Annotated in this window: 48 protein-coding genes and 1 riboswitch (2 of these 49 cut by a window edge); of the genes, 31 read left to right on the top strand and 17 right to left on the bottom strand. The window is 62.9% G+C overall.

Annotated features, from left to right (window positions below):
- Positions 1–2,786, bottom strand: part of the annotated coding region (locus HXS66_RS14345) for a VCBS domain-containing protein (protein WP_176503914.1) (this coding region is incomplete at its 3' end). The annotated region extends 12,789 nt beyond the left edge of the window; 2,786 of its 15,575 annotated nt are in view.
- 278 nt (positions 2,787–3,064) lie between these two features.
- Positions 3,065–3,505, bottom strand: a complete 441-nt coding sequence (locus HXS66_RS14340) for a phosphotyrosine protein phosphatase (RefSeq protein WP_077375822.1) — start codon at positions 3,503–3,505, stop codon at positions 3,065–3,067.
- A gap of 345 nt (positions 3,506–3,850) precedes the next feature.
- Here HXS66_RS14340 and HXS66_RS14335 point away from each other — a divergent pair, with 345 nt between their 5' ends.
- Positions 3,851–5,233 carry an NAD-dependent succinate-semialdehyde dehydrogenase gene (locus HXS66_RS14335; RefSeq protein WP_176503913.1) on the top strand — a complete coding sequence of 461 codons (1,383 nt, stop codon included), beginning with the start codon at positions 3,851–3,853 and terminating at the stop codon, positions 5,231–5,233.
- A 187-nt stretch (positions 5,234–5,420) separates the two neighbouring features.
- Here the strand turns inward: HXS66_RS14335 and HXS66_RS14330 are convergent, their stop codons facing one another.
- Positions 5,421–6,260 carry a cation diffusion facilitator family transporter gene (locus HXS66_RS14330; RefSeq protein WP_255303283.1) on the bottom strand — a complete coding sequence of 280 codons (840 nt, stop codon included), beginning with the start codon at positions 6,258–6,260 and terminating at the stop codon, positions 5,421–5,423.
- 410 nt (positions 6,261–6,670) lie between these two features.
- Here HXS66_RS14330 and HXS66_RS14325 point away from each other — a divergent pair, with 410 nt between their 5' ends.
- From HXS66_RS14325 to HXS66_RS14315, 3 genes are all read left to right on the top strand, one after another.
- Positions 6,671–7,600, top strand: coding sequence for a DMT family transporter (locus HXS66_RS14325; RefSeq protein ID WP_084208522.1), 930 nt, complete (start codon positions 6,671–6,673; stop codon positions 7,598–7,600).
- 94 nt (positions 7,601–7,694) lie between these two features.
- Positions 7,695–8,801, top strand: a complete 1,107-nt coding sequence (locus tag HXS66_RS14320) for an endonuclease/exonuclease/phosphatase family protein (RefSeq protein ID WP_077375811.1) — start codon at positions 7,695–7,697, stop codon at positions 8,799–8,801.
- A 180-nt stretch (positions 8,802–8,981) separates the two neighbouring features.
- Entirely contained in the window at positions 8,982–9,482 is a 501-nt protein-coding gene (locus tag HXS66_RS14315; protein ID WP_176503911.1) for a DUF1456 family protein, read from the top strand.
- Between the two features lie 108 nt (positions 9,483–9,590).
- Here the strand turns inward: HXS66_RS14315 and HXS66_RS14310 are convergent, their stop codons facing one another.
- Both HXS66_RS14310 and HXS66_RS14305 read right to left on the bottom strand, forming a co-directional pair.
- Positions 9,591–10,454 (bottom strand): PA4780 family RIO1-like protein kinase, encoded by an 864-nt coding sequence (locus HXS66_RS14310; protein WP_176503910.1) that lies wholly within the window; start codon positions 10,452–10,454, stop codon positions 9,591–9,593.
- Between the two features lie 150 nt (positions 10,455–10,604).
- Complete coding sequence (locus tag HXS66_RS14305; protein WP_176503909.1) at positions 10,605–11,675, bottom strand: NAD(P)-dependent alcohol dehydrogenase; 1,071 nt, start codon at positions 11,673–11,675, stop codon at positions 10,605–10,607.
- Positions 11,676–11,708: 33 nt separating this feature from the next.
- Between HXS66_RS14305 and HXS66_RS17605 the strand changes: the two genes are divergently transcribed.
- The 3 genes from HXS66_RS17605 to HXS66_RS14290 all read left to right on the top strand — a co-directional run bounded on the left by HXS66_RS17605 (position 11,709) and on the right by HXS66_RS14290 (position 14,576).
- The gene (locus HXS66_RS17605; RefSeq protein ID WP_255303282.1) at positions 11,709–12,128 is read left to right on the top strand and encodes a hypothetical protein; all 420 of its coding nucleotides are present in this window, start codon (positions 11,709–11,711) and stop codon (positions 12,126–12,128) included.
- Positions 12,129–12,517: 389 nt separating this feature from the next.
- Positions 12,518–13,048, top strand: coding sequence for an NYN domain-containing protein (locus tag HXS66_RS14295; RefSeq protein WP_176503908.1), 531 nt, complete (start codon positions 12,518–12,520; stop codon positions 13,046–13,048).
- Positions 13,049–13,223: 175 nt separating this feature from the next.
- Positions 13,224–14,576, top strand: a complete 1,353-nt coding sequence (locus tag HXS66_RS14290) for an MFS transporter (RefSeq protein ID WP_141391531.1) — start codon at positions 13,224–13,226, stop codon at positions 14,574–14,576.
- Positions 14,577–14,771: 195 nt separating this feature from the next.
- On the opposite strand, the gene HXS66_RS14285 is transcribed toward HXS66_RS14290, so the two are convergent.
- Positions 14,772–15,542, bottom strand: coding sequence for a UTRA domain-containing protein (locus HXS66_RS14285; protein ID WP_176503907.1), 771 nt, complete (start codon positions 15,540–15,542; stop codon positions 14,772–14,774).
- 567 nt (positions 15,543–16,109) lie between these two features.
- On the opposite strand from HXS66_RS14285, the gene HXS66_RS14280 reads away from it, so the two are divergent.
- The 7 genes from HXS66_RS14280 (at position 16,110) to HXS66_RS14250 (ending at position 23,204) form a co-directional block, all read left to right on the top strand.
- Entirely contained in the window at positions 16,110–17,198 is a 1,089-nt protein-coding gene (locus HXS66_RS14280) for an ABC transporter substrate-binding protein (protein ID WP_255303281.1), read from the top strand.
- A gap of 92 nt (positions 17,199–17,290) precedes the next feature.
- The gene (locus HXS66_RS14275; protein WP_084208519.1) at positions 17,291–18,115 is read left to right on the top strand and encodes an alkaline phosphatase family protein; all 825 of its coding nucleotides are present in this window, start codon (positions 17,291–17,293) and stop codon (positions 18,113–18,115) included.
- Positions 18,115–18,963 carry an ABC transporter permease subunit gene (locus tag HXS66_RS14270; protein ID WP_176494211.1) on the top strand — a complete coding sequence of 283 codons (849 nt, stop codon included), beginning with the start codon at positions 18,115–18,117 and terminating at the stop codon, positions 18,961–18,963. Before HXS66_RS14275 ends, HXS66_RS14270 begins: the two co-directional genes overlap by 1 nt.
- The gene (locus tag HXS66_RS14265; RefSeq protein ID WP_218015083.1) at positions 18,947–19,912 is read left to right on the top strand and encodes an ABC transporter permease; all 966 of its coding nucleotides are present in this window, start codon (positions 18,947–18,949) and stop codon (positions 19,910–19,912) included. The genes HXS66_RS14270 and HXS66_RS14265 overlap by 17 nt, the downstream gene beginning before the upstream one ends.
- Positions 19,912–21,111 (top strand): ABC transporter ATP-binding protein, encoded by a 1,200-nt coding sequence (locus HXS66_RS14260; protein ID WP_176503906.1) that lies wholly within the window; start codon positions 19,912–19,914, stop codon positions 21,109–21,111. Before HXS66_RS14265 ends, HXS66_RS14260 begins: the two co-directional genes overlap by 1 nt.
- A 7-nt stretch (positions 21,112–21,118) precedes the next feature.
- Positions 21,119–21,820, top strand: a complete 702-nt coding sequence (locus tag HXS66_RS14255) for an HAD family phosphatase (protein WP_176494063.1) — start codon at positions 21,119–21,121, stop codon at positions 21,818–21,820.
- A 91-nt stretch (positions 21,821–21,911) separates the two neighbouring features.
- The gene (locus tag HXS66_RS14250) at positions 21,912–23,204 is read left to right on the top strand and encodes a GAK system CofD-like protein (protein WP_176503905.1); all 1,293 of its coding nucleotides are present in this window, start codon (positions 21,912–21,914) and stop codon (positions 23,202–23,204) included.
- Between the two features lie 117 nt (positions 23,205–23,321).
- Here the strand turns inward: HXS66_RS14250 and chrA are convergent, their stop codons facing one another.
- The 4 genes from chrA to HXS66_RS14230 all read right to left on the bottom strand — a co-directional run bounded on the left by chrA (position 23,322) and on the right by HXS66_RS14230 (position 27,702).
- A complete protein-coding gene (gene chrA / locus HXS66_RS14245) occupies positions 23,322–24,602 on the bottom strand; it encodes a chromate efflux transporter (RefSeq protein ID WP_176503904.1) in 1,281 nt (426 codons plus the stop codon).
- Between the two features lie 121 nt (positions 24,603–24,723).
- Positions 24,724–26,043 (bottom strand): organoarsenical effux MFS transporter ArsJ, encoded by a 1,320-nt coding sequence (gene arsJ / locus HXS66_RS14240; RefSeq protein ID WP_176503903.1) that lies wholly within the window; start codon positions 26,041–26,043, stop codon positions 24,724–24,726.
- A gap of 1 nt (position 26,044) precedes the next feature.
- On the bottom strand, positions 26,045–27,148 hold the full coding sequence (locus HXS66_RS14235) for an ArsJ-associated glyceraldehyde-3-phosphate dehydrogenase (RefSeq protein WP_176503902.1): 1,104 nt from the start codon (positions 27,146–27,148) through the stop codon (positions 26,045–26,047).
- Positions 27,149–27,252: 104 nt separating this feature from the next.
- A complete protein-coding gene (locus HXS66_RS14230; RefSeq protein WP_176503901.1) occupies positions 27,253–27,702 on the bottom strand; it encodes an ArsR family transcriptional regulator in 450 nt (149 codons plus the stop codon).
- Between the two features lie 408 nt (positions 27,703–28,110).
- Between HXS66_RS14230 and trxA the strand changes: the two genes are divergently transcribed.
- The 6 genes from trxA (at position 28,111) to dkgB (ending at position 34,228) form a co-directional block, all read left to right on the top strand.
- Positions 28,111–28,434, top strand: coding sequence for a thioredoxin (gene trxA, locus HXS66_RS14225; RefSeq protein WP_077375765.1), 324 nt, complete (start codon positions 28,111–28,113; stop codon positions 28,432–28,434).
- Positions 28,435–28,626: 192 nt separating this feature from the next.
- On the top strand, positions 28,627–29,745 hold the full coding sequence (locus tag HXS66_RS14220) for an L-dopachrome tautomerase-related protein (protein WP_176503900.1): 1,119 nt from the start codon (positions 28,627–28,629) through the stop codon (positions 29,743–29,745).
- A 212-nt stretch (positions 29,746–29,957) separates the two neighbouring features.
- Complete coding sequence (locus tag HXS66_RS14215; protein WP_024952175.1) at positions 29,958–31,139, top strand: MFS transporter; 1,182 nt, start codon at positions 29,958–29,960, stop codon at positions 31,137–31,139.
- Positions 31,140–31,247: 108 nt separating this feature from the next.
- A complete protein-coding gene (locus tag HXS66_RS14210) occupies positions 31,248–32,162 on the top strand; it encodes a TIGR03571 family LLM class oxidoreductase (RefSeq protein WP_176503899.1) in 915 nt (304 codons plus the stop codon).
- A gap of 73 nt (positions 32,163–32,235) precedes the next feature.
- Positions 32,236–33,246: an alcohol dehydrogenase catalytic domain-containing protein gene (locus HXS66_RS14205; protein ID WP_176503898.1), complete on the top strand. Its 1,011-nt coding sequence runs from the start codon at positions 32,236–32,238 to the stop codon at positions 33,244–33,246.
- A 175-nt stretch (positions 33,247–33,421) separates the two neighbouring features.
- A complete protein-coding gene (gene dkgB, locus HXS66_RS14200) occupies positions 33,422–34,228 on the top strand; it encodes a 2,5-didehydrogluconate reductase DkgB (protein ID WP_141392489.1) in 807 nt (268 codons plus the stop codon).
- Between the two features lie 122 nt (positions 34,229–34,350).
- Here dkgB and cydC read toward each other — a convergent pair whose 3' ends face one another.
- From cydC to HXS66_RS14175, 5 genes are all read right to left on the bottom strand, one after another.
- Positions 34,351–36,066, bottom strand: a complete 1,716-nt coding sequence (cydC, locus tag HXS66_RS14195; RefSeq protein ID WP_255303279.1) for a thiol reductant ABC exporter subunit CydC — start codon at positions 36,064–36,066, stop codon at positions 34,351–34,353.
- On the bottom strand, positions 36,047–37,696 hold the full coding sequence (cydD, locus tag HXS66_RS14190; protein WP_255303287.1) for a thiol reductant ABC exporter subunit CydD: 1,650 nt from the start codon (positions 37,694–37,696) through the stop codon (positions 36,047–36,049). The genes cydC and cydD overlap by 20 nt, the downstream gene beginning before the upstream one ends.
- Before the next feature lie 97 nt (positions 37,697–37,793).
- Positions 37,794–38,792: a cytochrome d ubiquinol oxidase subunit II gene (gene cydB / locus HXS66_RS14185; protein WP_077375744.1), complete on the bottom strand. Its 999-nt coding sequence runs from the start codon at positions 38,790–38,792 to the stop codon at positions 37,794–37,796.
- Between the two features lie 4 nt (positions 38,793–38,796).
- The gene (locus tag HXS66_RS14180) at positions 38,797–40,203 is read right to left on the bottom strand and encodes a cytochrome ubiquinol oxidase subunit I (RefSeq protein ID WP_141392484.1); all 1,407 of its coding nucleotides are present in this window, start codon (positions 40,201–40,203) and stop codon (positions 38,797–38,799) included.
- Positions 40,204–40,829: 626 nt separating this feature from the next.
- Positions 40,830–42,113 (bottom strand): histidinol-phosphate transaminase, encoded by a 1,284-nt coding sequence (locus tag HXS66_RS14175; protein WP_255303278.1) that lies wholly within the window; start codon positions 42,111–42,113, stop codon positions 40,830–40,832.
- Positions 42,114–42,596: 483 nt separating this feature from the next.
- On the opposite strand from HXS66_RS14175, the gene HXS66_RS14170 reads away from it, so the two are divergent.
- From HXS66_RS14170 to HXS66_RS14150, 5 genes are all read left to right on the top strand, one after another.
- Entirely contained in the window at positions 42,597–44,789 is a 2,193-nt protein-coding gene (locus tag HXS66_RS14170; protein WP_176503897.1) for a TonB-dependent siderophore receptor, read from the top strand.
- Between the two features lie 115 nt (positions 44,790–44,904).
- Positions 44,905–45,969 (top strand): iron-siderophore ABC transporter substrate-binding protein, encoded by a 1,065-nt coding sequence (locus tag HXS66_RS14165; RefSeq protein ID WP_255303277.1) that lies wholly within the window; start codon positions 44,905–44,907, stop codon positions 45,967–45,969.
- Positions 45,929–46,981 (top strand): iron ABC transporter permease, encoded by a 1,053-nt coding sequence (locus HXS66_RS14160; protein ID WP_176503896.1) that lies wholly within the window; start codon positions 45,929–45,931, stop codon positions 46,979–46,981. Before HXS66_RS14165 ends, HXS66_RS14160 begins: the two co-directional genes overlap by 41 nt.
- Positions 46,978–48,135: an iron chelate uptake ABC transporter family permease subunit gene (locus HXS66_RS14155; RefSeq protein ID WP_255303275.1), complete on the top strand. Its 1,158-nt coding sequence runs from the start codon at positions 46,978–46,980 to the stop codon at positions 48,133–48,135. The genes HXS66_RS14160 and HXS66_RS14155 overlap by 4 nt, the downstream gene beginning before the upstream one ends.
- Positions 48,132–48,956: an ABC transporter ATP-binding protein gene (locus HXS66_RS14150; protein WP_176503895.1), complete on the top strand. Its 825-nt coding sequence runs from the start codon at positions 48,132–48,134 to the stop codon at positions 48,954–48,956. The genes HXS66_RS14155 and HXS66_RS14150 overlap by 4 nt, the downstream gene beginning before the upstream one ends.
- Positions 48,957–49,085: 129 nt before the next feature.
- Here the strand turns inward: HXS66_RS14150 and HXS66_RS14145 are convergent, their stop codons facing one another.
- Both HXS66_RS14145 and HXS66_RS14140 read right to left on the bottom strand, forming a co-directional pair.
- A complete protein-coding gene (locus HXS66_RS14145) occupies positions 49,086–49,775 on the bottom strand; it encodes a hypothetical protein (protein WP_176503894.1) in 690 nt (229 codons plus the stop codon).
- A 45-nt stretch (positions 49,776–49,820) separates the two neighbouring features.
- On the bottom strand, positions 49,821–50,267 hold the full coding sequence (locus HXS66_RS14140) for a hypothetical protein (RefSeq protein WP_176503893.1): 447 nt from the start codon (positions 50,265–50,267) through the stop codon (positions 49,821–49,823).
- A 313-nt stretch (positions 50,268–50,580) separates the two neighbouring features.
- A riboswitch (guanidine-I (ykkC/yxkD leader) is annotated at positions 50,581–50,689 on the top strand.
- Positions 50,690–50,913: 224 nt separating this feature from the next.
- Between HXS66_RS14140 and HXS66_RS14135 the strand changes: the two genes are divergently transcribed.
- From HXS66_RS14135 to uca, 6 genes are all read left to right on the top strand, one after another.
- Positions 50,914–51,891 carry a putative urea ABC transporter substrate-binding protein gene (locus HXS66_RS14135; RefSeq protein ID WP_308478423.1) on the top strand — a complete coding sequence of 326 codons (978 nt, stop codon included), beginning with the start codon at positions 50,914–50,916 and terminating at the stop codon, positions 51,889–51,891.
- Between the two features lie 108 nt (positions 51,892–51,999).
- On the top strand, positions 52,000–52,824 hold the full coding sequence (locus HXS66_RS14130) for an ABC transporter permease (RefSeq protein ID WP_077371317.1): 825 nt from the start codon (positions 52,000–52,002) through the stop codon (positions 52,822–52,824).
- On the top strand, positions 52,821–53,687 hold the full coding sequence (locus tag HXS66_RS14125) for an ABC transporter ATP-binding protein (protein ID WP_176503891.1): 867 nt from the start codon (positions 52,821–52,823) through the stop codon (positions 53,685–53,687). The genes HXS66_RS14130 and HXS66_RS14125 overlap by 4 nt, the downstream gene beginning before the upstream one ends.
- Entirely contained in the window at positions 53,671–54,429 is a 759-nt protein-coding gene (locus HXS66_RS14120) for an urea amidolyase associated protein UAAP1 (protein WP_176503890.1), read from the top strand. Before HXS66_RS14125 ends, HXS66_RS14120 begins: the two co-directional genes overlap by 17 nt.
- A gap of 90 nt (positions 54,430–54,519) precedes the next feature.
- Positions 54,520–55,230 carry an urea amidolyase associated protein UAAP2 gene (locus HXS66_RS14115; RefSeq protein WP_176503889.1) on the top strand — a complete coding sequence of 237 codons (711 nt, stop codon included), beginning with the start codon at positions 54,520–54,522 and terminating at the stop codon, positions 55,228–55,230.
- Between the two features lie 199 nt (positions 55,231–55,429).
- Positions 55,430–57,671, top strand: the 5' portion of a protein-coding gene (gene uca / locus HXS66_RS14110; protein WP_176503888.1) for an urea carboxylase. The gene runs 1,580 nt beyond the window's last position; the window shows 2,242 of its 3,822 coding nt (coding positions 1–2,242); it begins with the start codon at positions 55,430–55,432; its stop codon lies beyond the right edge, outside the window.

The raw sequence follows: 57,671 nt of genomic DNA, 5'->3' as shown, positions 1-57,671 counted from the left end.
TCACTATCTACGGCTTGCAGCAGGCTAGCCGTGATATCTCCGGAGGCACCCTCGCCAACAGTCAGAACATTGTTATTACCCGCACTAGTATTATCATCGGCTGAAAGAGGAACGACTGGCGCATCATTGAAGGGCGTGACCTCGATGGTCACGGTACCGGTATTGGAGACGTTGCCGGTTTCGGCCGTCGTATCGATGGGGTCCGTGGTCACGGTATCGTAGAAGTTGTTCGGCGCATTCAGATCATCGCGCACGATGAAGCCGAAACTGTCGATGATGTCACTGTTGGCTGCATCATCCTGGTCGGCCTGCTCACCGCCAGCATGCACATAGCGCAGACTGCTCTCTTGACCATCCGCAGACGTCGTGAGCAGATTTCGGGAATACCACACATCTGTCGAGGCAGTCTCCCATGAGCTGCCATTCCAGACTTCCAGCGTACCACCACTGAGTTCCAGTTCCGTCGCGGCGATCTGGAACCATAGGTCATCGACCTCACCCTCACCGCCCAGGCCATCCTCACTGCCATCCGCATCAGACAGCTGCACATCGTCTTCGGTGAGATAGACGATGCCGTCATTGCCCTCGGAAACGACATTGCCATCAGAGTCGAGAATATCGTCAGTTTGCTCCAGCACGCTGACGGTGGAATCCTCGGCAACGGGTGCGTCATTCACCGGCGTCGACGAGATGGTGAAGATACCGGTGTCAGAGAAATCGCCGCCATTGGTGACGATGAAATCGAAGCTGGAGTCGTGGTCTTCACTGCCATCCTGCAGGAAGGTCACCAGTCCGGCATCGATATCCGCCTGAGTGAAACTGCCATAGGCATTGAGTGCCGCACCATCAACATAAAGTGTGCCATTTTCCGGCAAGGACGAGACGGTATAGACAATCTGAGTGGTCGGGAAGGTATAGGCACCCGCCGTCACCGTATACTCAAGCTCGGCGCTGGTAATGGGAGCCGCCTGGGAGGAGGATGTCGCCTCGCTTACCTCAAGACCTGTATTGGTATTCTCGGATTCTATTTCCGCCAGAGGATCGACACCTGCTCCCCCCGTGCCATTGTCCACAACGAAGGTCAGAGTCCCGGTGGTCGGTGTGTTCACGCCACCCCAGGTACCGGCATCACCCGCTTCGTCGAATGCCTTGAACTCGGAGTCCACCAGCGTGAAGGTGAAGCCGGTATCCGTGGTCGTGCCCTCGGGTGCCGAACTTGTCTGGACGTAACGCACCAGACCATCATCGATCTGCTCCTGGGTGAAGGTGGTGCCCGCGATCAACTCGATCCATTGCGGAGAGTCTGTGGTACCGATATTGAGCTGGATCTCGCCATAGGTCGGCGTCGTCTCGATGGAATAGGCGAGCTGCGCCTTGGTGCTGTCGGGGTCCTCGGCATTCAAGGAAGCCGTAGTGATGACGACGATACTATCGGCGTTCGCAGTTGAATCAAGCGCAACTGTGCTGGGTGTCAGCGTTGGGTCATCGTCATTCTCGAGGATGGAGATGGTGACCTGCTGCCCATCAATACCAGCTTCAGAGTCAATGTCATTGGTCAGCGCGCCGTCAGTACCCTCACCGCCACCGGCGTCGGTCACCTTGATGATGAAACTGGGCAAGTCACTGACAATCGGCTCGTCCCCATCATGGGCGAAGGAAAGCAGTTCCAGCTGGTCGGCGCTGAAGGTAGCGTAATCGGACCCCAGGCTATCGATGATCTCATCGGCATCGGCTTCACCGTCGCCATCGACATCCAGGAAGAGCGTGCCACGATCGTCAAGATTGCCGAGGCCAGTAATCGTGACTATGGCATTCTCTGCCGCATCCGCATGTGCGGATTCCTCATCGATGTAGGTCAACCCCAACGAAGTGCTCTCACCCTCGAACTGCACAGGCTCCCCGACAATCTCGGGAGCCGCATTGACAGGCTCCAGGTCGACCGACACGATCTTTGAGGCGCTCTCCCCCGCGCCATCGAGTACCGTAATCGAGAACGCGTCGACGGAAGAAGCCCCTTCTGCGGCCACATCGCTGCCATCGTGGGTATACACCAACTGTTCGAGCTGTTCGGCATCGAATGTAGAGCCCACTGCAACCGGTGAGCCCTTGAATGTCAGCGTGCCACTGGTAGGCAGGCTGTCGATTTCGATGATCAGCTGTTCCTCAACCTGTTCCTCGGTGTCAAGGTCCGGATCATCGAGACCCAGTGATGCAATTGAAAACGTGAAACTACCAGCTTCCTCTGCACGTGGCGCATCCGCTTCATCCACCGCCAGGAAGAGGGGGGCATCATTCTTCGGAGTCAATGTCGCCACGAAATCGAGGCTGCCTCGGTCGGCATCCACTACACCATCGGTCGTCTCGGTCAGACTCATGCTGACCGTGATATTCGCGATAGAGTCTTGTGCTGGTGTTACCAGCAGTCCTGAAAGCTGCTCTGTGATCTCTTGAGCAGTGCCCGCCAGGGTGGCGGTGCTGTTGTCATTGGTGAACTCCACCCCTGCATCAGAGGCATCATTATCAAGCGCGAATACAGCCCCCGAATCCAGCTGCAAGGTCAGCGAGTACTCATCCGTAGCGTTGCCATCATCATCCACATTGCCACTGTCCGTGACACTCAGACTCGACAGACTGAAGCTCGAATCCTCCGTTCCCGACAGCGTGGCGCCATCGCCGGTGGCCTTCACCTGATCACCTTGACTATCGGCGCCCTCCGCAATGGTCACGGCGGCAGCGGCATCCAGCAGCAGACGGGGCTCAAGAGCCTGGAGATCGAGTTCGCGCATGGATGGGCACCATTGTAAATTTGTGAAATTATCAGTTACACAAAGATACGTTATGCCTTGCGTCGAATGGAACGTAACAAAAATTCACGTTCCTTCCACGCTGGAGAATTCGATCCATTGAAACAGCTAGAATTTCAGGATCTTGAATCAGGAGGTACTCGCAGATCAGTCCCGTGGTGACTGTACCGACATAAAAAGAGACTAAGCGCATCGCACTTAGCCTCTCTCTAAAAACTATACAGGTCATCTTTTGGATTTCGACAAAAGCTGGACCTTGGTTACGACAGTTTCTTGACCCACAGCGCCGCAGCGTCCACGAGTTTCTGGTGCGCGTGCCGGAAGGCCTCTTCACTCTTGCGATAGGGATCCGGAATCTCTTCGCCCTGCCCCCCCGCCAGCCAGCGGCCGAACATCATCGTCTTGCCACTGACTTGCGGGGCCATCTGGTTGATGGCACGACGATGACCATCGCTCATGACCAGAATCAGATCCGCCGCCGTCAACATCTCGACCGATACCTGCCGCGCACGATGCCCATCAACCTCCAGACCGGACTCGAGAGCGAATCTAGCCGCCGTGGGTTCGACAGGATGATCGACCAATGCGCCCACACCCGCCGAGTGAACCGTCTTGCCCGGCAACGCTTGCTTCAGCAGTGCCTCACCGACCGGACTGCGACAGATATTGCCGGTACACACCACCAGAATATTGTTGAACACGCTGACTTCCTCTTCCTTGTGACGCTTGCACTCATGTCGATGGCCCGGGGGGAGACGCTTTCCCGCGCCCGGACACCAGAGGGCCATTGTCGCATGCCGGCAGCCCGTGCGGCAGGCTTGCGAGGCTCGGTGGACGCAACCTGTGACGTTTCAAGGGGGACGCGCGTGCTCGAATGGCAACACTGAGATGACGCCAGATCGATCACCTCGGCTCTTGAAGGTCAGCGGCGGCATCTCCAGTTCTTGTCGTGTAGCCAATGAGGTGGCTGACCCAAGGTCGATGTCGCTCATGTGACATCCGCCGCTCGGCCACTCGCTGAACCAGCACCCAGATAGGGAGGCAAGATGAGCAACAAGACACTGACCGCGACCAATCCGGCCAATGACAAGGTTCTCAATGAATACGCCACGCTGAGCAAGGACGAGGTTCAGCAGAAACTGGAACAGACACGCACTGCCTATCCGCAATATCGTCAGCTCTCGCTGGAAGAACGTGCGAAACGTCTGCACGCACTGGCAGACCTGATAGATCAGCGCCAGCAGGACATTGCCACCTTGATCGCCCATGAGATGGGCAAGCCGTATCAGCAGGGCATCAGCGAGACGCAGATCTCCTCCAGCATCGCGCGTTTCTACGCCGACAACCTGCCCACATTGATGGAAACCGAGCAGCGCGACGTCGAGGGTGCCGTCAGAGCGAAGATCGTCAAGGACCCCATCGGCGCAGTGCTGGGCGTGATGCCGTGGAACTATCCGCTCTATCAGGTCATCCGCTTCGCGACCCCGGCACTGGCAGGTGGCAACGTCTGCCTGATGAAGCATGCCTCCAACGTCCCGGGTTGCGCTGAGCTGATCACCCAGCTGTTCCATGAGGCCGGTTTCGAAGATGGCATCTTCACCTGGCTGCCGGTGGGCTCCGAGATGATCGAAGACATCATCAATGATCCTGTCGTGCAGGGCGTGACCCTCACCGGCAGCGAGGAGGCAGGCCGCAAGGTCGCCGAGCAGGCCGGTGCGGCGCTCAAGCCCAGCGTGCTGGAACTGGGGGGTATCGATCCGTTGATCGTGCTGGATGACGCCGACATCGAGCGCGCGGTGGATCTCGCCATCGCCGGACGCTTCGACAATACCGGCCAGAGCTGTGCCGCCTCCAAGCGCTTGATCGTCGACAAGTCGATCGCCGAGGACTTCTCCAGACGTCTGATCGAGAAAGTGAAGGACATGCGCATGGATGACCCGCTCAGCGAAGGGGTCGATATCGGTCCGATGTCACGCAAGGACCTGCGCGATGACCTGCATGATCAGGTGCAGCGTGCCATCAAGGCTGGCGCCAAGCTGGAATGCGGTGGCGAAATTCCGGATCGCGAGGGTGCCTGGTATCCGCCGACGGTGCTGACCAACGTCACCCAGGGCAATCCAGCCTTCAATGAAGAGCTGTTCGGCCCGGTCGCTTCCGTGGTGGTCGCGGACAACGAGGCACATGCCATCGAACTTGCCAATGATTGCCCCTACGGTCTGGGCAGCACGGTGGTGGCCAAGGACGACGAGCGCGGCGAGCGTGTCTCGCGTCAGCTGGAAGCCGGCATGAGCTTCGTCAATCGCCCGACCACGCCCTTCGCCCAGCTGCCCTTCGGCGGTGTCAAAGGCAGCGGCTATGGTCGTGAGCAGAGCGAATATGGCTTCGGTGCCTTCATGAACATCCGCACCGTCTATGTCGCCAAGCATTGAGGTGACACGTCATCGACGTCCTTGAGCACTGAGCTCTCGAGGCATCGATGTCGCGACGTCAGGCAGCCCATGGGCTGCAATCAACAACGCCCCGCTTTTCAGCGGGGCGTCTTGCGTCAGAAGGCTCCCAGACTCTGCACGAGCGCCGGCATCAATAGTCCTGTCTGCGTGCCGTCAGCCGTCTCCATCAACGAGACACGCAGCCCTGCAGACAGGCTTCGCCTTCCAGCTGCACCGTGACGTGCGAGATCGCATGGGTATCGAGCAGATAGGCCTGGACCCGCTCAAGCACCTCGCCGGGAATGCCGGTATCGGCCACCACCACATGCAGGCTGGCAACCGGGGATTGAGGCGTCAGGCCCCACAGATGGAGATCATGCACACCATCCACTCCCTCCAGTGTCAGTAGACCCGCCTGGATTTCCTCGTGGTCAAGTTGCTCCGGCGTCCCTTCCAGCAAGGTATGCGCCGAGCGTTTCACCAGCGACCAGGCACCGCGCAGTATCAGTACCGCTGCGAGCATCGACAGCAACGGGTCGGCCTGATTCCAGCCGGTGGTCATGATGACCAGCGAGGCAATGATGGCCGCCACGGAACCCAGCAGGTCGCCCATGACATGCAGCAGGGCGCCGCGGAGATTGAGATTGTCCTGATCTCCCTTGTGCAATATCCAGAATGCCGCGATGTTGACGACAAGTCCGAACACGGCAATCGCCAGCATCGGCCCTGCCAGCACCTCAGACGGCAGCCACAGGCGCTTGAGGGCAGCCATCACGATCGCGACCCCGATGACCAGCAATGTCAGGCCATTGACGAACGCGGCGAGCACCTGGAAACGCGCATAGCCGAAGGTCAGCTTGCGGGTCGCTGCGCGATGTCCGAGGCGAAACGCTCCCCACGCCAATGCCAGCGACACGGTATCACTGAGCATATGGCCGGCGTCCGCCAGCAAGGCCAGAGAGCCCGCCACCAGTCCACCGACGACTTCCGCCAGCATGAACCCGCCGGTCAGCCACATCGCCAGCATGACCCGCCTTTCGCTGTCAGCGGTCACTTCAGGTGCATGGTCATGATGTCCATGACCATGTGAATGACCGTGTGAATGGCCGTGTGAATGACCGTGCGAATGACCATGGTGATGACCGTGTGAATGACCATGCGCATGCACGTGTCCGGATTCATGCCCATGATCTTTCGATGTCGTGTCCTGCGACGATGTCGCCATCCAGCCTCCTGACCACCATTCCTGCATTCGTGAAAAGCCGCGAGATCAATCGCTGCAACGCTATCGATTCCCTCTGCATTAGGCTTATCCTGCCACGGAATTCAAGCTCCATTGTTGAATTTGCAAGTTCCGATATATGACAGCACCGCCTGTATCAGCTTGTTAGGATAGAGATCAGACATTCCCATGCCCAAAGGAACCGACGCCACCCCATGAGCACCACTACCGAGACGACGCCTTCACGCTCGCCTTTCAAGGCCGATCTGTTGCTTCTGCTGGTCACCATCATCGCCGCCGCAGGCTGGATCTTCTCCAAGGAAGCCATGGCCGGTATGCCTCCGCTACTGTTCATCGGCAGCCGCTTCCTGCTGGCAGGCCTCATCCTGGCGATCTTCGACGCTCGCTCGCTGAGACAGCTCTCCACTACTCGCAAGCTGCGCGCCAGTGGAGTCGGCGTCCTGTTTGGCGGTGCCATGGCCTGCTGGTCATTGGGGGTGGCACTGTCCGAGCAGCTCGGCGTGATCGCGTTCATCAACAGTTTCGGGATTCTGATGGTACCGGTGCTCGCCCGCCTGCTGTTCAAGGACAGGCCGCCGATGAGCACCTGGATCGCCCTGCCCACCGCCCTGCTCGGTTTCGCGCTGTTGGGCATGGGACAACCCGGCGCTACGGAAAGCTTTCATATTGAACCGGCACAATGGCTCATCTTCGGGGCTGCCTGCCTGTTCGCCCTGGTGTTCAACTTCAATTCACGTCTGGTGCGCAATATCCCGGCCCTGCCGCTGACAGCCATCCAGCTGATGACCACCGGCGTCACCTGCCTGGTGCTGTCGGCCATCAGCGAAAGCTGGCCGGCCGGCATCAGTCTCGACATCCTGAGCTGGTTTCTGGCCAGCACTCTGATCGCCAGCACCCTGCGTTTCTTCCTGCAGATTTACGCACAGAGCCTGACTACGCCCAGCCATGCCTCGGTCATCCTGATGCTCGAAGCGGTCTGGGCGGCCCTGATGTCGGCTGCCTGGTTCGGAGAGCGCATGACCCTGATCCAGATGACAGGCTGCGGACTGATCTTCATGGCCCTGCTGATCAATCGCTGGCAATGGATCGCGCGTCTCTGGCGTCAGCGACGGGTTGCCTCGTGAGTAAAGCGTCCTGACTTGAGTGTCAGGCATGTCGCCACCATGTCTGACGCTTGAGCGTTTGATTTCCCGCCCCATTCCTGTCACCGGAGCCCCCATGATCCCCACGCTACTCGGCGTACTCACGCTGCTGATGGCAGCCTTCACCCTGCTGCCACTCACGCGCCTGCGGCATTGGTCCGTCCGCATCATGGACTTTCCCCGCCTGCAGCTGGCGGTACTCTGGGCGGCCCTGCTGGTGGCCGACCTTCTCGTCGGCGAGCTCTCGACAGGACTGCGGCTGACGCTGGCTTTCATCGCACTGGCAGGGCTCATCTACCAGGCGCAGTGGATCATTCCCTACACCCGGCTCGCCCGCTGTGAATCGGGCGTCGCGCAGCACAGTGACCCCGCACGTCATGTGCGTCTGTTGACCGCCAACGTGCTGACCAGCAACCACGACAGCGACGCCCTGCTGGCGATCGTCAGGCGCGAGCAACCCGACGTTCTCGTCACCCTGGAGTCCGATGGCTGGTGGGAAAGCCGCCTGGATGTCCTGGAGGGAGATGAGCCGGAGCATGGCTACCGGCATACGCTCAAGTGCCCGCTGGACAACCTCTACGGTATGCATGTCTATTCTCGTCTGCCCCTGCACGACGCCAGCATCGACTACCTGGTCGAAGATGACGTGCCCTCGATGCATGCCCATCTGGAGCTCAAGAGCGGCGATCGCATACGCGCTCATTTCCTGCATCCCGCACCGCCCAGCCCGACCGAAAACGAGGAGTCCAGCGAACGAGACGCTGAGCTTGTCATCGTGGCCAAGAGCGTGGCCGAGAGCGAGCAGCCCATCATCGTGACGGGAGATCTCAACGACGTGGCCTGGTCTCGCACCACACGCCTGTTCCGCAAACTGTCCGGCCTGCTGGACCCACGCGTCGGCCGTGGCATGTTCAATACCTTCCATGCCAGCATTCCCTTGCTGCGCTGGCCGTTGGACCACCTCTTCCATAGCCGGCATTTCAGCGTGGTGCGCGTGGCTCGCATGGAAGCCTTCGGCTCCGATCATTTCCCGCTGCTGACGGAGCTGGCACTGACCCCGAACCAGAAGACGAATCACGTCGATGAAAGGCCCGAGCCTGACGCGGAGGATCACGCCGAAGCACGCGAGACCGCAGAAGACGAAGACGTCAGTCATCAGGATGTCCCGACGCCCGGGCGTTGATCACCGAAGGCGGCTAGCGGCTCTGCCTGCCGCCCTGGCACGCCCTGTCTGCCCCCCCGGCCGGGAAGCGCGCCGGGATGGAGCGGCACCCCACCCTGATCTGGTATGCTGCGCGCCATTGACGCCATACATGGCGCGCCACGCAACTTCAAGACATCCTCAAAGACCGGACCCACGCCCGTGACCAACAACGACATCATCCGTCGCCTGCGCTACGCACTCAATCTCTCCGACAGCGACATGATCAACACCTTCGCCGCCGCCGACCACGAAGTCACCCGCGCCCAGATCAGTGACTGGCTCAAGCGCGATGACGACGATGCCCAGCAGCGCATCAAGGACATCGATCTGGCCAGCTTCCTCAATGGCCTGATCAACGTGCGCCGGGGCAAGCGCGAGGGTGCTCAGCCCGCACCGGAAAAGCGTCTCGACAACAATCTGATCCTGCGCAAGCTCAAGATCGCCTTCGAGCTCAAGGACGATGACATGCTGGATCTGCTGGCGCTGGCCGGTTTCGAGATGATCACCAAGTCGGAACTGTCCGCCTTCTTCCGCAAGCCGGACCATCGCCACTACCGCGAATGCAAGGACCAGATCCTGCGCAATCTGCTCAAGGGCATCGAGCTGCGTCACCGTCGCCACGACCCGGAGACCGAGCAGCACGCCGTCGACCCCGCCTGAAGCCTCCGCTAGCCAGACACGACAACGCCGCTTCATCGTGAAGCGGCGTTGTCGTGTCTCAAGGCATCATCACCGGGCCTGATGCCCGGCGCTCCACCCGTTCAGCGTCTAGTCATCATCGCCGTCTTCGGCACTCTTCAGACGCGCCTTGCGTTCCTGCTCCTCTTCCATGGCGGCCATGATGTTCTCGAGCAGCGCATCCACGTCCGGTGCCTCGGGGTCATCCTCGAAGAGACCCGTCAGCTCGACATCCGGGTCCATGCCACCGGCCTCGAACAATGCCCATATCTCATCAGCGTAGCGAGTCTGGGCAAGTTCCGGAGCGAACATCGCATAGTAGGCGGTGATGTTGGCGACATCGCGCGCCAACATGCTCTTGGCATTGTTGTTGGCCGCTGCGTCCACCGCCTGCGGAAGATCGATGATCACCGGGCCGTAGTCATCGACCAGCACATTGAACTCGGACAGATCCCCGTGCACCAGGCCGGCATGCAACATGCGAACGATGTAATGCATCATCAAGGCGTGGTCTTCACGCGCCTGTTCCGCCGACATCGAGACATCATTGAGGCGCGGTGCCACATTGCCATCGTCGTCGGTGACCAGCTCCATCAGCAGCACACCGTCAAAGCAGCCGTATGGCTGAGGCACGCGCACACCGGCATCGGCCAGACGATAGAGGGCATCCACCTCGGCGTTCTGCCAGGCGGCTTCCTGCTGGTCGCGTCCGAAACCGGAGCCCTTCTCCATCGCCCGCTGACGACGACTGTTGCGTACCTTGCGGCCTTCCTGGTAGAGCACGGCCTGCTTGAAGCTGCGCTGGGCAGCATCCTTGTAGACCTTGGCGCAGCGAATCTCTTCTCCGCAGCGCACCACGTAGACCGAGGCTTCCTTGCCACTCATCAAGGGGCGAAGCACTTCATCGACCAGTCCGTCATCTATGAGCGGCTGGATTCTCTTTGGCGTTTTCATCGCGTTCTTATACGCGTTTTCGCCTCGATCGGGAATCACCCCATCACAATTTTGTGACATGACAGACGCGAAAGCCCCCGGCATCCAGAAGGATACCGGGGGCTTTTTTCATGCCACCACACCAGACTTGGCATGGTATGACGACAGGTGTCAGGCGTTCTTCAAGCTCTGCATGTCGATGACAAAGCGGTATTTCACCTTGCCCTGCTGCATGCGCTCCCACGCCTCGTTGATATTCTGAATGTCGATCATCTCGATATCGCAGGTGATGTCATGCTCGGCACAGTAATCGAGCACTTCCTGGGTCTCCGGCATGCCGCCGATCAGCGAGCCCGCCAGCACACGACGCTTCATGACCAGATTGCCGCCCTGCAGTGCGGGATCCACCTCCTGCACCAGCCCGACGAGAATATGGGTACCGTCGTACTTCAGGGTATTGAGGTAGGGGTTGAGATCGTGCGGCACCGGTACCGTATCGAGCAGGAAATCGAAGGTTTCGGTCGCGGCGGCCATCTGCTCATCGTCGCTGGACACGATGACGTGATCGACGCCATTCTCGCGCGCTTCCGCTACCTTGGCTTCACTGCGCGTGAACAGGGTGACTTCACAGCCCATCGCCTTGGCGAACTTGATCCCCATATGGCCCAGGCCACCCATGCCGATCACGCCGACCTTGTCGCCGGACTTCACGCCATAGTGGCGCAGCGGAGAATAGGTCGTGACACCGGCACACAGCAGCGGCGCGGCCACCGCCGGGTCCAGCTTGTCAGGGATGGACACCACGAAGCGCTCGCTGACGACGATCCTGTCGGAATAGCCGCCTTGCGTGAGGCTGCCATCGTGGCGATCCGGGCTGCCGTAGGTCATGGTCATGCCCTCGAGGCAGTATTGCTCGAGCCCATCGTGACAGGCGCTGCACTCACGGCAGGAATCTACCATGCAACCGACACCGACCATGTCACCCACCTTGTACTGGCTGACATCATCGCCGACCTGGGTGACTCGCCCGACGATCTCGTGACCCGGCACGATGGGATACTGGGTGAAGCCCCAGTCATTGCGACCGACGTGCAGGTCCGAGTGACAGACACCGCAATACAGGATCTCGATGGCCACATCATCCGGGCGCGGCTGACGGCGCTCGAAATTCCATGGCGCCAGATCGGCGGAATCGGACTTGAGTGCGTAGCTTCGGGTGTTGCCGTCAAAGGTGTTCGCCATGCCAGCTCTCCTTGCATAATGAAAAGTATCAACGTGAAGAAGGAGATGTCGCCGCCTGGATCACTTTTCAACGCCCTGACTCCCTGTCTGCTGGCATCTCTGTGTTGGTGTGATCGCAACAGCGCCGCTGTCGTCTCACGACATCACGAACATATCACGCAGCGAAATCACCACTTCTTAATTACTTCTGACGCGATCAAGCAGGAAAAACGCAGTCGTGTTATCATGCTCTTCCACCCCTCACGTCTCGGAACGGAGTCCCGCATGGCCAACACTCGTACTGCTGCCAAGAAGAAAGCACCCGCTGCTGTTGAAACATCCGCCTCGCTGGAAGCCCAGATGCAAGCCTTCCTCGATCGTGGCGGCAAGGTTGAAGTGATTGAATCCGGCGTCAGCGGTCAGATCATCGGCCACAAGCCGACCAAGCCCTCCAATCCCGCTGCCGGCAACTGATGCTTCCATCAGGCCCAGACTCGGCCTGATCGTGGCAAGCTGTCAGAAGATCGCCAGCCGCTGCTCGCCATGATTGGCAGCGGCCGGTCTCTGCCCTCCTCTCGAGATGGCGCTAGCTGGAACAGTCCTGCTTTCAACAGCTCTGCTTTCAACCGATAGCACCAGACAGGTCAGGGTAGACAGATCAGAGCAGACAGGTCAGAGAAAGACAGACCCGCTCTCATTGCATGGTGTCAGCAGCACAAGCACTCATCGTCGGAGCCAGGCGCAATGCCTGAGTCATCCCGCGACACGCGACACCTGAACGACTCCCACGCCGCACGCTCCTCCAGTACCTGCCTGCTCTGCTTCAGGCACATCATTCAGCCTTCCGGTCCCTGTGACAGCCAATGTCGAACTCTTCCACGCCCGCAACCCAATCGTCCTTGCTGACATCCGACTCGCCCACGCGCCTCGCCGTCTTCATCGATGTCCAGAATATCTATTACACCACCCGCGACACCTTTGGCCGGCAATTCGATTACCGCCGACTGTGGGCCGAGCTGGAATCCCTGGGCAGCATCACGCATGCCTACGCCTATGCGATTGACCGTGGCGACCCCAAGCAGCAGCAATTCCAGCAACGCCTGCGTGAGATAGGGTTCGAGATCAAGCTCAAACCCTTCATCCAGCGAGGAGATGGCTCGGCCAAGGGTGACTGGGATGTCGGCATCACGATCGATGTGATGGAAGCCGCCCCCGGCGTCGACGAGATCATCCTCGCCTCCGGCGATGGTGACTTCGCCCTGCTGCTGGAGCATGTGGCAGCGCGCCATGCCGTCACGACGCGTGTCTACGGCGTCGAGGCACTCACTGCCCTCGCCCTGATGCGCAGCGCTGATCACTTCCGCGAGATAGATGACACGCTGCTGATGCGCTGAAATCTCGCGTCAACTGCCAGAAGATGAGCTTCTGTCGCATCAAACATTAATGATGTCGCATTCAACACGCTCGAGAGAGATTGAGTTGCGCAGGATGAAGGATCCAGGCCCCACGCCAGATGATGCCCTCTTCGAGAAGGCCTTACGGTGGGCCTAACCTTCGCGGAGTCCTCTGATGAATAACAACAACATGTCTGACAGCAGTGCGGTATCACCTGCCACGCTCCGGCGTGTCCTTGCTGCTTCTACCATCGGCAATTTCATCGAATGGTTCGACTTTGCCATCTACGGCTTCATGGCAGTGATCATCTCGCAACATTTCTTCCCGCAAGGCGATCCAACCCTCGCCCTGATCCAGACCTTTGCCGTCTTTGCCGTCTCCTTTGCACTGCGCCCACTAGGCGGCATCTTCTTCGGCACTCTGGGGGATCGCATCGGTCGCAAGAATGTGCTGGCCATCACCATCATCATGATGGCAAGCGCCACCGCCTTGATCGGCCTGCTGCCGACCTATCAGAGTATCGGCTTGCTGGCACCGCTATTGTTGACCCTGGCTCGCTGTGCCCAAGGTTTCTCGGCAGGCGGTGAATATGCCGGTGCGTGCGCCTTCGTGATGGAGCACGCGCCCGATGACAAGCGCGGATGGTATGGAAGCTTCATCCCCGTCTCGACCTTCAGCGCCTTCGCGACAGCCGCAGCGCTCGGGCTTGGCCTGAACAGCCTGGTATCGGAAGCGACCATGCAGGAATGGGGCTGGCGTGTCCCCTTCCTGATCGCCGCGCCATTGGGCCTGATCGGCTTGTACATGCGTCTCAAGCTGGATGACTCACCAGCCTTCCGTTTGGTCCAGCAAGAACACAACGCCACCAGCGCTCCGCTCATGGAAACGCTGACTATCCACGGCAATACCATCATCAGCTTGATGGCATTCATCTCTGCCACCGCGCTGTCGTTCTACATGTTCAGCACCTATTTCGCGACCTACATGCAGGTGGCAGGAGGAGCCTCGCGCCAGACCGCCCTGCTGGCCAGCCTCGGTGCTCTCATGGTGGCAGCTCTGTTGTGCCCTGTGGCTGGCTACTACTCGGATCTGGTCGGTAGGCGCAATACGATCATCACCGCTTGCGCCAGCCTCGCCATTGCCGTCTTTCCCGCGTATTCACTCGCTGCCAGCGGCACCTTGTGGGCCTCGATGCTCGGTGCGTCATTGATGGCAGTCGGCGCAGTCTTGTGCGGCGTGGTCACCGCCTCGCTGCTCTCGGAACAGTTTCCCACTCGTGTGCGCTATACCGCTTCGGCACTCAGCTATAACGTGGCCTATACGATCTTCGGCGGCACCGCACCGCTGGTTGCCACTTGGCTCATCGACTTGAGCGGCAACCATCTGGCACCCGCCTGGTACTTGATCGCGATAGCTGGAGTCGCCTTGATCGGTGGTCTCAGACTGCCTGAGACGAGTGGCATTTCCCTTGCCGACATGTCGAAGCCCCCTGCTTCCAGTAAATCTGCACCTCTGCCGACGGCATGAGCCGGAAGCTGTCAACTGAACCCACAAGCCTCGCAGGATTGCCACGCACCCACTGATGTCACGCCCAGATCGCTACTGGATGAGGTCATTACCACAACGCCCGCAAGCCTTCCCGTCAGAGGAGGACTTGCGGGCGTTTTCGTCGAGTTGAAGGAAAGTCCCGGAGACTGGTGGCGTATGTCGCCAGATTGCCCTCTAGCGTTGTGGTGCGGCGGATAACGTCAACTCGATGGCATCGTGACGCCAGTGTTCATCATCGCAGTCCACTGCACGGCCATTCTGATCGAAGTTGATCCGCGTGATGCGCTGCGCCGGGCTACCCGGTGCCGCATTCAGGGCGACGGCCGTCTCGGCGTCGAACACGCTGGAGGCCAGCTCGAAGCTCACGCGCCGGATGCGAATGGCGTACTGGTGAAGGTAGAGCGTCGTCAGCGAATGCGCCGAGAGATCGAAATCGAGAATACCGGGGAAGCAGTCGCGTCGCAGGTGATGACAGACGTGCAGCACCCGCCGGCCATCGATGCGCCGCACTCGCGTGATGCGATAGACCCCGGCACCCCGTGCAATTCCCAGACGCTGGGCGATCACCTCATCAGCGGGAACTTCCTGAGCGGACAGCACCTCGGTGGAAGCGACCCGCTGCTGCGACTGCACCATCTCGTGAAAAGGCAGACATGCCAGCAGGTCATACCTGAGGCGCGGCGGCGAGACGAACCAGCCGCGGCGGTTCTCGCGATAGATTCTCCCTTCCGCTTCCAGCTGCAGCAAGGCATCTCGCAAGGTGACTCGCGTGGTGCCGAACCGCTCGATCATCTCACGCTCGGACGGCAGACGCTGCGAGGCATGCAGCGGCGCTGCTTCAAGATGGTTCAGCAGCCTGCCCTTGAGCCCGGTGACGGGCAAATCCGCCGTGCGCGTCAGGGAAGTTGCGTCGTCACCTGTGGGCTCGATCGATGATGAAGGCATGCGAAGTTCCTGAAAGATAACGAAAGAGAGCGATTTCTGGCGAGTCACTTGCATGTCATCCAAGGTGTCCATCATGACAAGGCCCGAGAATCGCGATCGCTGTGGTCTAGTGTAGATGTCGCCAGGCGAGTCAGCCCACGCTCGCCGAGCACCATGACACAGGCATGACGATCCGGTGACAGCGCAAGGCTTTCCTGTGTGCTGCGCGTGAGAATCCGAGGCGGATATCTAGCACAGGAGCACGCTGTCATGCAGGGATTTGTCAGGAAATCAGCCGGCACCACGCAGCGTTGCGTCAAAACGTGTATGGCTGATGGCTGATGGCTGATGGCTCATTGCCACGACACTGACATAGTGACGACACGCGACTGTCACAACCGCTGCGTAAAGTCATGTCAGCCCCGAGACTGAACTAGACCACAGAAATTTAGGTGGCAGGTCTCGAGGAAGACTGCGCAGGACAAGAACCAGCTTTGACCCCATCTCGCCTGCCTGCTCGCCTCGGCGGCTCACTGGCCAGGAATGCACTCTCGCATCCGTTGATTACCCCGTCTGGGAGGATTGTCATTGAAGTCGTTCACCGCTACCTCGCCCCGTACCGCCGGCCTGATGGTCTCGGCCCTCATGGCCACCCTGCTGAGCAGCGCCTCCGTCAGTGCCGCTGAAGTGCCGGAAGCACTGCTCAAGGCCGCCCAGACAGAAGGCCGCGTCGACAGCGTCGGCATGCCGGACAGCTGGGCCAACTGGAAGGACACCTGGGCAGACCTCGAGTCGAAGTATTCCATCGCGCACAGCGATACCGACATGAGCTCCGCCGAGGAAGTCGCCAAGTTCAAGGCCGAAGGCGAAAACGCCACGGCAGATATCGGTGACGTGGGCTTCGCCTTCGGCCCCATCGCGGTCAAGCAGGGCGTGACTCAAGCCTACAAGCCGACCACCTGGGACGAGATCCCCGACTGGGCCAAGGATGAAGATGGTGAGTGGATGCTGGGCTACACCGGCACCATTTCCCTGATGATCAACAAGACACTCGTCAGTGAAGATCAGCGCCCCGCTTCCTTCGCGGATCTCGCCAATGGTGATTACAAGGTCTCCGTCGGCGCGGTCGGCAAGGCGTCCCAGGCCAACAACGCCATCCTGGCCGCAGCCTTCGCCAATGGCGGCAGCGAGTCAGACCTGACGCCGGGTCTGGAAGTGTTCGCCGAACTGGCCCGCCAGGGACGCCTGTCACTGGCCGAGCCGAGCATCGCCAACCTGGAGAAGGGCGAGGTGGAGGTCGCACTGCTGTGGGATTTCAACGCGCTCAACTATCGCGATCAGATCAACCGCGACACCTTCGAGGTGGTCATCCCCTCGGATGCCTCCGTTACCTCGGGCTACGCCACCATCATCAACAAGCATGCCGCTCACCCGAACGCCGCCAAGCTGGCGCGTGAGTACATCCTGTCAGATGCCGGCCAGCTGAACCTGGCGGCAGGTTACGCCCGCCCGATCCGCGCCGAGCACCTGACCCTGCCGGAAGACATCGCCGCCAAGCTGCTGCCCAACGAGCAGTACGCCAATGCCCGCCCGGTACAGGACTTCGCCGGCTGGGAAGCCAGTGCCCGACAGCTGCCGCGTCAGTGGCAGTCCCAGGTACTGATCCACCAGCAGTGACCCCCGGCCTCTGTCCAGAGCGGATAGAGCGCGCACCACCCTGACAGACGGCACCGTCCACACGGTGCCGTCTTGAGCTTCACGGAGTCTTCATGTCCCAGCGTGTCATTCTTGTCGTGCTCGATGGCCTCAACCATGCAGTGGGCCGGCATGCCATGGGCTATCTGAGCGCCCTGGTCGAGGCCGGTCGCGGGCAGTACCAGTCGCTGGAGTGCGAACTGCCAGCGATGTCGCGACCGCTCTATGAGTGCCTGCTGACCGGTGATCTGCCCGTCGACTCCGGCATCGTCAACAATGGCATCGTGCGACGCTCGCGTGGCGTGAGCCTGTTCGATCTCGCCAGTCAGCAGGGCCGACGCACCGCGGCAGCCGCCTATCACTGGGTCAGCGAACTCTACGTCGCCGCCCCCTTCGTGCCAGCCAGACACCGGCTGCTCGACAATCCCGAATCCGCCATCCAGGCGGGGATCTTCTACTGGCAGGATCACTACCCGGATGACCACGTCTTCAGCGATGCCGAGATGCTGAGACTGCGTCACGACCCGGACTTCCTGCTGGTGCACAGCATGAACATCGATGACGCCGGCCATCGCCACGGCGGTGAGTCCGCGCAATATCGCAATGCGGCGCGTCATGCCGATGTCGCCTTGGCCGACTACCTACCCTGCTGGCTGGAGGCCGGCTATCAGGTGATGGTCACCGCCGATCACGGCATGAACGCCGACCGCTCCCATTCCGGGCTTCTCGAAGAAGAGCGCCGAGTGCCGCTCTGGACCTTCGGCAGCGCCTTCGCCCGCAGCCCCGCCCGCAACCTTCGCCAGCGCGAGCTCTGCGGCACCCTGGCAAGCGTGCTGGGGCTGGAGCACGACAAGGCCAGCAACACATCCCTGCTGGCAGGCCCTGGAGGGGACGCGTGATGCCGACATTCCTCAGGCGAGTGCTGACCAGTCCCGCGATGTGGCTGCTGCCCTTCGCCATCCTTTTCTTCGCCTTCCAGATCGCCCCGCTGATCTGGGTGATGATCAGCGCCTTCAAGACCCCCGCAGGCTGGGGGCTGGCCAATTTTCAGGAAATCGCCACCTCCCCCTTCTTCCGCCAGGCCATCGGCCGCAGTCTCGAGATCTCGCTGATGTCCAGCGTGCTGGGACTGGCGATCGCCGCCGTGACCTGTCACAGCATGCACCGCTGCGGGCCGGGCCTGACGCGCGCGATGATCGCCTTCACCAACATGACCAGCAACTTCGCCGGCGTGCCGCTGGCCTTCGCCTTCATCATCCTGATGGGGGCCAACGGCATGCTGACCTTGATGCTGGAGCGCCTGGGCATCATCGATGACTTCAATCTCTATTCACGCACCGGCCTGATCGTCATCTACACCTGGTTCCAGATCCCGCTGGGCATCCTGCTGCTCTACCCGGCCTTCAGCACGCTCAAGGGCGAGTGGCGCGAAGCCGCCAGCCTGCTCGGTGCCAACCGCCTGGCCTACTGGCAGCACATCGGCCTGCCCGTTCTCTGGCCGTCGCTGGCCGGCACGCTCACCGTACTGTTCGCCAATGCCATGGGCGCCTATGCCACCGTCTATGCGCTGGTGAACACCAGCTACAACCTGATGACCATCCGCATCGCCAATCTGGTCTCCGGCGACCTCTTCCTGCAGCCGGAACTGGCCAGCGCACTGGCGATGGTACTGGTGGTCATTCTCGTCATCGTCACGCTGATCCAGCAGTGGCTCATGCGCAGGAGCTACCATGTCACTTCCCGCTGAACTGCCGTATCGCCATGGCAAGCCGTTGCTGCCCAGCCTGATGGCGCGTCTGCGCGGGCTCAATCCCTACAGCGTGGTGGTGGGCAGCGTGTTCACGCTGCTGGCACTGCCGCTGGTGGCCACGCTGTTCTACGCCCTTGCCACCCGCTGGGGCGCCAGCCTCACGCCCGATGGCCTGACGGTGAAGTGGTTTCTGGAGCTGTGGACCACCCCCCGTTTTCTCGCCGCATTCGGGCGCTCCCTGCTGGTCGCCGTCGGCGCCCTGATCCTGTCACTGCTGTTGATCGTGCCGGTGGTCTTCCTGGCCCATACCCGCTATCCGCGTCTGGATGGCTGGATGAATGGCCTGATCCTGCTGCCCTTCGCCGTGCCACCCATCGTGTCCTCGGTCGGTCTGCTGCAGCTGTATGCCGGCGGCCCCCTGCCGATCATCGGCACGCCCTGGATCCTGATTCCCACCTATTTCACCATCGTGCTGCCCTTCATGTACCGAGCGCTGGCCAACAGCCTGCGGGCACTGGATGTGGCATCGCTGATGGAAGCCGCCCAGTTGCTGGGCGCCAGCCCGCTGCAGGCCTTCTTCCAGGTGGTCCTGCCCAATATCCGGGTCGGCATCCAGATCGCCGTCTTCCTGGCCTTCTCGTTTCTGGCCGGTGAATTCGTGTTCGCCAACATGCTGGTCGGCACCCGTTTCGAGACGCTGCAGGTCTACCTGAACAACATTCGCGGGGCCAGCGGCCACTTCACCAGCGCGCTGGTCATCACGCTGTTCGTGTTCACCCTGATCCTGACCTGGCTGGGCAACCGCCAGCCCGCCGAGCAGGCGATGCCGGAAGATGACCCCGAGGAGGCGCTGGCCACCGCCATGACGGAAGGTCTGCCCGCCACGCCCGCGAAAGCTGGCCCTGCCGCCCCCCATTCCCGTACCGATTCACGAGGGCACCGCTGATGCTTGCCACCGATATCCCGCAGACCCACTCTCGCCACGACAGCGATGGCCTGCTGACCAGCGCGTTGCGTGAACAGGCCGCCGACCAGCAGTACCTGACGCTCAAGGGCCTGGCCAAGCGTTTCGGCAAGACGCGCGTGTTCTCCGACATCGATGCCGAGATCGCCCGTGGCGAGTTCATCACCCTGCTCGGGCCCTCTGGCTGCGGAAAATCCACCCTGCTGCGCGCCATTGCCGGGCTCAACGACGTGGACAGCGGCGAGATCATCGTCGATGGTCACGACATCACCCGTCTGCCGCCCCAGCGGCGCGGCATCGGCATGGTCTTCCAGCACTATGCGCTGTTCCCCAACATGCGCGTGGCGGACAACGTCGCCTTCGGCCTGCGCATGAAGAAGGTGCGCCCCGAGGAGCGCGAGCGCCGCGTCACCGAAGTGCTGCGACTGGTGGAGCTGACCGACCAGGCACAGCGCTATCCACATCAGCTGTCTGGTGGCCAGCGACAACGCGTGGCACTGGCGCGCGCGCTGGTGGTCGAGCCCCAGATCCTGCTGCTCGATGAGCCGCTCTCGGCGCTGGATGCGCGCATCCGCCGTCATCTGCGCGATCAGATACGCGACATCCAGAAGAGCCTCGGCCTCACCACCCTGTTCGTCACCCACGATCAGGAAGAGGCCTTGCTGCTCTCGGATCGCATCTTCCTGATGCACCAAGGCAGCATTCTCCAGCAGGGCAACGCAGCATCGCTCTACACCCGACCGGTAGACGCCACGGCCGCAGGCTTCATGGGCCATTACAATCTGATCGGCAGCGAGCTTGCCCGGCCCCTGCTCGGCTACCTGTGCGATAGCCCGCAGGTCGCATTGCGGCCGGAGGCGCTCTATCTGCAGCCGGATGAGATGACACGCCCCCTCCTCCCCGGGCACCTGGAGGCTGGCCTCGACTTCCCGCTCCAGCCATTGCCGACCAATGTAGGGCCAGCGCTGCCCGGCGTCATCCTGCGCCATCAATTGCTGGGCAACATCGTGCGCTACGAGGTGGATTGTCAGGGACTGCGTCTCAACGTCGATGTGCTCAACCGCAGTGCCCGCCAGCTGCTACCCGACCATCTGCGCGTACAGGTGCATGCCGATCTCGACGAAGTCCAGGCGCTGGGCACGCACGACACTGGCGACAGGTCACGGGTGGCAAATGGGTGAAATGCACATGAGTGAAGTGCCTGGGGGGGAAGTGCGCGGGCTGGCCATCTTCGATCTCGATGACACCCTGCTGGATGGCGACGCCACAGGACTGTGGACCGAGTGGCTGATCCAGCTGGGCTGGATCACGGACCCCGAGCGATACCGCGCCATCTGGACGCAGCAGATGGCAGACTACGCCGCGGGTCGACTCGACATGGAAGCGCACCTGAGCCATCTGCTCTCCCCGCTGGCCGGTCGCACCGTCAGTGAGGTCGAGGCCGAGGTGGGCACCTTCCTCGATACCGAACTGCTGCCGCGCCTCTACCGTGAGGGTCGCGAGCGCATCGCCTGGCATCGTGATCAGGGCCATCAGGTCGTGATCATCTCGGCCTCGACAGCCCAGCTGGTGGCACCGCTGGCAGAGCGACTGGCATTGGATGCCGCGCTGGCGACTCGCCTGGAGGTCAAGGATGGCTGCTACACGGGACGCGCCCGGGGCATCCGTACCTTCCGCGATGGCAAGCTTGCGGCCTTGACGCACTGGCTGGCAGAGCATCTCGGCCCCGGTGGACACAACCTCCCCACCTGGGGCTATTCGGATTCACGCAATGATCTGGCGTTGCTGGAGTTCGTCGATCATCCGCATGCGGTCTGTGCCGACCCGACCCTGGAAGCCATCGCCACGCAGCGCCACTGGCCGCGCCTGCGTTGGCAAGGTTACGACTGAGGGACTGAGCGCTTTCACTCCCGAAACAGGCGACGACTGACGCAAAAAAAGGCACTCTATGCCCAAGACGAAAGGCAAAGGAAGCCGCAACATGGCAGAGGTCAGGGTCAGTCGGACCGCAAGGGTCCCGGATCCATTACGCGTCAGGCGTTATCACAAGGCACCGGAGGTCGGGCCCCGTGTGCTGTTCTTCAGCGGCGGCACGGCGCTGACGGGCATCTCGCGCACCCTGACGCGCTATACCCATCACAGCATCCATCTGGTGACGCCCTTTGATTCCGGTGGCAGCTCCGCCAAGCTGCGTGACGCCTTCTCGATGCCGGCCATCGGCGACCTTCGCTCACGCCTGATGGCGCTGGCCGATGACAGCGTGCTGGGGCACCCGGAGATCTACCGGTTGTTCACGCACCGTCTGCCAGCCGAAGCACGCCCGGAGATGCTGCAGGCCACCCTGCGGGAACTGGCGGCGGGCCGTCATCCGCTCAGCATGGCCGTGGCGGAGCCCATGCGCACGCTCATCTGTCATCAGCTGGGCTTTCTGATCGAGGCCATGCCGGCAGGCTTCGATCTGCGCGGCGCCAGCATCGGCAATCTGATCATCGCCGGCGGCTACCTGAACCATCATGAGCAGCTGGACCAGATCATCTTCCTGTTCTCCAAGCTGGTGCATGTACGCGGGACGGTGCGCGCCATCATCAATGCCGACTGCCATCTGGCCGTCACCCTGGAAGATGGGCGCAGAATCATCGGCCAGCACCAGATCACCGGCAAGGAAGTCGCGCCACTGGAGAGCCCGATCGCGCGCATCCAGCTGGTCGAGGCCAGCGCGAAGGCCAGTCCAAAAGCCAGTCCAAAGGCCAGTGCCAAGGACAATACGACGGACAGCACCACAGAGCGAGACACGCACAATGACGCCGGTGCCATCGTGCCCGTGCGGCCTGCGCTGCACCTCAACAACCGTCAGCTGATCGATTCCGCGGAACTGATCTGCTTTCCGCCGGGCAGTTTCTACTCCAGCGTCATCGCCAACCTGCTGCCCAGCGGGGTGGGACGCGCGATACTGGCCAACCCCTGTCCCAAGGTCTACATCCCCAACTGCAGTCCGGACCCGGAGCAGACCGGCAAGACACTCGAGCAACTGGTCGCGACCCTGATCGAGACCCTGTGTGCGGACCTGGATGTCTCGCGCAACGACTGCCCCAACGAGCATCTGCTCAACATCGTGCTGCTGGACAGTCAGCGTGGCGACTACCCCGGCGGCGTCTCTGTCCCCGCGCTGGAGCGCATGGGACTGACCGTGATCGACACTCGCCTGATCAGCGAGCAGAGCGCGCCCTACTACGACAATGAACTGCTGGTCACCGCCCTGCTGTCACTGGTGTGACGACCGCCACGCGCCGCCTGGCATGACGACCGCCTCGTATGAACAGAACGCCCCCGTCTGCCAGCTGGCAGACGGGGGCGTTCGTTTTCAGGCTGTGCTCTGCACGGGAGGCCAGGCTTACAGCACCCCACGTACCACCCCGAGAATCACCATCGCCAGCACCAGCTTCCAGGGTGCCAGCGCGAAGCGGGTCAGCGCGATGAAGGCCGCCAGCGCGATGACGACGTCCAGATGACTCAGCACACTGGTGGTCCACAAGGGGTCATACAGCGCCATGCCCAGCACGCCGACGACCGCCGCATTGGCGCCCGCGAGCGCAGCGCGTGCTGCGGGCCGTGTACGCAGGCGTCCCCACAGGGGTGCCACGCCGATCAACAGCAGAATCCCCGGCAGGAAGAGACTCAACAGCGCAATGATGGCGCCGAGCACTGCCGAATCCCCGCCCACCTGGGCCATGCCCGCTCCCAGCCAGGCGGCGAAGGTGAACAGTGGCCCCGGCACCGCCTGCGCGGCCCCATAGCCGGTGAGAAAGGTATCGGCCGCGATACGCCCCGTCTCGACGGTGGAGGCCTCCAGCAGCGGCAGCACCACATGCCCGCCCCCGAATACCAGCGCCCCGGCACGGTAGAAGATCTCGACCAGACTGCCGGAGGCCAGCAGCGGCAGCGCGATCAACAGCGCGAAGAAGGCGATCAGACAGGCGCGAGCCAGGCGCGTCGAGACCGGCAGCGACAGCCCCGCTGCCCCCGCCTGCTGGCCAACAAGGGCCGCACTGTCATCACGACACAGCAGGCTGCCAAGCAGCGCGCCCAGCGCGATCACTCCGACCTGCGTCCAGGCGACCTGCGCCCAGGCGCTCTGCGCCAGCGCCAGGCCCAGCATGGCCAACAGCGCCAGCCCGGCGCGCCGTCGGTCCGGGCACAGCGTGCGCGCCATGCCCCAGATCGCCTGGGCAACGACCGCCACCGCCACCAGCTTCAAGGCGTGGATCACCCCGGAAGCCAGCGGCCCTTCGAGGCTGGCCGCCACCAGCGCCAATGCCAGCAGGGCCAGCGCAGACGGCAAGGTGAAGCCGACCCAGGCAAGCACCCCACCCATCACTCCGCCACCACGCACCATGCCCAGTGCAAAGCCGACCTGACTGCTGGCCGGCCCCGGCAGGAACTGGCACAGCGCGACCAGCTCGGCGTAGGCCGTATCACTCAGCCAGCCGCGCCGGCGGACCAGCTCCGCGTGGAAGTAGCCCAGGTGCGCGATCGGCCCGCCGAAGCTGGTCAGCCCCAGCGTGAGGAAGGTGAGCAGCACGTCCCGATATCGCTCGCGAGAGGATACGGCGGTCACACCGTCGGCCTCGTGCGGCGCCTGCCTGGTTGAAACACGATCGTGACTGGATGACATGTGGCGTCTCTATAGAAGGTGGCGCTGGGTGCATGGACAGGCGTCGGGGGATCAGGAAGTGATCCCTCAGGCGACACCTTGCAAGGTACTCAGGTACTCAGGTACTCAGGTACTCAGGTACTCAGGTACTGCCGGCAGGCGAATCGGACGTTGCGTGTGACACCTGCGGCAAGGCAAGGGCCATCACGGCACTCGCCGCCACCAATCCGGCCGACCACCACAGGCAGGCTTCCAGCCCATAGGCCTGATAGAGCCAACCGGACAGCAAGGTGCCCAACAGACGCCCCATGGCGTTGGCCATGTAATAGAAGCCGACATCCATCGACACGCCTTCACTGCGCGCGAAGCGCACGATCAGATAGCTGTGCCAGCTGGAATTGACCGCAAAGACGGCCCCGAACACCAACAGGCCGATGATCAACCATTCCAGTGGCGCCAACCCCAACAGGATGGCACCACTGATATCGGCCGCCTGAGGCGCATCCAGCGGCAGGCTGGCCATCAGCGCCGGCAGCAGGGCCAGGCCGGCCGCCAGCGACACCGTGACCCAGCGGACGCCGTTGGCGCCGTTCAAGCGCCGCGAGAGCGGACCGGTGATGCGCGGCGCCTGGGTCTGGACACCGCCATAGCCGATCACCCAGGCGGCCATGAGCACGCCGACCGTCCAGAAATGCCAGCCATGCACCTCGGCCAGATAGACCGGCAAGGCCACCACGAACCAGACGTCACGTGCCGAGAACAGGCACATGCGCGCCGCCGAGAGCACATTGACCGCCCGCGAGGTCGAGAACATCTCACGGAATGCCGGCTTGCGACTGGCCTTGCTCTGCCCCAGTGATGCCGACAGCTTGCGCAGTGACAGCACCAGCACGCCTGCCAGCATCAGCCACATGGCCATGACGGTGCCCTGGAAGCCGATGAGACTGAGCGCCGCCCCGCCCAGGAAGAAGCCCAGTCCCTTGAGTGCATTCTTGGAGCCGGTGAGCAACGCGACCCAGCGATACAGCGCGCTCTGCGATTCCTCCACCGGCTGCCCCTTGGGCACCAGCACCTTGATGGCGCTCTTGGCGCTCATCTTGTTGAGGTCCTTGGCGATGCCGGACAGCGCCTGGGCGATCATCACCCAGATGACCGTCAGCATGGGTTCCGGCACCAGCAGCATGCCGAGCGCCACCAGCTGCATCGCAAGCCCCGCATTCATGGTGCGATTGAGCCCGAGCCGTGCCCCGAGCCAGCCGCCGACCAGATTGGTGACGACACCGAAGGCCTCGTAGAACAGGAACAGCATCGCCACGTCCAGCGCCGAATAGCCCAGCGAGTGGAAGTGCAGCACCACCAGCATGCGCAGCGCGCCATCGGTCAACGTGAAGGCCCAGTAGTTGCCGGTCACCAGCAGGTACTGGCGCACCTCATGGGGCAGCTCTTGCAGGCGGGCAAGCATGTCAGCGCTCCTGTGTGCTGGCGTCGGTCAGATCACCCAGGCCGACTTTCAGTGCCAGTTCCGCGGTGCGATTGGCGTAGCCCCATTCGTTGTCGTACCAGGCGTACAGCTTGAGCTGGGTCCCCGCGACCACCATGGTCGAGAGCGCATCGATGATGCTGGAGCGGGAATCGGTACGGAAATCGATCGACACCAGCGGGCGTGTCTCATACCCCAGCACCCCGGAAAGCTCGCCTTTTGCCGCAGTTTGCAGCGCCTGGTTGACCTCCTCCACCGTCACTTCGCGATCGAGCTCGAACACCATGTCGGTGAGAGAGGCATTGGCCAGCGGCACGCGAATGGCGTGGCCGTTCAGGCGGCCTTCCAGCTCCGGGAAGATGGCGCTGATCGCCTTGGCGGAGCCGGTGGTCGTCGGAATCAGGCTCATGCCGCAGGCCCGCGCACGGCGCAGATCCTTGTGCGGCGCATCCAGAATCGTCTGGGTATTGGTGATGTCGTGCACGGTGGTCATGGAACCATGGCGAATGCCGAACTGCTCTTGAATCACCTTGATCACTGGCGCCAGACAGTTGGTGGTACAGCTGGCCGCCGTCACGATGCGATGCGTTTGGGCATCATAGAGATGATCGTTCACGCCCATGACGATATTGAGTACGCCCGCTTCCTTGACCGGCGCGGAGACCACGACACGCGCCACGCCCTGTTCAAGATAGGCATTGAGCACCTCGGTGCTCTTCTTCTTGCCGGAGGCCTCGATTACCACATCGCAGCCCGACCAGTCGGTATCGCCGATCTCACGCTGGCTGGAGAACGTCGTGCGCTGACCATCGATGATGATGCTCTCATCGTCACTGGTGATTCCCACGCCCGGCGACCACTGGCCATGTACGGAATCGAATTCCAGCAGATGGGCGAAAGTTGCGGCATCGCCACCCGGGTCATTGATGCGTACCACGTCCAGCGCGACATCCTCGCGCAGCTTCCACAGCGCGCGCAGCGCAAGCCGGCCGATACGGCCGAAGCCATTGATGCCGATACGCAGAGGTGGCAGGCCAGCGGGCAGCGTCAGTGAAGCGCTGTAGGACGGAGCATCATGAGCAGGCATCGTAATTTCCTCGTGAGGGTCAAGGTAGGATCAGGGGTGTGACGTGTTTCAGGCGGGGGGCTGGGCAGACGCCCTCCTGCCTGCGATGGATATTGGCAGGAGCGTCAACTGGCGCAGCGCTCGGGACGATTGGGCATGGCCGCCAGCCACTGACGCCAGCGCGCCACCTCCTCCTGCTGTGCCTCGCAGGCCGCCATCAGGATGGCGTGCCGCCAGCCCTGCATGGCGGGGCTCAGCCGGTAATACACCCACTGGCCGCGTCGCTCGCTGCTCAAGAGTCCGCAGTCGCGCAGCTGTGCGAGATGGCGCGAGACCTTGGGCTGCGAGATACCGGGGCGCTCTCCACCTGCGTGGGGCGTCTCGTGTGCCGGCATGTCCTGCTCACGCTGCTCCAGCAGCCAGATCAGCTCGCAGACACACAATTCTCCCGTCTCGCTCAGCAATTGCATGATGGTCAAGCGGGTATCTTCGGCCAGACATTTGAATATCCCCAACGGGGTCAGGGAAGCGGCAGCGCCATCCTCCAGCGCCGCATCGCGACTTGACGACTTCATGACAGCTTCCTTGGGCAGAGTGCGAGAGACGCGAGATCGGTGACGATCTGATATATGGAAAATCATATATACGTTTTTCCATATATCAAGTGACATTCTCATGTCAGCCGCGTGACGGCGTGCATGTCTCACTGATGTCACACGCTGACGTCACTCGCTGGCGTCACTCGCCTGGCTCGTTCGGTATCAGAACAGAACAGAAGAGAAGAGAAGAGAAGACAGGCGGAAAATCCTCCTCGCCAGCGGTCGCCGCAAGCCCTCACTGTTGCTTGATCGGCACGCATATGTTTCTGCTGACATGAGAGAATGCGCTTGCGAACGAAAGTCCCGGGGCGTTAGTGTGTGCCCATCCGGCACGTGCGGTGCCAATCTGAATCACGCATCCTCAGGGATGCACAGGAGAGTCAAATGGCTGATTTTGCGCAAGTGGTAGACAGCAACTACACCCAGGAAGTCATCGAGAGCGAGCAGCCGGTGCTGGTGAAGTTCTGGGCGCCGTGGTGCGGCCCGTGCAAGATGCTCGACCCGATCGTCGAATCCATCGCCGAAGAACAGGGTGACGCCCTCAAGGTCGTTGCCATCAATGTCGACGATGCACCGGATCTCGCTGCGCAGAACGGCGTCCGCGGCCTGCCGACCATCGCCCTGTTCAAGTCCGGCGAGAAGATCGAAGCCCTGACCGGCGTGCAGCCGAAGGAAAACTTCGATGCCATGATCGCGCGTCACGCCTGATCACATCAGCGCCGGATCTTCCCGGCCTCGAAAACGCCCTCTCGCAGGGCGTTTTTTTTGGACAGCACTGTGACTTGCGTTACCCTACCTGTCTGATTTCATTGATAATTGTAGGCGATGAAACATGCCGTCTCCCGAAACGAGACGCTGAAGACGACCGTCACAACCGCCTCACCAGACAAGGAAGCATTGATGCACAACGCCGTCCGTTCGACCCGATATCTGGGCGTGTTCGCCCTGCTCTCAGGCCTGCTGACGGGCTGCGCCACCGGCCATTCCACCCTGCCCGCCACCACCTCGTCACTCAAACCCGGCCCGGCCTACGGTGAGATGCGCTCGGTGGCCGTGATGCAGATACGTCCCGGCAACGTCGCCGTGACACCCGCTGGACGAGTCTTCGCGACCATCCACCCGATGGATGGCGATCACGACGTGCAGCTGGTCGAGATCACCGGACAGAACAGCTATCGTGCCTGGCCCTCACCCGCCTTCCAGACCCACGCCGGCCGCTACAGCGACGCCACCATCGACTCCCCGCTGGGCATCTATCAGGACGGCCAGGGAGGCCTTTGGATCACCGACATGGGCCTGCATCTGGGCAAGACCCGCCTGTGGGGCTTCGACATTGCCTCGGGCAAGCTGATCACCAAGCTGACCCTGCCCACTGATATCGCCCCTGAAGGCAGCTTCGTGCAGGACCTGGCAGTGGATCGCAGTCGTGGCGTGGCGTATCTGGCCGATATCGCCAACCCGGGCCTGATCACCGTCGATCTGGCCTCCGGCGAGGCGTCCCGATTCAGCCAACACGCCGCGCTGCAAGCCGAGCCAGACGCCACCCTGAAGATCGATGGCCGTGACATCCCGTTCAATGGCAAGCCTGCCAAGGTGGGCGTTGACCCGATCACCCTGTCCGATGACGGCGAGACGGTCTTCTTCGGTGCCATGACCGGCCACAGCTGGTACAGCGTCCCGGCCAGACTGCTGCGTGAAGGTGCCGATCACGACACCATTGCCGCCGCCATCACGCGCGTCGGCGACAAGCCCATCTCGGACGGTGCGGATACCGCCGGGGGCATCCACTACTTCACCAACCTCAATCAGCATGGGCTGGATGTGCTGGGGGCGGACGGCAAACTGACGCCGCTGGTCCGCGACGAGCGCCTCGACTGGCCGGATGGCGTGCGCATGGCCGCTGACGGCTGGCTGTATGTCACCGTCAATCAGCTGGACAGCACGCCGCCCTTCGCAGGCGGAGAGGACGAGGGCCAGCCGCCCTACCATATCTACAAGGTCTGGCCGACGGACGACTGAGCCAGCAGCCTCTCGACACGACAACGCCCGTGCTCCTTCAGTGGAGTGCGGGCGTTGTCATGTTGGTCCCCTGAACGGCGGAGGCCATGTCCACACGCGCATATTTTCAATAATCACAAAGGTCTTTTGCGAATCACTCCGTTTATCGCAAAACTCAACCACGGCAGACTGCACAGCATCCAAGACCCACCCATTGCTGATGGAGAACTGCCATGCCTCTTGCCCTGCTGGCGCTGACGTTGAGCGCCTTTGCCATCGGGACCACCGAATTCGTGATCGTCGGACTGGTGCCTACCATCGCTCAGGATCTGAGCGTCTCTCTGCCTTCCGCTGGCCTGCTGGTCAGCCTGTATGCCGTCGGTGTCGCCATCGGTGCCCCCGTGCTGACCGCCCTGACCGGCCGCTTCAATCGCAAGCTGGTGCTGCTGGGACTGATGGCGCTGTTCATCGCCGGCAACCTGCTGGCCTGGCAGGCACCCAGCTACAGCTCGCTGATCACGGCGCGCATCCTGACTGGCCTGGCCCACGGGGTGTTCTTCTCCATCGGCTCCACCATCGCGACAAGCCTGGTGAGCAAGGACAAGGAAGCCAGTGCGATCGCCATCATGTTCACCGGCCTGACCGTGGCACTGGTCACCGGCGTGCCGCTGGGCACCTGGATCGGTCAGCACTTCGGCTGGCGCGCCACCTTCCTCGTGGTCTCGGTGCTCGGCGTGCTGGCATTGATCGGCAGCGCCATCCTGGTGCCCAACAATCTCAAGAAGAACGTACCGGCCACCTTCGCCCAACAGCTCAAGGTGCTGACCCATCCGCGCCTGCTGCTGGTCTACCTGATCACCATTCTCGGCTACGGCGGCACCTTCACGGCCTTCACCTATCTGGCTCCGCTGCTGCAGGACGTCAGTGGCTTCAATGAAGGCGCCATCAGTCTGATCATGCTGGTCTACGGCGTCTCGGTGGCCATCGGCAACATCCAGGGCGGCAAGCTGGCTGACCGCATGGGCCCGATTCGCGCCCTGACCCTGATCTTCGGTGGCCTGATCGTCATCCTCGGCGTGCTGACCTTCACTGCCGCCAACCCGATCACGGCCGTGATCACCATCCTGATCTGGGGTGCCTTCGCCTTCGGCAACGTGCCGGGACTGCAGGTCTACGTCGTGCAGCAGGCCGAACGCTTCGTGCCGCAGGCCGTTGACGTGGCTTCCGGCCTCAACATCGCGGCCTTCAACATCGGCATCGCGCTGGGCTCCATCGTCGGCGGCCAGGTGGTCTCCGGGATGGCCCTGACCGACACCGCCTGGATCGGCGCGCTGATCGTCACCGCCGCCCTGCTGCTGACCCTGCTGGCCGGTCGCCTCGACAAGCGTCACGCGTCTTCCATCGCGACCGCCTGATCCGCCCTGCAGCCTACCGCCATCACGACGTGCCCTCGATTCCGACAGCTCAGCCTGCTGGCTCGGGGGCACTGTCGTCTACCCACCTGCTTGCTGAAGGAGTCCACCATGATCTCCCCGACCCGCCCGCTGGATCGCCTCACCCAGGGCCCCCTGACCCTCGGCGTCGAACTGCCCCTGGACAATGACTGGGTGCGCACTGACAGAGCCCCCTCCACACCCTTCGGCGTCCCTGACATGCGCGCCCATGCCGAGCTGATCGGCCAGGTCGACAGACTCGGCTTCCGCGCCGCCTGGCTGCGTGACGTGCCGCTGTTTGACCCCGCCTTCGGCGATGCCGGCCAGGTCTTCGAGCTGTTCACCTATCTGGGCTATCTGGCCAGTCACACCGACAACCTGCTGCTGGGCACCGCCGCCGCGGTGCTGCCGCTGCGCCAGCCGTGGCTGGTGAGAAAGGCCGCCGCCAGCGTGCAGGCCCTGAGCGGAGACCGCCTGCTGCTGGGCGTCGCCAGTGGCGACCGACCGGCGGAATACCCGCTGTTCGGTGAGGAGTTCACCACCCGCGGTGCCGCCTTTCGCCATGCGGTGGACGTCATCAAGGGCCAGGCGGATGACGCCTTGCGCGACGGTCAGGCCATCCTGCCTGCCGCGACGCGTCCGCCGCTGTTGAGTGCCGGGCTCTCCCAGCAGACGCCCGAGTGGATCGGTCGCGAGATGGACGGCTGGCTGGCCTACCCGGGCACGCCACAGGATCACATCCGTCGCGTGGCGCTCTGGCGTCAGGTCGCCGGCGACAAGCCCTACGTCAGTTTCATCCACCTCAATCTGGAAGACGACCCTCACGCCCCGGTGCGTCGTCATCGCTTCGGGTTGTCGAGTGGCCGCCTTGCCCTCATGGAAGAACTGTCAGCCATGCAGGATGCCGGAGTGAATCACATCGGCTTCCATCTGCGTCGCAATCGCCGCCCGCTCACGGAAACCCTCGAGGAACTGGGCCGTGAGGTACTGCCGCACTTTTCATGAGGGCTGACGGGTCGCACTGACCTGCCCCCACCATGGCGGAAAGGATTCACCGTTCATGCTTGAAGGAGATCCCATGTCAGATTCCACGGAAAGCACCACCCCGCAAGACATCCGTCACGGCACCACCCGAGCGCCCGCCTGGGTATGGCAGGGGCCGGGAGAGCCTGAGGCGCTCGAGCAGACAGAGGTGGACATCGGCGCACCGGGAGATGACGAGGTACTGGTCGCCACGCGTGCCATCGGCCTCAATCCCGTCGACTGGAAGTTCATGGCGATGGACAGCGAGCTGTGGCAAGCCGGTCAGATTCCCGGGGTCGATGCCTCGGGTGAGGTGATCGCCTGCGGCGCGAATGTCTCCCACGTCTCCCCCGGAGACCGCATCGCGGTCCACACCACCCTGGCGGGGCCGGGGACCTTCAGCAAGCGTCTGCGCGTACCGGCGCGGGCCGTGATGCGCCTGCCCGTTACCCTGGGCTTCAATGACGCCGCCGCCTTCCCCTGCCCGGCGCTGACCGCATGGCTCGCCATCGAGAAGCTGCCCGTCAAGGCCGGGCGACGCCTGCTGATCACCGGTGCCTCCGGCAGCGTGGGCCGCTGGCTGATCCAGCTGGCCCGACAGCGCGACTTCCACGTCTTCGCCGTCGCCTCCGAGAAGCGCCACGCGGACCTCAAGGTGCTGGGCGCCGACGAGACCCTGACGGACGCCGAGCAGCTGGACGCCCCGGTCTACGCCGTGATCGATACCGTCAATGGGGATCACGCCCGCAAGATGACCCGCCACCTGGGGGCCAACGGCCATATCGTCTGTATCCAGGACCGTCTGGAGCAGGCGGCCGCGCCGGCCTTCGATCGCGCCATCTCGCAACACGAAGTCGCACTCGGGGCACTGCACTGGGCGGGTGACGATGAGGACTGGGCACGCCTGGTCACGGCGGGGGAAGGTCTGCTCGAAGCAATCGCCGATGGCACCCTGAACCAGCCGGCGCCCTGCATCGAATCATTCACGGCGCTGCCGGCTTGCCTTGCCGAGCTGAAGCGTGGCGAACGCCGAGCGCTGAAATTCGTGATCACGGCCAACGAATGAGCGGAAAGGCAGAAGGCACGCGGCCTGGTTGCGATTGTTGCGACAGTGGCACAGGACTGATGCAGCGTCGCGTGGTTGTCATGTCGCTGATCAAGCCCCAGTCATGAGGGGAACACACATGGATACGCGCCCTTCACTGCACCAGACATCGGGCGCGCTCAACAGGAGTTATTGCATGTCGACTACCCTACCGAATCCCGGCTTTGGCACCTTCCGTCTCGAGGGCGAGACGCTGCGTGACAGCTTGAATACCGCACTGGACACCGGCTATCGCCACATCGATACCGCCCAGTTCTATGGCAACGAAGCGGAAGTCGGACAGATCATCGCCGACAGCAAGGTGCCGCGCGAAGAGCTCTTCATCACCACCAAGATCTGGCACGACCGCCTGGTGCCGGGTGACATGGAGAAAAGTGTCGAGGAGAGCCTGGAACGCCTGCAGACCGATCACGTCGACCTGCTGCTCATCCATTGGCCGTCGCCGAACGATGAAGTGCCGATGGAAGATTACCTGCCGGTACTGGCCAAGCTGAAGGCAGCGGGCAAGGCGCGCCACATCGGGGTGTCCAACTTCACCTGCGAACAGCTGGAACGTGCCGTGGGCATCGTGGGGCGTGACGAGCTGCTCACCAACCAGGTCGAGGTCCACCCGTTCCTGCAAAACCGCAAGGTGATCGACAAGTGCCACGAGCTGGGCATCGAAGTCACTGCCTTCATGCCGCTGGCAGTCGGCAAGGTGATGGACGATGACACCCTCAAGGCCATCGCCGAACGTCATGACGCCAGCCCGGCGCAGATCGCCCTGGCATGGCTCAAGATGCAGGACATTGTCACCTTCCCGTCCTCCACCAAGGCGAAGAACATCAAGAGCAACTTCGAGGCGTTCTCCATGTCACTGACCGGTGAAGACATGGCTAAGATCGCCGAGCTGGATCGCGGTGAGCGCATCGCCAACCCGGACTTCGCCCCTGACTGGGACTGATGCCCCTCAGGCCTGTGCCTGATGCCGCGTCAGAGAAATGAAAAGGCCTCCCTCGGGAGGCCTTTTGCATTGCTGTCCAAGGATACTGGCCGACAGACTTCGACGCCGCGGCCGGCAATCTCTCAATCCTTTAGCCGCCAGACCCGAGTGATGCTCTGCGTACCGGGACGCGGCGATGCCAGGTCATGCTCATGCAGCAGATAGATCACCGTACGCGCCTTGAACCAGCCCTCCAGACGCTGTGCCATGCGCTGTGCCGTGCGCGCATCCAGCCCGGAGAAGGGTTCATCCAGAATCAGCAGCCCCGGATCCGTCAGTACCAGGCGCGCCAGCCCCAGGCGCCGCGCCTGCCCGCCCGAGACCTGCCGACCGCCCTCACCCACTCGGGTGGCGAGGCCCTGGGGCAATTGCGCCACCCATTCGGCGAGATCCACCGCCTCCAGTGCCTGCCAGACATCCTCATCACTGGCCTGACGCGCACCCAGCCGCAGGTTGTCGGCAAGGCTGGCATCCAGCAATTCCACCTGTTGGGTCAGGCATCCCACGGCATGGGCCAGTGACTCGGGCGAGCAGGCGTCGATGGGCTGTCCGTTGAGCGTGATGCTGCCGCTCTGCAGCCGGGTCTGGCCAGTCAGCAAGGCCGCCAGCGTGGACTTGCCGGAGCCGGAAGCACCGCAGATGGCCATCTGGGTGCCGGGGGTGATCTCGAGGGTCATCTCGTCAAGCGCCTCGAACCAGGCACCGGGATAGCGCCACGACACCTGCTGGATCTGCACCTGCACGGCACCGCTGGCCAGGGTCTGCCGACCTTCCAGCGGCCGCGTGGCGGAGGACAGCTCATTGAGTCGCTCGGCAGCGCCCAGGGTAGCACCGGCCTGAGTGAAGGCCGCCGGCAATCCCGCCAGCCCCTCACTCAAGGCCATGGCCGCCAGCGGCAGCATGACCATCACCGCCGGTGTCAGTCGCTCATCCGTCATTCCCTGCATGGCGGACGCCAGCAACAGCAACCACGACAGACCGATCACCAGACTGGCCAGGCCATTGCCGATGGCCGTGATCACCGCCAGTCGCCACTGATCTCTCAACAGGCAGGTCTCGATCTCATCCAGGCGCTGACGGGCACTGCCCAGCGCCGCATAGGCCTCAAGCTCCGCCTGACCACGCAACGTCTCCATCAGCGCCGAGCGCAACGACTCCAATGTCGTGACGCGCCGCCGACTGGCCGCCAGCCCCCAGCGCGCCTGCCCCAGCGTCAGCCAGGCCCAGCCCAGCAACAGGAACCCCGCCAGCCACGCCGCCGTTGTCGGCAGCCAGACAGCGACCAGCGCCACCAGCACCGCGATCAGACCCAGCGCCATCAGTGGCGGAGCCGCCAGGCGCAGGTAGAGCGCATCCAGGGTGTCGATATCCGCGGTGAGGCGATTGAGCCAGTCACTGGAACGCCGCGCCGCTACCCGCGCGGGGTCCATCGTCACCAGTGCGGCGAAGGCCGTGCCGCGCAGGCTGGCCAGCAGACGCAGGATGGTGTCGTGGTTGTAGAGCCGTTCCAGATAGCGCGACACGGTGCGCGAGACGGCGAACAGCCGAATGCCGCTGCCCGGGGTGTAGACATCCAGCGTCATGCCCGCACCGGCGGCCAGCGCAGCCCCCGTCAGGGCGGAGGCGGTGATGAACCAGCCGGAGACCGCCAGCAGGCCGAGCGCCGAACAGGCCGTCAGCATCATCAGCACCACGCCGAGTATCAGACGGCGACGGTATTGATCATGCAGGCGCCACCAGGGGGCCAGACGCGTGAGCGCCTCGCGCAGGGTCACGCCGTCAGTCTCGGGATGCGTCACGCTCGTCCTCCTGTTGGCTTGTCGCCGTGGCTGTCATTGGCAGGATTCTCCCCTCCTCCAGCACCAGATGGCGCGTCGCCATGGCAATCAGCGCCGGATGGTGGGTCGCGATCACCAGGGTCCGCCCTTGAGCGCTCAGCCACTCGAAGCCCGCGATCAGATAACGTTCCGTCTCGGCATCCAGACTGGCGGTGGGCTCATCGAGCAGCACCAGCGAGGCATCGCTCAGAAACACCCGCGCCAGCGCCAGCCGCTGTGCCTGCCCACCGGACAGCCCGCGCCCGCCTTCGCCGAGCGGTGTCGCGATGCCTTGCGGCAAGGCGGCAAGCTCGGCCTTGAGCCCTGCGCGCTCAAGCGCGGTGATGATCTCGGCGTCACTGGCCTGCGGCGCGGTGATACGCAGATTGTCGGCGAGACTGCCCTGCATCAGCAGCGGACGTTGATCCATCCAGGCCAGACGCGTGGCGGGGGCTAGCTGACGCTGCCCGCTGTCCGGTGCGACGAACCCGGCCATCACCTGAAGCAGCGTCGACTTGCCCGCCCCGGAGGCCCCGCTGACGACCAGCACCTCGCCCTGCCTCAGCGCCAGCTCCAGCGGGCCCAGTACCTGCCCGCGCTCAGGGTGGCTCAGACAGACATCCGTCAGACACATCACCTCGCCCGTCGCGTCTGGGCGGGTATCGGCGTGGCGAGGCGACGCCATGTCGGCAGCCTCGAGAATCTCCATCAGCGTCTCGGAGGCGGCCAGCGCCGAGGCGCGGTCATGGTAGAACTGGGACAGGGTTCTCAGCGGCTGGAAGAACTCGGGGGCCAGCAGCAGGATCACCAGCGCACTGAAGAGGGTCAGCTCATCGGCCGGCCCGATGGGAATGTCACCAAGCAGGCCGAAGCCGATGTAGATGGCGACCACGGCGATGGACACCGAGGCAAAGAACTCCAGCACCGCGGATGACAGGAAGGCGAGCCGCAAGGTGCGCAGGCTGCGCTTGCGGTAGTCATCGGCCACCAGCGTCACCTCGCGGGTCGCCAGCTCCCCCAGCCCGAACAGGCGCAGGGTGGTGATGGCGCGCACGCGATCCACGAAGTGGCGCGACAGCCGCGCGACCGCCTGGAACTGGTCACGATTGAGCGACTCGGCCCCCATGCCGACCAGCGCCATGAACAGCGGTATCAGTGGCGCGGTCAGCGCCAGCAGGATGGCCGCCAGCCAGTCCAGACTGACCACGATGGCCAGAATCAGCAGCGGCGTGATCACCACCAGACGCATCTGCACATGAAAGCGCGCGAAGTAGCCTTCCAGGGCTTCCACCTGCTCCACCCAGCGCTGGGCGAGATCGGCGCTGTGATACTGGGCGGCGCGCACCGGCCCCAGCGTCTCGAGTGCCGTCAGTACCTCGCCACGAATGGCCTGTCGCAGTCGCTGGCTGGCACGCTGGGCCAGCAGCTCCTGACCACCACTCGCCAGCACCCGCGCACCCAGCAACCCCAGCAGGCCGACGAAGGGCCACCACAGCGCCCCCAATGACTCGGGATGCTCGATGGCTTCGGTGATCACCCAGGCCGTCAGTACCAGCTGGGCGACCGTCAGGATACCCGCCACGACCCCGGACAAGGCCGCAAACCCAAGCAGGCGACGCTCTCGCGTCGCCTGCTGTCGGAGCCATCTGCCTGCCTGGCGTCGTTCCCGGGTGCCCCGGTCAGCCTTGCCGACCGGGGCCTTGAGTGACTCAGTGATAGCCGACCCCCTGTACCTTGCCGCGGAACACCCAGTAGCTCCAGGCGGTGTAGCCCAGCACCATCGGAATGACGAACAGCACGCCCAGCAGCAGGAACAGCTGCGACTCCGGCGCGGAGGCCGCGTCCCACAGGGTGATGTCCGGCGGCACCAGATACGGCCACTTGCTGAAGATCAGCCCCAGATAGGTGAACAGGAACAGTCCCAGCGTCGCGACGAAGGGCTGCCCTTCCTGGCGCTTGTTGACCGCCCGCCAGATCAGCGCCGCACAGCACAGCGCCAGCACCGGGAAGACCCAGAACACGCCCAGATGGTCGAACCAGCGTTCCCGCACATACTCATCCACGAACGGGGTGTAGAGGCTGATGACCGCGAAGCCCACCAGTACGGCGATCAGCAGCTTCGGCGTGATGCGATAGGCCCATTCCTGCACCTCGCCCTCGCTCTTCATGATGGTCCAGGTGGCGCCCAGCAGCGCATACCCCGCCACCAGCGCAAGCCCAGTGATCACGGTGAACGGTGACAGCCAGTCGAAGGCGCCGCCCACGTAGACATGCCCTTCGGTGGCGAAGCCCTGGATGTAGGCGCCGACCACCACGCCCTGACAGAAGGTCGCCAGGAAGGAGCCGCCACTGAAGGCGATGTTCCACCAGTGACGATTGCGCGAGGACTTGAAGCGGAACTCGAAGGCGATCCCCCGGAAGATCAGCCCCGCCAGCATCAGGAAGACCCCCAGATACAGCGCCGGCAGCAGGATGGTGTAGACCGCCGGGAAGGCCGCCAGCAGCCCGGCCCCGCCCAGCACCAGCCAGGTCTCGTTGCCGTCCCAGATGGGCGCGACCGAGTTCATCATCACGTCACGGGCGTGCTCATCGGGTGCGAAGGGGTACAGGATGCCCACCCCCAGATCGAAGCCATCCATCAGGATGTACATCATGACGCCGAAGCCGATGATCAGCGCCCAGATCATTGTCAGATTGATCATTTCCATCAGCTCAACTCCTTACCGTGCGGCTGGCATCATCGTCCAGACTCTCGTGCGCGGCGGACAGCGGGCGCATCGCGGTCTCGACATCGTCATGGGGCAGTTCCGGTTGCATGCCACCACGGATGACGCGGGTCAGGTAGTAACTGCCGGTCACGAAGACCACCAGATAGACCAGGAAATAGCCGATCAGCGTGGTAAGCACCATCCAGCCAGTGAGTGACGGCGTGACGGCCTCCTGCTGGGTCATCATCTCGTAGACCAGCCACGGCGAGCGCCCGGCCTCGGTCACGAACCAACCCGCCAGCACGGCGAAGAACGGCGCGATGGACATCAGACGCAACGTCTGCAGGAAGGGACGTGAGCGATAGAGCTTGCCATCGCGGCGCAGGAAGACACCGATGAAGGCCACGGCGATCATCAAGAGCCCCATCGCCACCATCACGCGAAACGACCAGAACACGAACCACACCGGCGGCTGCTTGTCAGGTGCGACCTCCTTGAGCCCCGGCACCACGCCATCGGGGTCGTGGGTCAGGATCAGACTGGCCAGCTTCGGGATCGCGATCTCGAAGTGGTTCATCTGCGCCTCCTTGTCCGGCCAGGCGAACAGCAGGAGCGGCGCGCCCGACTGGGTCTCCCAGTTGCCTTCCATCGCGGCGACCTTGGTCGGCTGATGCTCCAGCGTGTTGATGCCGTGCATGTCACCCACCACCGCCTGCGCCGGTGCCAGCACCAGCAGCAGCCACATGCACATGGACAGCGCACGCTTGTTGGCGTCGACATCGCGCCCGATCAGCAGATACCAGGCACTCACCCCCGCCACCACGAAGCCACCGGTCAGGAAGGAGGCGATCGCCATGTGGGCGAAGCGATACGGCAGGGAGGCATTGAAGATGGCAGCGGCCCAATCCTTGACGAAGAAGTGGCCGTCCACCATCTCCACTCCCGCCGGTGTCTGCATCCAGCTGTTGGTGGAGAGAATCCAGAAGGCGGAGATGAAGGTGCCCAGCGCCACCATCAGGGCCGCGAACAGATGGACCCCTTCCGGCACCTTGCCACGCCCGAACAGCAGCACGCCGAGGAAGCCCGCCTCAAGGAAGAACGCCGTCACCACCTCATAGCTGAGCATCGGCCCGATGAAGTTGGAGCTGGCATAACTGAAGTTGCTCCAGTTGGTGCCGAACTGGAAGGCCATCACGATGCCCGAGACCACCCCCATGGCGAACACGACGGCAAACACCTTCACCCAGAAGGCGGCAAGTCGGTCCCAGGCAGCATTGCCGGTCTTGTAATAAAGACCGTGCAACAAGGCGACATAGGAAGCCAATCCGATGGTGAACACCGGAAAGACGGCGTGGAATGACACGACAAATCCGAACTGTATTCGCGACAGGATCACGGGATCCAGTTCCATGGGCAACTCCTCACGATAACGATCATCAGGATGGCTGGGCATGTTCCTTCTGGCGGGAACTTGTCCGACAGCGGTTTCAAGTTGTTGACGCATCGAGGGCGGAAAGATCTCTCGGAGATATCCCACATCGAAAGAGAAATGATCCGGCACTCACGAGGTCATGAGTCCAAGCATAGAAGTCTGGCAGGTCGGTGTCGCATAGCATGTTGTCGCAGGACAAATTGCCGCAGCGACCCGATGCCCCATATAGAAAAACTCAATAGGACGGTCTTCTCGCAATATTTGACCATGAACATTGCCTCAGGCGGCAAGCTCTCCTTGATCGCTAATCGCCATGATAAGCGCCTGCAGGCCTTCACGACTTGATCCATATCAAGCGCTGAGTTGAATCAGCGCAAGTGGGAATGTTGTGGGAATAATCTGGGATGTGAAAGCAAGTACAAGAGCGAATAACGGCGAAGCGCCTTGCGACAGAGAAACGGGGTCAAGATAATGAGGAGGTTTAGAACAGAGAAGCAGGTCACGCGAGAACCGAGCGAACCATACCGAACACATCGAGACACCTGATTGCCGGGGTGTCTCGATGCATGCCGGTTTCTGCTGGCTTCAGCAAGAGCCGATGCGGATCACACCACGCCTTTCGCCTTCATCTCGCGCAACACGGCTGACACGTAGTGCATTTCCGCCGGGGTGCCCAGCGACATGCGACACCAGCCGTCTGCCGGCGGGAAGGCACGGCCGATCAGCACATGACGCGCCTTCATGTCCGCCTGGAATTCCTTGAGCGGCCTGGAAATGCGATGGAAGACGAAGTTGGTCTGACTGGGCAGATACTCCCAGCCCAGCTCATCGAGCGTCGCGGTGAAGATGGCACGCGCTTCGTCGTTGCTCTGCTTGCTGTGGGCCAGAAACTCCGGTGACTGCATCGAGGCCGTCGCCGCCATGACCCCGGGGTAGGACAATGTCATGGCGTCATCTTCCACGTAATGCGAGACATGCTCGAGACGCTCGGCATCGCCCACCGCATAGCCGACCCGCAGCCCCGCCATGGCGTGGATCTTGGAGAAGGTCTTGAGCACCAGCACGTTCTTCGCGCCCCCCGCCACCAGACTGTCCGCAGAGCGGAAGGCCGGGTCATTGACGAATTCGGCATAGGCCTCATCGATGATGAACAACGTGTCGGAGCGGCTGGCATTGACCCAGGCGTAGAGCGCATCGCTGGAGATGATGGTCGAGGTCGGGTTGTTGGGATTCACCAGATAGACGATGGACGGGCCGGCGTGGTCCGCCACAGCCTGCTGCATGTCGGAGAGCTTGAACGACCAGTCCTCACGCGAGGATGGCACCTTGTTGATCGCCAGATCATAGAAGCCGGCGTACAAGGCACCATCGCCGTAGGTGAGTTCCGGGATGACCAGCTGAGTGTCCGGGGTCGCATGCGCCAGCACGCTGGCCCGAATCGCATCGGAAGAGCCCGGCGTGAACAGCACGCTTTCAGGGGTCACCTTGTGATGCGTCGCCACCAGTGACTGCAACTTGCCCATATGGGCGAAGGGATAACGATTGGAATGCGCGATGGACGCCGAGGCCGCACGCTGCGCCGAGGGGGCCATGCCGAGGGCATTCTCGTTGTAGTTGAGTCGCACCGGCGCCTTGGCGGAAGGCGTGAGCGTGGCCGCCGTCGCGGGGGCCTCCTTGGCGAAGGCCTGCGGAATGCCGGGGAGGAACTGTCCGAGGGCCGCACCGGCAAGCGCTGCGCCACTCATGCCCAAAAAGCCGCGCCGTGAGGGAGACGCCGGCCGCGCCTTGCGCGCCGTCTCGCCGGCGCCCTGCCCTGTCATGCCTTGCTCATGAAGGCTCTGCTGTGGCCCAACCGCCTCTGCTACCACCGCCTCTGAAACGTCAGTCATGTCATGTCCTTGTCGTTATATTTATTGATACTTTATGAGCAAAACCAACATATAAGACTTTCGTAAGCCTCACAATCCATCGCGCGGTTGCGCCGCCGTAACCCGATGCCCCGCTTCTCGCAACGCCGCCAGGGGCCACTGCCGGCGGGCATGTCTTTCCCTTGCCCCTTTTCCCTTGCCCGTTATCAGCGAGCCGCTTTTCGCCGGCCGCTTTTCGCCGGCTCTTCCCTCGCACTTCTCTTCAGTACCTATCCAGCACCTCTCCAGCGCCTTTCTTCAATGCCTCCCTTCAGTTCTTCTCAGCAGTTCTTCTCAGCAGTTCTTCTCACCAACGCCGGCAGCATGGGCATCGACGTGCGAAAAGTTCCTCGATTCGTGCAAAGTCTGGCGCTGCGCAAAGGTTTTATGGCATTTCGCAAAACATCGGCCGCCCCTCACAGTGAATAATAATCATTCTTATAAAAGCACTCAGGGAACGCCAACGTGTCACATCCATCCGCGCCATCTGCACTGCCGCTGTCACGACTGACCCTCGCCATCGCGCTGGCAAGCGCTGCATCCCCCAGCCTGGTGTCGGCTGACGAGACGCGTGAGCTGCAAGCCATGACCATCGTCGGTGAAGCGCAGACCTCCACCACCGAGTTGACCCGTGACTACACGGTCGGCGCCAGCACCCGCGCCAATGGCCTGACGCTGTCACCGCGCGAGACACCGCAGTCGATCAGCTTCCTGACCCGCCAGCAGATGGAGGATGAGGCGCTCACCAGCACCACGGAAGCCGTCAACCGCCTGCCGGGGGTGTCCTCCAATCGTCTCGATGGCACGCGCACCAACTTCCAGTCGCGCGGCTACTCGATCCGCAATTTCCAGTTCGATGGTCAGCAGAGCAACACCAGCAGCTTCTGGCCCTTCGGTGACGCCGAGTGGGACACCGCCATCTATGATCGCGTCGAGGTGATTCGCGGGGCCACCGGCCTGATGACCGGAGTGGGCGACCCCTCCGCCACCGTCAACTTCGTGCGCAAGAAGCCGCTGGATGAAGCCGCCGCCAGCGTGACCGGTGCCGTGGGCAGCTGGGACCGCCGCCGTGGTGTGGTGGATGTCAGCACGCCGCTGGATGACGCCGGCAAGGTCGGCGTGCGCTTCGTGGCCGCCAAGGACCGCTCCGACAGCTTCATGGATGACGTGGAGAATGATCGCGAGACCCTCTACGGCGTGATCGCCGCGGAACTGACACCGGATACCGAACTGAATGTCGGCGTCGAATACCAGCGCTACGACCAGGACGGTGCCTATCTGGGCGTGCCGCTCTACTACACCGACGGCTCGCGGACTGATTTCGATCAGTCAGTCGCCAACAATACCGAGTGGGCCCACTTCTTTACCGAGAACACGCGTGGCTTCGCGGACCTGACCCACTACTTCGCCAATGGCTGGAAGGCGACCGCCGCCTACAGCCACGGCGACGCCAATTACGGGCTGACCTACAACTACCGTGGCGGTTACGTCGACCGTGACAACGGCATCCTCTACTACGACACCAACCGCCAGGTGCCCACCAGCTCCTATCTGCTGGACTACCGCGGAGACCGGACCCAGAAGAACCTCAACCTGAGCGCCGAAGGTCCCTTCGAGCTGTTCGGTCGCGAGCATCAGCTGGGCTTCGGCTACATGCAGCTGAAGGAAGAGTACGAGATCTGGAGTCGCACTCCGGCGAGCAGCGTGCCGGCGCTGGGCAGCTTCACCGATCGTGACGACCCGGCACTGGCCGAGCCCGAATGGGGCGAGTGGGGTCTGAGCGATGACACCGAGACCAGGCAGGAAGGCTTCTACGCCGTCACGCGTTTCTCGCTGGCAGACCCCGTGCATCTGATACTCGGTGCCCGCCTGACGGATTGGGAGATCGACCAGGACTATCGCGGTGAGCGCAGCTACGAATACAACGACGAGTTCACGCCCTATGCTGGCCTGATCGTCGACATCACCGACAACCTCACCGCCTACACGAGCTACACGCAGATCTTCAACACCCAGAGCGAACGCGCCCCCGATGGCGCCCTGCTCGATCCGCTGGAAGGCACCAGCTATGAAGCGGGCCTGAAGGCCGAGCTGTTCAATGATCGCGCTGACGTGTCCTTCGCCGTCTTCCGCAGCGAGCAGGACAATCTGGCCGTCGAGATCCCCGGCGTCTATGTCGCGGGCACCACCGATCAGGCCTACACCGAATCCGACGGCGCGGTGGTGGAAGGGTTCGAGCTGGAAGTGGCCGGTGAAGTCGCCCCGGGCATCAACCTCTCCGCCAGCTACGCGCTGGTGGATGCCGAGGATTCCGATGGCACCCAGCTCAATACCAGCTATCCACGCCAGCAGGCCAAGGTCTACGCCACCTGGCAGCTGCCCGGTGACTGGTCACGCCTGACCCTGGGCGCCGGCGGTACCTGGCAGGGCGACACCTATCGTGACGCCGATACCCCGACCGGCACCGCCAAGGTCGGTCAGGGCGATGTCTTCCTGGCCAACGCCATGGCGCGCTATCGCATCAATGACCACTTCAGCACCCAGCTCAACGTCTCCAACCTCTTCGATGAGGAGTACTACACCCAGCAAGGCTTCTACAGCCAGTACCTCTATGGTGCGCCGCGCAGTGCCCTGCTGAGCATGACCTACGACTTCTGAGGACAGGCGCGTCATTTCTCATGGCCAGCCTTTCCGATGGCCAGCCTTTCCTCTGGACAGCCCCTCACGATGTAGGGGCTGTCATCCGCGACCCGATTGAAAAAAGGATTCTCCCTTGCGACTCACACGACTTTCCTGCGCCATTGGCCTGGCCATCATGGCCGCCAGTCTCGTGCCTGCCGCCCAGGCACAGGCATCAGCGACGTCTCACGCTGATACCCCCTCTACGGCATCCGCGTCTGACGCCTCGGCAGCGACAGGGCACGCCCAGCACTACCCGATCACCCTCCAGCACGCCTTCGGCACGACGGTCATCGAGGAAAAGCCGCAGCGCATCGCCACCGTCGCCTGGGCCAATCATGAGGTGCCGCTGGCACTCGGCGTGGTACCGGTGGGCTTTCCGCGCCAGGCCTTCGGGGATGACGACGCTGACGGCATGATGCCGTGGGTCAAGGCGCGCCTGGAGGAGCTTGACGCCGGCGAGTACACGCTGTTCGACGAGGGCGATGGCATCGATTTCGAAGCGGTGGCCGCCAGCCAGCCGGACGTCATCCTGGCGGCCTATTCCGGCATGAGCGAGGCCGACTATCGGACACTGAGCAAGATCGCGCCGGTGGTGGCACGTCCGGGGCCGCGCTGGTCCTCCAGCTGGCGCGACATGATCCGCCACGACAGTGCCGGCATGGGCATGGCCACCGAGGGTGAGGCGCTGATCGAGCGTCTCGAGGCCCGGATCGCCGAGAACATCGCGGATCATCCCGAGATCCAGGGCAAGTCGATCATCGTGATCAGCCACATCGACCCCACCAATCTGAGTCGCATCGCCTTCTACAACGACAACGATGCCCGAGTGCGCTTCTTCCACGAGCTGGGCATGGTCTCGCCGCCATTCGTCAGCGAGACCGCCGTCGAGGGTCGCTTTGCCGGTCAGATCAGCGCCGAGCGCCTCGATGAGCTGGCCGATGTCGATATCGTGCTGACCTACGGTGGCCAGCCGCTGATCGACCGCCTCAACGAGCATCTGCTGACCTCCCGCCTGCCCGCCATCCAGCAGGACGCCGTGGTGCTGCTGGAGAACGGCCCGATGGGCACTGCCGCCAACCCCACACCTCTCTCGATTCCCTGGGTACTCGACGACTATGTTGACCAGCTGTCCGTCGCCGCCCGCAAGGGCGAGTGATCTCACGCCGCTGTCGGCCAGCCGTCAGCGGCGCTGGCTAGGCACTCTGCTGCTGTGGCTGGCGCTGTGTGCAAGCCTCGCCCTGTCGGTGGCCTTCGGTGCGCGGGTGACCCACTGGGCCGACATCACGGGGCTGCTGGACGGCTCGCTGGATTCGATGGCCGAGGCCGCCGTGGCCAGCCGCCTGCCGCGCACCCTGTTGGCCATGCTGGCCGGGGCGGCGCTGGGCGTGTCGGGCGCCGTGATGCAGGGCCTGACCCGCAATCCGCTGGCAGACCCGGGGCTGCTCGGCGTCAATGCCGGGGCGGCACTCGCCGTGGTGATCGGCATCGCCTGGTTCGGCATCCAGCAGGCCAGCGACTATCTGTGGCTGGCCATTCTCGGGGCGGGACTGAGCGCCGTGGTGGTCTATCTGATCGCCAGTCTCGGGCGTGGCGGCGCGACCCCGCTGCGCCTGGCACTCTCCGGGGCCGTCATCTCCGCGGCGCTGAGCTCTCTGAGCACGGCCATCATCCTGCCGCGCGCTGACATCGGCGGGCTGATCCAGTCCTGGTTGATCGGCGGTGTCGGCGGCGCGACCTGGGCACAGATCACCCCGGCGCTGCCCTTCCTGCTCAGCGGCCTGCTGATCTGCGGGCTCTCGGCGCGCCGACTCAACCTGCTGGCGCTCGGCGATGACATGGCCAGCGGGCTGGGCGAACGCGTGGCGCGGGTGCGGGTGATGGCGGCACTGGGCGCGATTCTGCTATGTGGTGGCATCACCGCGGTATGTGGCCCCATCGCCTTCGTCGGGCTGGTGGTGCCGCATGTCTGTCGCCTGATGGTGGGCAGCGATTACCGCTGGATTCTGCCGCTCTCGGCGCTGGCCGGCGCCCTACTGCTGACCTCGGCGGACATTCTCGGACGTCTGATCGCACGCCCCGCCGAACTGGACGTGGGCATCATGACGGCACTGGTCGGCGCACCGTTCTTCATCTGGATCGTCCGTCGCCACAAGGTGAAATCACTGTGAGCCCTCTCCTGCCTGACGCCTCGTCTGCGATTCATCACACCTCGCGTGCCACCCTGACGCGCCTGCGGCGTGCCCGACAGCGCCAGCGCCGCCTCACCCTCTGGGGATTGCTGGCCGTGGTGCTCGCCGTCTTCAGCCTGGTCCTGATGCAGGGACAGCGCTTCATTCCCCCACTCACGGTGCTTCAGGTACTGCTGGGCGAGAACGTGCCGGGGGCCAGCTTCATCATCACCGAGCTGCGCCTGCCGCGGGCGCTGGTCGCGATTCTCGCGGGCTGCTGCTTCGGACTGGGCGGCGCCGCCTTCCAGGCCATGCTGCGCAATCCGCTGGCCAGTCCGGACATCATCGGCATCAGTGCCGGCGCCAGCACGGCGGCGGTATTCGCCATCGTGATGCTGTCGCTGAGCGGCACGCTGGTGTCATTGCTGGCGATTGCCGCCTCGCTTGGCGTGGCGCTGCTGATCTACACCCTCTCCTGGCGAAAGGGGGTGGCCGGGGCACGGCTGATACTGGTCGGTATCGGACTGGGCGCCATGCTGCAGAGCATCACCGCCTATCTGCTGACGCAGGCGCCCAGCTGGTCATTGCAGGAAGCGCTGCGCTGGATGACCGGCAGCCTCAACAGCATCACCCTGAGTCAGCTACCACCACTTGCCGTGGCACTGGGCCTGCTGGGCAGCTTGCTGCTGATGATGAGCCGGCATCTGGACGTCATGCGCATGGGCGATGACATGGCCAGCGGTCTCGGCGTGCGGCTCTCGCTCACGCGCTTCATCATCATTCTCTCGGCGGTCGGGCTGGTCGCCTGCGCCACGGCGGTGGTCGGCCCGGTGGCCTTCGTCGCCTTCGTCAGCGGGCCCATCGCGACGCGCCTGTTCCGGCGACGCGGCTCCATGCTGATCCCGGCCGCCCTGATCGGGGCATTGTTGATGCTGGTCTCGGACTTCATCGGCCAGTTCCTGCTGCCTGCGCGCTATCCGGTGGGCGTGGTGACAGGCGTGCTGGGCGCACCGGTGCTGCTGTTGCTGCTGATGCGGGAACATCAAGGGCCGGGCACCTCAGGGCGCAGACAACGACGCGGCAGGCAGCCGACGCCGCCATCTTCCTCCTCCGCTCCTCACCGCCCGTCATCTCAGCGAGTCGTTTCCTCATGACCCACCCTTCCCTGTGCGTGAATGGCCTGACGGCAGGCTATGCCGAGCGGCCGGTGCTCGAGTCGATAGACCTCGACATCGCTCCGGGCGAGATCACCGTGATCGTCGGCGCCAATGCCTGCGGCAAATCCACCCTGCTGCGCACGCTCTCGCGCCTGCTGCCCCCCTCGCGGGGCGAGGTGCTGCTGGATGGCAGGTCGATCCACCGCCTGCCGGCGCGCCAACTGGCCCGCCAGCTGGGGTTGCTGTCCCAGTCACCGATCGCCCCGGAAGGCATCACGGTGCTGGATCTTGTCAGCCGAGGGCGTCACCCGCATCAAGGGTTGTTCCAGCGCTGGACGCGTGACGATGACACCGCGGTGCTGGCAGCCCTCAACGCCACCGACACCGCCGCACTCGCCGAGCGCGCGGTGGATGAACTCTCCGGCGGCCAACGCCAGCGTGTCTGGATTGCCATGGCGCTCGCCCAGCAGACGGACATTCTGCTGCTGGATGAGCCCACCACCTTCCTCGACATCAATCATCAGGTGGAAGTGCTCGACCTGCTGACGGACCTCAACCACGCTCGCGGCACCACCATCGTGATGGTGCTGCATGAACTGAACCTGGCCGCACGTTACGCGGATGTGCTGATCGCCATGTCAGACGGCCAGATTCATGCCAGCGGCCCGCCCGAACAGGTACTCACACGCGAGATGGTCAAGGAGGTATTCGGGCTGGAAAGCCACATCACCCCGGACCCCGTCACCGGCAAGCCGATGATGGTGCCCGTCGGGCGTCATGGGATGAAAGCCGCGAAGAACGAAGCCATGTCGAGCTGATCACGCTGCTGGATAGGCCAGGGCACATTCAATGCAACACAGTCCACATGAGACATCAGAATCGGTATCACTGAACAAGGGGCCGCCATGGCCCCTTGTTCAGCGCTTCATATGATGACTCTCTCGCGACTAGATATGCGACGACTCACTCAGACTCTTGATGACCAGACTACCCAGCTGACGAGTGTTGTGCGGATTTCCGTTGCCATTGACCAGCGGCAGATGCAGTTGTCTTGCCAATTCACGCAGCACTGGCTGAACAGGGCTCACTGCCTGCATCCCCTGACCATCATCGCGCTCGACTTCGATGCTGCCGTTCTCAAGTTCGCGAACAAGACAAGATGCGAACATGACTTCACGCACGGCTTTCAGCTCGCTGCGTGGCTTCGTAGTCTTGGCCAGTCGAGACAACGAGATGCTCTGTTTGCCCGCGCGCTCCGGTGACATCAACGACCGGGCCTCTTCCACTGTGGCATCCAGCAACTTCTCGATCTGCATCTCTTCCGTATTGATACGCAGGATGATGATGCGCTCCACTTCCTCCAGCGAGCGGGGATTGAAAGCAACATGGCCTCCACCGCCCATCATCGCAGTGGTCTTGACCGAGATTCGCTCACCGTCACCGCTTACCACGTCATAGCCACGCTGATTAACCTCGGTCGCCATCTGACCATTGGTGATCAATGCAGCGTAAAGTTCACCAATGCGACCGCAGAGATGACGTAGTTCAGTCGGTGGCACGCCCCAGTTCAGTTCTCGCTCGAACCAGGCCATCGCCTCACCCAAGGATTGGATGATTTGCATCTGTGAAAGTGCCATGATCAACTACTCATAGAAGGTTGACATATGCATAATGCATTTATATTACGGCCTTATACGCTCTTCAAAACGTACTGACTTGTTCATCACTTTCAGTTTTGCAAGAGAAATCTGATACTGCCCGTTACTAGGTAATTTCTTTTCAGCAAACTGCTGCCAGACTAACGACCCCGGGCCATTATAGATTTCTTCAAAGCTACCATCGGGTAAAATCTTGATCACAATTGCATGCTCGGGCTCACTGCGAAATGCAACCGATTTCGCTTGTGTTGCCTTGATTTCGATCTTGGTACCGCACTTGGCGATAGCGTCATACCCTTTGTTGGAAGCAGTCAAAAGTTCTAGATTATAAGCATTGGCAACTAGACACTCTCCTAGACTCCCTACCATATGGCCATCTGGCGTAAAATGCCGTCCGGGGAACATTTCTTCCAGCTCATTAACAATATTATATAAGTCGCCTACCAAGCCTTTGAGTTTACCTTTATCCACAATTTATCCATCTATTATTTAGTATAACCACATATTATCTATACGATATTATAAAAACAACCAACTGTGCATCAAAAATATCTCTGGATTTCTCTCACTGGCCACTGGATAGCACTCACTCTCGACTGACTTCACCGAGGTGCAAGAAAGGGAGAAATTCGTCAAATTGGTGCAATGCAGGATTCCGATTTACTTGCCCATCTTGCACAAAACCTTATATATCATTGATTTATATATACAATTCCTCTCCGGCACACTTCCTGCTAGACATTCAGCGAGGCACCGATAGGCATACAACAATCGAAAATCTACACCAATGGAGCGCTAGGGTTCCGGTGACTGGCTGATGGCCGTCACGACTGGTCCGAGAGCACTCGACCTCCAAGCTGGGGGTTACACGGCGGGACAAAAGCCCGGGAGACGCAACGCCTGAAAAGGTCGGCGCCTCTCACTTTTTCCGCCGGAGATAACGACAATGACCCAGCCCACTCGCCTTTCCCCGTCTACGACTTCCCCCTCGGATGCCAGCGCCCAGGTGTCATCCGCTGCTGTCTCATCTGCTTCATCTACCATTTCCAGAAACGCTTCCAGACGTGCTGCGCTGGCCGGCGCTCTGCTGCTTGGCGCATCGCTGAGCCCGCAGGCCATGGCGCAGGATTCCTTCAGCGTGTGCTGGTCGGTGTATGCCGGCTGGATGCCGTGGGAATACGCGGACACCCAGGGCATCGTCGACAAGTGGGCCAAGAAGTACGACATCAATATCGATGTGGTACAGGTCAACGATTACGTCGAGTCCATCAATCAGTACACCTCCGGCAATGTCGATGGCTGCGCCATGACCAACATGGACGCCCTCACCCTCCCCGCCGCCAGCAGTGTCGATTCCACCGCGCTGATTCTGGGCGACTACTCCGATGGCAATGATGGCGTGATGGTACGCGACGGCGATTCCATCGAGTCCTTGAAGGACCGTGAGGTCAATCTGGTGCAGTTCAGTGTCTCCCACTACCTGCTGGCACGCGCACTGGACAGCGTCGGCATGAGCGAGCGCGACCTCACCACCACCAATACCGGCGATGCCGATATCGTCGCGCTGGCCAGCAACCCGGATACTCAGGCAGTGGTCACCTGGAACCCACAGCTGGCCACCCTCAAGGACATGCCCGGCTACACCGAAGTCTTCAATTCCAGCGATATTCCCGGCGAGATTCTCGACCTGATGGTCGTCAATACCCAGACATTGAAAGACAACCCGGACTTCGGCCATGCCCTCGTCGGCGCCTGGTATGAAGTGATGGAGAAGATGAAGGCCGGTGACGAAGCCGCGCTGACCCAGATGGCCGATGCCGCAGGCACGGACCTCGCCGGCTATCAGTCCCAGCTGGCCGCGACCCACATGTACTTCACTCCGTCAGAGGCTGTCAGCGCCTTCAATGACCCGAGCCTCAAGGACACCATGCAGCACATCGCCGACTTCAGCTTCGCGCAGGGGCTGCTGGGCGAAGGCGCGCCGGATGCCGGCTTCATCGGTATCGAGACGCCTGCCGGCATCGTCGGCAATGAGGGCAACGTGATGCTGCGCTTCGACCCGAGCTACACCGCCGCACTGGCCGATAGCCAGTAACGCCACGCAGTGGATGCCGCATACCAGCCGCAGGAAAGCTGTCTCTGTGGCTGGTGAACCGACCGCCTCCCTCGACCGCACCCTCGTTCGCACCCGTGGAGCCCGCGCATGAAACGCCTGATCAATCTGACACCCTCCCGTGGTGGCCGCTGGCTGCTCGGTGGCCTGCCCTTCGCGCTGCTGGCCATCCTCTACATCGTGCAGTCCAACCAGCGACTGCTCGACAACCCCAACGACCGCCTGCTGCCGTCCTTCGCGTCCATGGGCGAGTCCTTCGCCAAGCTGGCCACCGAGGTCAACGTGCGCACCGGTGACCTGCCGCTGTGGACCGACACCTTCGCCAGCCTCGAACGCCTGCTGGCCGGCGTGCTGATCAGTGCGCTGATCGGCCTGAGCGTCGGCCTGCTCACCGGCGGCCTGCCGCTGCTGCGCGCCAAGCTGTCCCCGCTGATCACCGTGCTGTCCCTGATTCCGCCGATGGCGATCCTGCCGATCCTGTTCATCGCCTTCGGGACGGGTGAGTTGGCCAAGATCGCGCTAATCGTCATCGGCATCACGCCCTTCCTGATTCGCGACCTGCAGAATCAGGCCCTGCGCCTGCCCGATGAGCAGCTAATCAAGGCCCAGACCCTGGGCGCCAGCTCCTGGCAGGTGCTGACCCGCGTGCTGCTGCCCCAGCTGACCCCGCGCCTTCTGAGCGCCACGCGTCTGGCACTCGGCAGCGCCTGGCTGTTCCTGATCGCCGCGGAAGCCATCGCCGCCCAGGACGGCCTTGGCTATCGCATCTTCCTGGTGCGCCGCTATCTGGCGATGGACGTCATCCTGCCCTACGTGGCCTGGATCACGCTGCTGGCCTTCCTGCTCGACCGTCTGCTGGTGCTCGTCTCGACCCGCGCCTTCCCCTGGTACCACGCTGAGGAGAGCCAATCATGAGCCTGATCCACGCCAAGGGTCTCGAGAAGCACTACGGCCAGCAGGTCGTGCTGGAACGCATGAACCTGACCGTCGAGGCCGGGGAATTCATCACCCTGGTCGGCGCCTCCGGTTGCGGCAAGACCACCTTCCTCAAGCTGCTGCTGGGTACCGAAGGCGTCTCGCGCGGTGAGCTGCTGCTGGACGGCAAGCCCATCCCCGGCGAACCGGGGCCGGACCGCGGCATCGTCTTCCAGAAGTATTCCGTCTTCCCGCATCTCACGGTGCTGGGCAACGTGATCATGGCCGAGGAGCTGGCGCGTGCCCCGCTGACCGGCAAGCTGTTCGGGGCCAAGCGTCGCGAGGCACGGGTCGCCGCCGAGAAACGCCTGGCGGAAGTCGGCCTGTCCCACGCGCTGGACAAGTACCCGCATGAGCTGTCCGGCGGCATGCAGCAGCGCCTCGCCATCGCCCAGGCACTGATGATGAAGCCGCGCATCCTCTTGCTGGATGAGCCCTTCGGCGCGCTGGACCCGGGCATCCGCAAGGACATGCACCAGCTCATCCTGCGTCTGTGGGAAGAACAGCAACTGACCATCTTCATGATCACCCATGACCTCAAGGAAGCGTTCGAACTGGGCTCACGCGTCTGGGTGTTCGACAAGGTGCGTGTCGACCCGCAGGCCCCGCAGGCCTATGGCTCGACCATCACCTACGACCTGCCCACCGAGCGCAGCAAGGCCAAGACGTCGTCTCAGCAGCCGGGCGCTGTCCAGATGGGCGCTAACCAGCCGACGCTCGCGCACGAAACGCTGACGACGCCAGCCCACTCCGTTTCCCAAGCCACTCTCACCGGAGGCCAAATCAATGAACATACCGCTTGATGCCGCGACCACCGCCCGCGCCAGCTTCACCGCGAAATACCAGACCCATCTGCCCGGCGGCCATCACTGGTCGATGCGCATGCCGCGTGGCAGCGCGCTCAAGCTGACCGCCCGCGAAGCCAACGCCAATGTCGGCCTGGTGATGTACAACCCGCTGGACACGCTTGAGCGTCTCAATCTGCCGGACACCCTCAAGGGTCAGCACACTTTCCGCCTCACCGAAGGGCACTGCCTGTATTCCGACATGGGCCGCATCTTCGCCTCCATCATCCAGGATGATCTCGGCTGGCATGACAGCGCCAGCGGCAACCTGATGGAGCAGCACTTCGCCGCCAAGGGCTGGCACAAGAAGGCTTACCAGCAAGCCTTCAATGATTTCACGCCTACCGGCCACGACAGCCTGCTGATCGAGATGGCCAAGTACGGCCTGAGCGAGCGCGACCTGTGCGCCAACCTCAATCTGTTCTCCCGCGTGCGCGCCGATGAAGACGCCAACCTGCACTACGTCACCGACCACTGCGCCGCCGGCGACAGCGTCACCCTGCGCTTCGAGATGGACACCCTCGTCCTGCTGCACACCTGTCCGCATCCGCTGGACCCCGCCGAGGAATATCCGCTGCGCGGCGTGGACATGACCTTCGGCACCGCGACACCGATGGATGAGCACGACGCCTGCTATCTGTCGCGCCCCGAGAATGCCCGCGCCTACGCCAACAATCAGCTCTATCACCTGGCGGGCTGAGGCATTCCCCGACAGCAGACGGACGCCACGGCGACGGGCTAGTGGCAACTGGAAACGACGCCCCAGATGACAAGGACAAAGGACATCCCCATGTGCACCTCGACGCTTGAACACCCCCATGCCCACACCCCGGCCACGACGGATGACGCCCCGCTGAGCTACGCCGACCCCGTACAGCAGCCGCGCGAGCTTGAGCGCACCGTCGAGGCCGGCGATCACTTCATCGGGCTGGTGCGCGCCGGTCAGCACCTGCGCATCACTGACCTGCACGGCAATCAGGCCGCCGACACCCTGTTCTTCTCGGCCGACGACACCGCCGAGCGCTACAGCGCGATGGACACCGTACGCGAGCAGGGCAAGGTCTACCTGACCACCGGCAGCGTGCTGTATTCCACCCGTGGCCGCCCGCTGCTGACCATCACCGGCGATACCTGTGGCCGTCATGACACCCTGGGTGGTGCCTGTTCCAGCGAGTCCAACACCGTGCGTTACGACCTGGAAAAGCGTCACATGCACTCCTGTCGTGACAACTGGATGCTGGCCATCGCCCGCTACCCGAAGTACGACCTGACCAAGCGCGACATCGGCCACAACATCAACTTCTTCATGAACGTGCCGGTCACCGCCGATGGCGGCCTGAGCTTCGAGGACGGCCTGTCCGCCCCGGGCAAGTACGTCGAGATGGTCGCCGAACGTGACGTCTACGTGCTGCTCTCCAACTGCCCGCAGCTCAACAACCCCTGCAACGGCTATGACCCGACACCGGTCGCCATCCGCATCAGCGACTCGCCACTGAGCTGAGCCGCCGAGCTGAGCTGAGCCGCCGAGCTGACAGCGACGCTTTCGAACACGCATACGACAAGAAACGGCCGAGCCCCACCTGACGATGTCATCTCTCTTGCATCACTCGTCAGCCCCCAAGGCTCTGCCCGGCTACCGGACGACCGGCAGCTCACAGTTTGAAGGCGGGACGACCCGCCGCCGGAAGGATGACTCCGTCATGTTCCACAAGGTCCTGATTGCCAACCGTGGCGCCATCGCCACCCGAATCCAGCGCACGCTGCGTGCCCTCGGTGTCCAGAGCGTCGCCGTCTACGCAGAAGCCGACCGTGAATCCCCCTTCGTGCGCGAGGCCGATGACGCCTACAGCCTCGGCGAAGGTGCCGCCGCCGACACCTATCTCGACATCGACAAGCTGATCGCCATCGCCCGCGAGAGTGGCGCCCAGGCCGTGCACCCGGGCTATGGTTTCCTGTCCGAGAACACCCGCTTCATCCAGGCCTGTGACGCCGCTGGCCTGGTCTTCCTCGGCCCGACCGTCGAGCAGATCCACGCCTTCGGCCTCAAGCACGAAGCGCGCACCATCGCCGAGAATGCCGGCGTGCCGCTGGTGCCCGGCACTGGCCTGTTGGACGATGTCGAGAGCGCACTGAGCGAGGCCGCCCGTATCGGCTATCCGGTGATGCTCAAGTCCACCGCCGGCGGCGGTGGCATCGGCATGCAGGTGTGTGAGGATGACGCCTCCCTCAGTCGTGCCTTCGATTCGGTCAAGGGACTGGGCGAGCGCAACTTCGGGGATGGCGGCGTCTTCCTGGAGGCGTACATCGCCCGCGCCCGTCACCTGGAAGTGCAGCTGTTCGGGGATGGCGAAGGCACGGTAATCGCGCTGGGCGAGCGCGACTGCTCCAGTCAGCGCCGCCACCAGAAGGTCATCGAGGAATGCCCGGCACCTAACCTGCCCGAGCGCGTACGCGACGACATGATCGCCACCGCCATTCGTCTGGGCGAAGCCGTCAATTACCGCAGCGCCGGTACCGTCGAATTCATCTATGACGCCGAGCGTCAGGCCTTCTACTTCCTGGAGGTCAACACGCGCCTGCAGGTCGAGCATGGTGTCACCGAACTTGTATGGGACGTGGATATCGTCGCCTGGATGCTCAAGCTGGGCGCCGGTGAGCTGGGCAACCTGCGCGAGCGGGTCGCGCCGCTGACGCCCCGCGGCCACGCCATGCAGGCACGCGTCTATGCCGAGAATCCGCAGCACGATTTCCGCCCTTCCAGCGGCCTGCTCACCGAGGTGGAGTTCGCCAATGACGCCGTGACCGCCGCCCTCGCCGATGACAGCCAGCTGCGGGTGGATCACTCCATCGAGGCCGGCTTCGAGGTCCCCGCCTGGTTCGACCCGATGCTGGCCAAGGTGATGGTGCACGCCCCGACTCGCGAGCAGGCGCGCGGCGATCTCTCCAGGACACTGACCGCCTCTCGCCTCTACGGTATCGAGACCAACCGCCAGTGGCTGTCGCACCTGCTGGAAGACCCACGCTTCCGCAATGTCGAGATCTACACCCGCTGGCTGGAAGGCCTCGAGTGGGCCGCACCGACCTTTGAAGTGATCGTCCCTGGCACCCTGACCACCGTGCAGGACATGCCGGGTCGCCAGGGGCACTGGGATGTGGGCGTGCCGCCCTCCGGCCCCTTCGATGACTACGCCTTCCGTCTCGGCAATGCGCTGCTGGGCAACGCGGCCGATGCCGCAGGCCTCGAGATCACCCTCAATGGCCCGACGCTGCACTTCCACCGCGCCACGCGCGTGGTGCTGGCCGGTGCGCCGCTGCCCGCCACGCTGTCCGTTTCAGCACCTGTAGCCGGCTCCGATGACACCGCGACTCACGATCTTGCCCTGTGGCAGGTGCATGAGATCGCCGCTGGCAGCACCCTGAGCCTGGGCAAGGTCGCCGCCGGCGCGCGCAGCTATCTGCTGATCGCCGGTGGCATCGACTGCCCGCAGTATCTGGGCTCGCGCGCGACCTTCACCCTGGGCCAGTTCGGCGGCCATGCCGGACGTGCCCTGCGCAGTGGCGACACCCTGCCGCTGGCTGATCTCGCCGAGTGCCCCCAGCCCACCCTGACCCGGCTGCCCGAGGCGCTGATCCCGCAGGGCGCTGGCATTATCGACAATGAGCAAGGCAAGACCTCAGGTCGCGAATGGCAGATCGGCGTGCTCTACGGCCCGCACGGTGCGCCGGACTTCTTCACCGAAGACGACATCAGCACCTTCTTCGGCCACCGCTGGGAAGTGCATTACAACTCCAGCCGCACCGGCGTGCGCCTGATCGGCCCGCGTCCGCAGTGGGCGCGTGCCGATGGTGGCGAGGCCGGTCTGCACCCTTCCAACATCCACGACAACGCCTACGCCTTCGGCACCATCGACTTCACTGGCGACATGCCGGTCATCCTCGGCC

It is taken from the genome of Cobetia sp. 5-11-6-3 (assembly GCF_013374055.1).
GTDB classification, from domain to species: domain Bacteria; phylum Pseudomonadota; class Gammaproteobacteria; order Pseudomonadales; family Halomonadaceae; genus Cobetia; species Cobetia marina.
This window is presented reverse-complemented; position numbering and strand designations above follow the sequence as displayed.

What these genes read in the sequence shown, in the direction of transcription:
- HXS66_RS14335 (WP_176503913.1), top strand. Translation starts at nt 3,851, where the DNA reads ATGAGCAACAAGACACTGACCGCGACCAATCCGGCCAATGACAAGGTT.
- HXS66_RS14330 (WP_255303283.1), bottom strand. Translation starts at nt 6,260, where the DNA reads ATGCTGGCGATGTGGCTGACCGGCGGGTTCATGCTGGCGGAAGTCGTC.
- HXS66_RS14325 (WP_084208522.1), top strand. Translation starts at nt 6,671, where the DNA reads ATGAGCACCACTACCGAGACGACGCCTTCACGCTCGCCTTTCAAGGCC.
- HXS66_RS14320 (WP_077375811.1), top strand. Translation starts at nt 7,695, where the DNA reads ATGATCCCCACGCTACTCGGCGTACTCACGCTGCTGATGGCAGCCTTC.
- HXS66_RS14310 (WP_176503910.1), bottom strand. Translation starts at nt 10,454, where the DNA reads ATGAAAACGCCAAAGAGAATCCAGCCGCTCATAGATGACGGACTGGTC.
- HXS66_RS14305 (WP_176503909.1), bottom strand. Translation starts at nt 11,675, where the DNA reads ATGGCGAACACCTTTGACGGCAACACCCGAAGCTACGCACTCAAGTCC.
- HXS66_RS14295 (WP_176503908.1), top strand. Translation starts at nt 12,518, where the DNA reads ATGTCGAACTCTTCCACGCCCGCAACCCAATCGTCCTTGCTGACATCC.
- HXS66_RS14290 (WP_141391531.1), top strand. Translation starts at nt 13,224, where the DNA reads ATGAATAACAACAACATGTCTGACAGCAGTGCGGTATCACCTGCCACG.
- HXS66_RS14285 (WP_176503907.1), bottom strand. Translation starts at nt 15,542, where the DNA reads ATGCCTTCATCATCGATCGAGCCCACAGGTGACGACGCAACTTCCCTG.
- HXS66_RS14275 (WP_084208519.1), top strand. Translation starts at nt 17,291, where the DNA reads ATGTCCCAGCGTGTCATTCTTGTCGTGCTCGATGGCCTCAACCATGCA.
- HXS66_RS14270 (WP_176494211.1), top strand. Translation starts at nt 18,115, where the DNA reads ATGCCGACATTCCTCAGGCGAGTGCTGACCAGTCCCGCGATGTGGCTG.
- HXS66_RS14265 (WP_218015083.1), top strand. Translation starts at nt 18,947, where the DNA reads ATGTCACTTCCCGCTGAACTGCCGTATCGCCATGGCAAGCCGTTGCTG.
- HXS66_RS14260 (WP_176503906.1), top strand. Translation starts at nt 19,912, where the DNA reads ATGCTTGCCACCGATATCCCGCAGACCCACTCTCGCCACGACAGCGAT.
- HXS66_RS14255 (WP_176494063.1), top strand. Translation starts at nt 21,119, where the DNA reads ATGAGTGAAGTGCCTGGGGGGGAAGTGCGCGGGCTGGCCATCTTCGAT.
- HXS66_RS14250 (WP_176503905.1), top strand. Translation starts at nt 21,912, where the DNA reads ATGGCAGAGGTCAGGGTCAGTCGGACCGCAAGGGTCCCGGATCCATTA.
- chrA (WP_176503904.1), bottom strand. Translation starts at nt 24,602, where the DNA reads ATGTCATCCAGTCACGATCGTGTTTCAACCAGGCAGGCGCCGCACGAG.
- arsJ (WP_176503903.1), bottom strand. Translation starts at nt 26,043, where the DNA reads ATGCTTGCCCGCCTGCAAGAGCTGCCCCATGAGGTGCGCCAGTACCTG.
- HXS66_RS14235 (WP_176503902.1), bottom strand. Translation starts at nt 27,148, where the DNA reads ATGCCTGCTCATGATGCTCCGTCCTACAGCGCTTCACTGACGCTGCCC.
- HXS66_RS14230 (WP_176503901.1), bottom strand. Translation starts at nt 27,702, where the DNA reads ATGAAGTCGTCAAGTCGCGATGCGGCGCTGGAGGATGGCGCTGCCGCT.
- trxA (WP_077375765.1), top strand. Translation starts at nt 28,111, where the DNA reads ATGGCTGATTTTGCGCAAGTGGTAGACAGCAACTACACCCAGGAAGTC.
- HXS66_RS14220 (WP_176503900.1), top strand. Translation starts at nt 28,627, where the DNA reads ATGCACAACGCCGTCCGTTCGACCCGATATCTGGGCGTGTTCGCCCTG.
- HXS66_RS14215 (WP_024952175.1), top strand. Translation starts at nt 29,958, where the DNA reads ATGCCTCTTGCCCTGCTGGCGCTGACGTTGAGCGCCTTTGCCATCGGG.
- HXS66_RS14210 (WP_176503899.1), top strand. Translation starts at nt 31,248, where the DNA reads ATGATCTCCCCGACCCGCCCGCTGGATCGCCTCACCCAGGGCCCCCTG.
- HXS66_RS14205 (WP_176503898.1), top strand. Translation starts at nt 32,236, where the DNA reads ATGTCAGATTCCACGGAAAGCACCACCCCGCAAGACATCCGTCACGGC.
- dkgB (WP_141392489.1), top strand. Translation starts at nt 33,422, where the DNA reads ATGTCGACTACCCTACCGAATCCCGGCTTTGGCACCTTCCGTCTCGAG.
- cydB (WP_077375744.1), bottom strand. Translation starts at nt 38,792, where the DNA reads ATGGAAATGATCAATCTGACAATGATCTGGGCGCTGATCATCGGCTTC.
- HXS66_RS14180 (WP_141392484.1), bottom strand. Translation starts at nt 40,203, where the DNA reads ATGGAACTGGATCCCGTGATCCTGTCGCGAATACAGTTCGGATTTGTC.
- HXS66_RS14175 (WP_255303278.1), bottom strand. Translation starts at nt 42,113, where the DNA reads ATGACTGACGTTTCAGAGGCGGTGGTAGCAGAGGCGGTTGGGCCACAG.
- HXS66_RS14160 (WP_176503896.1), top strand. Translation starts at nt 45,929, where the DNA reads ATGTTGACCAGCTGTCCGTCGCCGCCCGCAAGGGCGAGTGATCTCACG.
- HXS66_RS14150 (WP_176503895.1), top strand. Translation starts at nt 48,132, where the DNA reads ATGACCCACCCTTCCCTGTGCGTGAATGGCCTGACGGCAGGCTATGCC.
- HXS66_RS14145 (WP_176503894.1), bottom strand. Translation starts at nt 49,775, where the DNA reads ATGGCACTTTCACAGATGCAAATCATCCAATCCTTGGGTGAGGCGATG.
- HXS66_RS14135 (WP_308478423.1), top strand. Translation starts at nt 50,914, where the DNA reads ATGGCGCAGGATTCCTTCAGCGTGTGCTGGTCGGTGTATGCCGGCTGG.
- HXS66_RS14130 (WP_077371317.1), top strand. Translation starts at nt 52,000, where the DNA reads ATGAAACGCCTGATCAATCTGACACCCTCCCGTGGTGGCCGCTGGCTG.
- HXS66_RS14125 (WP_176503891.1), top strand. Translation starts at nt 52,821, where the DNA reads ATGAGCCTGATCCACGCCAAGGGTCTCGAGAAGCACTACGGCCAGCAG.
- HXS66_RS14120 (WP_176503890.1), top strand. Translation starts at nt 53,671, where the DNA reads ATGAACATACCGCTTGATGCCGCGACCACCGCCCGCGCCAGCTTCACC.
- HXS66_RS14115 (WP_176503889.1), top strand. Translation starts at nt 54,520, where the DNA reads ATGTGCACCTCGACGCTTGAACACCCCCATGCCCACACCCCGGCCACG.